Source organism: Olivibacter sp. CPCC 100613 (assembly GCF_036959255.1).
Classification (GTDB): Bacteria; Bacteroidota; Bacteroidia; order Sphingobacteriales; family Sphingobacteriaceae; genus Olivibacter.
Map to the genome: position 1 here is coordinate 115,343 of NZ_JAWMTI010000007.1, position 57,671 is coordinate 173,013.

The following is a 57,671-nucleotide window of genomic DNA, read 5'->3' on the forward strand; positions in this document are numbered from 1 at the left end:
GAATCTTTATCATTTAAATTGAAATATGCAAACAAAAGAAACGAGAAGAAGAAGATCGTGTTTAGTGTCTGTAACCACCACATGCCAAAAAAATTTAGTGTACTGTTTTCAATTTTATATCCTTAAATTCCACTTTCATGGGTGGCCCAACGTGAATCTGTACACCAATCAAGCCCGCATTGCGTCGGTTTTTTTGATCATCATCAAGCACCTCACTCATTAATACACCATTGATGTAATGCTGCAAACGATTTCCTTTTGCCACAATATGACAGGTATTCCAATCGTTCTCTTTAATTGCCGCCCGAAGCTTTGCATCGTCTGCTAAGGTATCTTTTACGAATAAACCTGTCCATGCGTTGTTTTTCGATTCACCGGCAGGAGTATCCTGAACTTCAACCACCTGTCCACGATAGGCAAGTGTCGTCCTTTTACGTTCTTCATAAAGTTGTCCTGTATACTTATTTTTGCCATCGATATCGGCTTGATATCCCTTTAAGGCAAAAGGGATTTCGCTTATCCGCTCACTTCTGTAATTGACGCCGCTATTGCCTTCCGACGAAATCTTATATTGCAGTTCTAATTCGAAATCAGCGGGTTGTCCGTCCTTCCATATCAGGAATGTGTTCCGTTTCAATGGTTCGTCGGAAGCCTTTCTTTCGCCTATTATCTTTCCATCTTCTACGCGCCAATAGCTGGTATCACCTTCCCACCCGGCTAATGTCTTACCATCGAAAATCGCGACATAATCACTATCTGCGGAGGTTTGATCCGTCTCCTGCTTGCTACCTCCGGTTTGATGACAGGCAGTGGATGACAAGATTAGCAGCCATGCAAGCGCTAATCTTGTCTTAAAAAATCTTTTTGTTATTTTTTCCATTAGTAACTCCATGTTTTAAATCAATTGTTGTGCTTCCTGCTTCCATTCCACGTTCGTTTGCTGCCATTGTCTCGATTGAGCTGAATTCAAAATCGCTTCGCAGACTTTCTGTGTTTCGAATGCATCCTGAAAACTTGGTGCGCAAGCTTGCTCCTTTTCCAAGCTGCGAAGAAAATCGGCGACTTGATGCACAAAAGAGTGCTCATAACCAATCGAAAGGCCGGGGACCCACCATTTATCCATATAGGGTTGATCGCCATCAGTAACAAGAATAGAACGCCAGCCCCGTACCTCCGCTTCATCCGCGTGATTAAAGTATGCCAAACGATTCAAATCGTGCAGGTCCCATTTTAGCGACCCCTGTTCGCCATTAATTTCGAATGTGTATAGCGCCTTATGACCACGCGCATAGCGAGTTGATTCGAAAAGACCAAGAGCGCCATTTTCAAAATGACAGTGGAAAATACATGCATCGTCAATTTTAACCTCCTGCATACGCCCTGTCTCCTCATGCATGCGCTGTTTAACAAAAGTTTCTGTTACAGCCGATACCTCTTTAATCCCTCCATTTAACCACATCGCCGTATCAATACAATGGGCCAATAAATCCCCGGTTACCCCGGAACCTGCGGCGTTTGCATCCATACGCCAAAAAGCCTTCCCTCCCTGTGGAAGGTTCTCGTTAATGGTCCAATCCTGCAAAAAGTTGGCACGATAATGAAAAATGCGTCCCAGTTTACCACTATCAACGATCTTTTTAGCCAAAGTCACTGCGGGTATTCGCCGGTAATTATACCATACGGTGTTCTTAACCTGTGCCTGCTCAACCGCCTTCACCATCGATTCCGCTTCCATTAACGTTCTTGCCAAAGGCTTCTCACATAAAATCATTTTCCCGGCTTCGGCAGCAGCAATAGCGATCTCCGCATGCATGTTGTTCGGTGTACAGATATCGATTGCGTCAAGGTCTTCACGCGCAATCAATGTTCTCCAATCTGTTTCAAAAGATTCGTAACCCCACTGTTGGGCAAAGGCCTCCACTTTTTCTTTACTTCTCGCGCAAACTGCCTTTAAAACCGGCCGGTAAGTGAGTTCCGGGAAAAAATCAGCAACTCTTTTGTAACCGTTGGTATGCGTTCGTCCCATAAAGCCGCATCCTATCAAACCTATTCTAATTTCTTTCTTCATCTGTCAATAATTAGTTCGTTTGTGTTTATTTTTTTGCATACATGAACCGCATAGCGGTTTTTATACGTTTTAAAATTCACATTCGCTTGTGTGATGGAAGTGTCCCGAAAATATTCGGGATAAACATAAACGGTTCATGCTCTTTCCATGTTTTGTTAAACACCTTGTTCATCAGCGTACCAACCATGTTGATCCCGCACTTGAATCATGGCTTTTAAGATATCATCCCAGGTGTCTTGTTTTTCCATGACCGCATTTGGGAACATACAACCGTCCCAGCAGATATGATCAAAAGCCTTGGTTAATTCGCCCTGTCCATCCCTCAACCAAAACCCCGCATCATTGACGATATCAAGTTTTCCATTTGGATCGCTTGCCAAGCAATGGCGACCGGTCTTATCGTGCGAACCGGAACCAAAGACGGTTCCGTCGTTCTGGGCAATATGAAAGTCAATCGTCCAAGGCCGTAACTTTTCCGTCAGTTCTCGTAAGCCGGCATGAAAGCTTTTCCGATCATTCCATTCGAAATCTATCGGTAAAAGACGATCTTCCGGACTGTTGTAGCCTAACAAATAGAGCAGCGTATGCGCCATATCCGCCTGAAACCCAATATTGGACCGATTCACCTGCTCCAAGGTATCCAACATGACGCGCCAACTATGCATACCGCCCCAGCATATTTCACCTTCGGCCGCCAGTCGTTCGCCAAACCCCTCAGCTACATCACAGGCTTCTCGGAAAGTCTGTGCAATCATTTTACTATTTGCTTCCGGGTTTTTTAACCAATCGCTCACACTCGAAGCAGAATCAATGCGGATCACATTGTTATTTCGTATGCCTAACTTGCGCAGTTTTTCGCCGAAACGACAAGCTCTTCTTACCACATCTACGAATCGTCTTCTTTCCTCGGCATATCCCATAGCAGACCCACCCGAAGGGGGCCATACGGGTGCAACCAGCGTTCCTATCACCAGTTCGAACTTGGCGACTTTATCAACGAACTGTTTGACTTCGTCGTCCGATGCATCCAAGCGTATGTGTTCATCAAAAAGTCCGAGGTCAATCCCATCAAACTTAACACCGTCTACTGACGCTGCGGCCGTTTTTTCCAGCAAGGTATCTAGGGATAGAATCGGTTCAGCTCCTTCACCCTTCCCTACGATTCCGGGCCAGGTGGCATTATGTAGTTTCGGAAAATTGTTCTTCTTCATAATTTTCGGTTGTTTAAGGAATGATACTTGAACTATACTTGTAATTTACGAATGTCTAGATCCGGGTTACCGGGCCCAAAGTGCTTAAGCATCACAATGGGGTCGACTAACGAATGATTGCTGATTTTAATGCCATTTCTAGCTGCTTTCTCCGAAACGAAAAATTCGTCGTTGGTAAGTTGCTCATAGCGAATCAATGCCGGTGTTTCGATCTCCCAGTTTCCTAATCTTCCACGCCCCTGCATCATAATCAGTCCATAGGCTGCTCCATCGTAAATGGTCACTGTTTGACCGGGCAAAATGATCAGTTCTTTTGCACTGAAAGCCTCGGATTTGTAGCAAATCCACTTTTCGAGGTAACCACTTTCGGTCATTTCTGCCTGCGGTTTAACTGGAATCGGTTCCATAAAACGATTTTTCATGATCTGAGGATCCACATTCAATTCCCAATCGATCACGTCTAGCAGTTCGTCGAAATTGCCTATGCGATCTTTTGGGGTACCATTCCACAAAAGTTCTTCTGGTATGATCGCTTTGTTGACGAGCGACTGATACATCGCAAACACGTCCGAAGCTTTTTGGGGTTCATACGTGCATAAACTACCGGGAGCGTGCAACAAACCGGGAGGAACGTCCCACCCTGTTCCTGGCTCTAGACGGAAAGCTTGGGAAAAATTAGTAATCTTATTATCCCCTTTTGTAAAATTTACTAGGCAATTTCTGATTTGATCTCTACTTGTTCCCGGCGCAATACCCATAAAAGTATAGGGAAAGTCACCTCCATGGTTATTTAACTGAGGAGGAAAGTAATAAGCCTCTGGTTTTCCTTTTTGGCCTATGAGGGCCGCTTTCTCGTCATTATGATGAATATGGTGAGGCAAAGGCCCCATATTATCGAAGAATTTGGAATACATGGGCCAACTTTTATAGGCATCCCATAAGCGTTGGCCGATCAATTCACCTTTTAGCAAATCAACTGCATCACGCAGCAGGGCTCTATGCACCCGCTGACCTTCTTCATAAACAATAAAACTCAGGCCCTCATATTTGCCTGTCAACGGACCATTTTTGGCTGGCGTTGTGGACGATAGCCAACGTTCATCGATACCGCCACGTTCACCACCCAATACGTAATAGTCGTCAGGGTGAAGTTTAATCCGTCTACCAGGCACACAGAATGATCTAGGCACCCAATTGGGCGCCAATCTCAGGATACCCTCTCCTTGTTCCATTGCTTTTAAAATAATGTCCATAGTCTATTATTTAATTGTTTATAATTTTTCTGTATAGGTTAACCGCATTTTCTCAATAGCTTCGGGCTGATCGAGCACATCAAGTGTCAGGGTATAATCGCGCGATTCGCCCGGTTCCAATAAAATCAACTGTTGTTGCGCCCTCGCTGCTCGTTGACCGATGGGGGGATTGGTACCTGGCTCGAGACCCGTTACATACTCACCCCGTCCCCAATGTTGCCAATTTGTTAGCCAGGGAAGTTGCTCTTTTTGAAAGGATAGTGAAACCGCTAAGCCCAATCGCTCATTATACAAAGCACACCTACATTTCCCTGTTGGATCACTACTTACATTGATAAAGGCAGCTTCTTCTCCTTGTCCATTATGGATAGACAACGGTTTGCTACAGGTCTTAAAAGAATTTCCTTTTTTAAAAAGTCTATTTTTTTCACCTTTCTCACGCGCCTCCCAAGGCCCCTGCCACCAGAGTAAGCTCCCCTCGTCTACTAGCGGCCAACCGAAGTTAAAATGATAGAGGAGCATATGAGGCACGGGCGTGTTACCGTGATTGGTAACAGAATCTACAATATGAATTACCGGCTTTCCCAAAACCGCCCGAATCGTCCGTCTTAGCGCTATGTTATGACCTAACGGATGCCCCTGCCTGACGATCCCCGTAATCGACATTTCAGGCTCAGGATCTCTTAGATCGGGTTGGATGATCGATACAATTTCGGCAGGTGAATTACTGATTTGATCATGTAAGCCCCTGGTACCGAAATCATCCGCCTCAGGCCCTCCAATATGGGTGAGGCCGCAGGTGACCAGCAAACCACCACCAAATGTTCGCAGCCAATCTACGCCGCGATCGGAAAACGGTTGGGCCTTCATCGCACCCAATCGACTTAACCAGGATAAGCTATGCTGATTAAAAAAAGCATCCGCTATATCCATCGCTCGATCAATGACGATTTTAAACCGCAGCCCCGAACCCGTGTTAAACCAGGCTATACGGGTACCGGTTCCCAAACCATTGTCTAAAATGGAGGTTTCTATCCCGCCAATTTGGGCGGGATTTGTGACCTTTTCCTGCCAATTTTTTCGATCGTACTGCCTCATCATTTACCTTTTTTTGGTTTGAATAAGTCACTTTCTGCATTTCCGCCAGACATTAAATAAGCCATTAAGTCTTTTAATTCAGATGGGCTTAATACATTAATCGTACCCGGTGGCATCATGGAAACTTCTGCTATTTTACTAGTGGCCACGCTTTTCTTGGGAATTTGTTTCAATACCTGCGGAGCATAGGGATTTTGCGAAACATAATAGTTTTCTTCATCCTCATTTTTAAGTCTGCCCAAAACGGAACTGCCATCCTTCAACGTAAAAACGGTGGATGCGTATTGATCTGAAATAACTTTATTGGGTTCGATCACAGACTCCAAGATATCCTTCATTGTGAAACGTGTACCAAGCTGTGTTAAATCGGGGCCGATCGAACCGCCTTCTCCGCGTACCGTATGACAAGATTGGCAACGAATAGCGGCAAAGAGCATAGCTCCCCGCTTAAAATCGCGATCGCCCGAATCCTTTTCAACAACGGGTAAAGCGTCTTCCATCTTCCAGTTCTTACCCGGACCTTTCGGCCCTTCGCCATCAAAAGCCAGCGAAGTGCCTGTGGCGCTTAACAGCGAATCGCCCGACAATTTATTATAATGAGCATATTGCGTTTTACTAACTTGCTGCAGCGCACGTTTTCGCGCCCTATCCAAAAAGCCTATATAGCTATTGCCTCCTTTATATCCGAAAGCATCATAAAACCATTTAAAGTAATTCTCACGCAGTTGCGAAGTCCATCCCTTTTCTGCTACACTTAATACCGTGGCAAAATAAATTTGCTGCGCAGGTGGCATTTTTGCCAACATATTGGCAATATCCAACCCGTATTGCGGATTGCGCAAAATCAAATCCGATGATTGGGTAACGGTTTCTCGCCCTGTCGTATCGTCTTTCGCCGTATATAATAAGGGAAGTGTTTTTTCTACCACATCTTCAGCATCAATCGCTACTAATAGTTTGCTCAATTGCTGATTTAATGCATTATTATCCGCCGGATATAATTGCCCAAGCCGTTGAATGAGGGCTTGTTTATCTTGCATTCGAGGTGTTCCCATACGGGCGATGATCAACTCATACGCTCTTAGCAGATTTTGCTGCATGACCAATGGTAATTTGCCGATATCAACGGTCGCCATTTTTTTCAGCATATCTGCTTGCAGCGTAGCCGTGCCGGTTCGCGCCAGCGCGATCATGGCCTCCGTCAAGGCCGTCACATTGTTTTCCCCCAAAGCCAAATGAGCCCACGAATCTACCGGTTGATGCTCAATAGCTATTCGGGCTGCATAGCGTATAAAGCGGTCCTTGTATTTCAGATAAGGCCAAAGTTTCGCTGCCGTACCTGGTTCGGACGGTCGATGATATTGTTCCAATTGTTTTCGAAGCTTGTGCAAATAACTCGCCTGTGCAAGCTCTCCGCTTGTTTTATTCGGATCGATCTTTTCAAAATCTTTATAGTAAACCCGGTATAAGTCCGACTCCAACTTTCTTCCACCTGTTAAAAAATACAAAGCACCATCGGGGCCTATTTCCCCATCGGTTAAAGCCAATGGTGACCCCGAAATAAATTCTTCCGCTTTCGCCTGATAGCTAGCGCCTTTAGAATCAAGCTGTACCCGGTAGATCATACCGAAACTCCAATCAAAAGCCAGCAAACTATTTCGATATTTCTCCGGGAATCGAGCGTTATAAGCAAATAAGAGATTAGTTGGCGATCCCTGTCCAATGTTTAACAGGGCCGGCAAATTATCGGGATAGTAAGAAGGCCACTTATCATTGCCCTTCCGCCAGCCAAATTCTGCACCACTTGTCACGTGGCAAATCCGGGTAGGGCGGTACCAGGGCATTCCAAAATCCCACTCCATATCCGAATCATAGGTAAAAAGCTCTCCTTCCTTATTGAAGGCAATATCAAATGGATTTCTAAAACCGGAGCTGATTAACTCCCAATGCGCACCAACTGAATCGGTTTTCGCAATCCATCCTCCTTTATCATAGCTATCTGCGTCATGTCCTTGCGGATCCAAAATCATACGAAATAGGTTATCCCGTTGCCAGCTTGGCGGCAATTTATAGTCGTTCATCCGAGGGAGGTCTGTAAAATTTCCGGCAACGACGTAAATGGAGGTACTATCCGGACCTAGGACAACGCTATGGGGGCCGTGTTCGCCGGATCCTTCCAAGGCAATCAATTGGGTAATCTTATCAAATTGATCATCGTTATCGGTGTCCTGTAAACGATATAAGCCACTACCCTTCGCGAATTCGTCATTTGCTTTGTGATTCACCATCACATATAGACTATTATGGGCCCATAATAGTCCCTGTGCAAAGCCCATTCCAATTGTCTTATCAGCTGAATCCTTCTTGGTGCCCGCCACTTTGGGAAAATCGAGCTTTTGGATGACGGGTTTCACCGTCGAATCCGCACCTATAGGTGGTAATTTCACGCGATACAGTGAGCCAAATTGATCGGAGGTAATCATCCTTCCCTGATTATCGAAAGTCATCGCCACCCACGAACCGAGTTCATTGTCGGAAGGACTATAAATATGTTCCGCCACAAAATCGGGAGGTAATACGATTTTTTTTACTTTAGGGTCTGGTTCTACTATTTTTTCGGGTTCTTCGCGACAGCCAACAACGATCAATAATATAATCAGTGTTAGCCATAACACGTTACGCTTATATGATTGCATATACGATTTCTTGAATTGTTTTAGAATAATACATTAAAGGCAGGGCTACCGCATTTAGCATCTAATGGATGTTTATGTTTATTCATCGCTTTGATTGTTTGGTTCTTTATGCTTGATCATAAAGAACCAAACAATCAAAGCAAAAAGAAAAAAATCCATTTTTGCGGTGCCCGATTAAAAGATTACCATCCAGGGTTCTGCTCAAATCCATTTAACCGAATTTCCCGTTCGGGGATAGGGTATAGTAACATGTACTCTTGTATATTATAAGAGGCTTTACTTAAGCGAGATAAGCGTTGCTTTTCTTCAATCCCATGTTGTGTTATCACTTCAATGGCCTTTGCCGTCCGAAGCAACTGAAACCATCGATGATTTTCGAAAGCAACCTCTACCCGCTGCTCATGTGCAATTGCGTCACGAAGTGCGGCTTGACTTAAGTCCGATACGGGTTGTAATCCTGCTCTTGCACGTACTTGATTCAAATAAGGAGAAGGATCGCCCCCTTGTTCGTTGATGGCTTCAGCCAACATGAGTAACACATACGCATATCGATAAATCGGCCAATTTTCATTGGCGCGGCCGTCCTCCAAAAATGGCGGATGGTAATATTTTTTAATAAAAGGAATTTTACCATCGAACGCTACCGCTTCTTGAAACGAAGCGTTCGAAGGATCATCGAATAATTGTATCGATGCCGCTCGGCGAACATCCCCTTCTTCATAAGCATTCCATATACTGGGTGTCGGAATATTTGTTCCTCCTAACTTACCGGGAAAACCGGTGAGTTGCATTTTTCCATTGTTCGGACCAAAAACGAAAATAAAATTGCTCGCCTCTGTTTGCAAGGCAGCGTCGTATTGAATAGAAAACACATCTTCCGCATTATTTTTCGTTGCCGGATTAAAGTTATCCGCATAATTTGGCAGTAAAGCGTACTGGAGGGTCGTCACTTGTGTTAAAGTCGTAGCCGCTAATTCATATTCTTTCCTTGTCAAATAGACTTCACCTAACAACGTTAGCGCCGCACCTTTGGTGGCACGCCCTCCTTCTGCGCCACTATACGATTCGGGCAAACTTTCTACAGCTCCTTGCACATCGCTAATAATCTGTTCGTAAACTGCATCAACCTCTGCCCGCCCTTCGGAAAAAGCATGCTCAGGTTCGGCAACTTCGTGAATCAGCAAGGGAACTTTTCCAAAAAGACGAACTAAATAAAAATACTGCAACGCTCGTAGAAATTTCGTTTCACCGATATATCGATTTTTTAATGTCTCATCCCCAAATGCCACGGCATCTACTCGATCTAAAATAACATTGGTTTGTTGGATATTATCATATAAAATCCGCCAGCAAGTATTGACATAATTATTGGTGGAGGTAATCATGAACTCGTCAATCTCTTCCCTTTGCTGTGCTCCCCGATCCGTTTCATCGAACTGATAATTCGTATTATCGGCCCGCATTTCGGTCAGCGCCCAAAAATCACTGGTATACAGTCCCTGCAAAGAGGCATAAGCGCCGTTTACAGCCCGTAAAATCTGACCTTCCGTTTGATAATAATTCTGATCACTTGAAAATGAGTAAGGTTCTACGTCCAGTAGGTTCTTACACGATGAGCTAAGTAATAGCAAACATCCTACTATATATATTCTTATTTTCATTAGAATAAATTTTAAAGTTTAAAAGGACACATTCGCTCCTAAGGTGAATATTCGGGGAACAGGGTAATTGGAGTAGTCGATCCCGGGTACCAGAGCCCCCGTGTCTTCCCGATTGTAATTCGTCCCTTCGGGATTGCCACTATATCCCGTAAACAGGAAGGCATTCTGGACAGTACCGTATAAACGCACTTGTTGAATAAACTTATTTTTTCCTATACCGTTGGGAAGGGTATAACCCAACGTAATATTTCTTATCCAGGCGTAGTCTGTTTTCTCAACCGAATACGAATGGGTGTCCCGAAACATAACACGACCGCGGCCGGTACCGTTGGTAGTCGGCACCCTTCCACTACCTGGTTGTTCCGGCGATCGCCACCGATCGGCAATTTCTTTTCTGACATTGAACACCCCATCAATATTACCCGTATAAAAGTTCGTTGCTCGCAACATTTCTGCACCGACAGATCCCACGACCAATACCCGAAAATCAAACTGCTTATATTTCAATGTATTGGTAACACCCCATGTAAAATCGGGATAAGGATTGCCGATAACGTCAAAATCTTCTACTGGTGTAATTTGTCCGTCACCATTTACATCTTTAAACCGCATATTACCCGGAATCGCTCCAGGAAAGGATGGATAGCGTTCCAAGTCGGCTTCGTCTTGATAAATACCTTCTACCACATAGCCAAAGAGCATGCCTACCGGACTTCCAATTTTAGTGATGTTCGTTGGATTCCCTTCACTACTGGTTCCCGAGTAAATAGGGTCACTACTTCTACCTAATGCCAATACTTTATTGCGGTTGAAAGAGACGTTAATACTGGTACTCCAATTGAAATGATCTTTTGCAATATTCACCGAATTAATGCCCAATTCAAGTCCTTGATTCAGGACATCACCCCTATTCTCCGTCACGGTGCTGAATCCGGAGGACTCCGGAATTTCAACATTCAGTAATAAATCCTGTGTATTGCGGTGATAATAATCAACACTGACGGTTAGCCGATTATCAAAGCCGACAAAGTCAATCCCCGTATTCAACTCCCGCATCTTTTCCCAGCCCAAATTTGGATTCCCTAAGGTATTCATGATACGCCCACTCGCCAAGGTTCCATTAAACACGTAATCGTTGGTACCGATGTTGCTCATATAAGAATAATTTCCAATATTGAAATTTCCCGTAAAGCCATAGGATGCACGAAGTTTAAGCTCATTCAACCAACTCACATTCTTTAGAAAATTTTCATTTGAAATCCGCCAACCCAAAGCCAGCGAGGGAAAAACACCCCAACGATTGTTGGAACCAAAACGAGACGATCCATCACTCCGAACGGTGGCGGTTACAAGGTATTTATCCAAATACGCATAATTTGCCCGTGCCAGATACGAGATCAAGGACCAATCACTTTTATCCGTTCCGCCCGTAATACGTGCAGCAGCATTCAATGTTTCAATATCATCATCGGGGAATTGATTTCCCGTAAAATCAGCAGATTGATTTTTTTGGGATTGAACACTAAAACCCACAAGAGCGGTCAACGAATGTCCATTATCGGTATTGAGATCGTAGTTCAACGTATTCTCGTTCAACCAGTTTAAGTATTTCGATTGAATGTAACGGCCACTGGGGACGGAAGGTGGTGCGGCATTCTGATTTCCTAAAATCGAAGGACGGAAATATTCGCTGTTTCCATCTTCATAATCGACATTGAAGGTGGTTTTGAACCGTAGATTATTTAGAATACGATACTCAGCATAGGTATTCATTAGCACCTTGATCCGACTTGCCTTATTGGTTGTTTCATTCAATACCATCACCGGATTGGGTACACCGAAAGTACCTGGCGACTGGATGTAGGCGTTGTAGCTGCCATCCGGATTATATACTGCCGGAATCGAACTGGCAATATCAAAACCTTCATCCCGTCCTTGCCCTCTTACTCCACCTCGGGTATAAGTTAAGGAAGGTGAGACATTCAATCCCACTTTAAACCGATCCGATAAATCGGCGTCCACATTGGTTCGGAGCGAAAAGCGGTCAAAACCCGTATTCAACATAACACCTTCCTGGTTGAAATACCCTGCTGAGATATAGGTTTTCATCTTCTCGGTTCCCCCTGAAACGCTCAAATTGATATCGGTCATGGGAGCCACACGGGTAACCTCATCGAACCAATTTGTACCCTTACCTATTAACTCAGGATTTCGGTAAAGTTCGGGGACATCTTCCAATGTGGGCTCACGACCTTCCTCAAAACGAATCTTATCCATGATAGCCTCTTTACGCCATTGTGCAAATTCCTGTCCGTTCATCAAATCAGGGCGTCCTGTCTGCGGCACTTCCTGGAGGCCCGTACTGGCCGATAATTGCACAGTCGGTTTTCCACTTGCTCCCCTTTTTGTTGTAATAATGATGACCCCATTTGCTCCCCGTGATCCATAAATTGCCGTTGCAGACGCATCCTTTAAGACAGTCATCGAAGCGATATCCTGAGGATTGAGTGCGCTCATCGGGTTGGATTGCTGATCAGATGATGAAGGAATCGGAAATCCGTCGATCACGTATAAGGGTTCGCTACCCGCGCCGATTGCACCAATTCCCCTCACTTGTATTCGGGGACCTCCACCGGGAGTACCATTAGAAGTACTCACATTGACGCCCGAAACTTGTCCGGTAAGAGCCTGATCTGGGCTGGATATGGCCTGTCCGCGCACATTTTCCATCGAAATAGGTGCAACCGATCCTGTAACATCTCTGCGTTGCTGACTTCCATAGCCAATAATGACGACTTCCTCCAGTCCTTCAAACGAAGCGTCCAGCACGACGTCAATTCGTTGTCCATCTCCCACGGATACCTCCTTTTCTTGAAAACCAATGTTCCGGAATACCAATACTTGTCCTGGGTTGGCTTGAATTTGATAGGCGCCATCGGTGTTGGTTGAGGTACCTTTAGCGGAACCTTTAATGAGCACCGACACACTTGGAATTGGCAAACCCGCGGAGTCCGTAACAGTACCGGAAACGATATGCTCCTGCTGTATTACGGGCTGTTGCGATTCCGTGCTGGCCTGTCGCTTCTGAAGAACGATTAATTTGTCTTTGATTTGGAAGCTACAGGGTTGATCCCTAAAGATATAATTTAAGGCCGTTTCGACACTTACATTCTTCAGTGAAACACTAAGCGGTTTCATCAGCTCGATATCATTTTTTTTATAAAAGAAGGTATACCCCGTTTGCTGTTCTATATTGACCAGCAATTGAGCTACTGTTGCATTTTCCCGGTTTAAGCTAACCTTCTGCGCCAGTATCTTTTCAGCAACTGCCGTTTGCAAACATGCGGTGGTTAATACCACGAGCCACATATTCATAAAAAAAAGCTTTTTTAGATCTATAAACCAGCGCTTTTCTGCTAATAAAATATCCTTCGCGCTGATGCACAGACTGCACAGACACAGTCCTTTGTCAAATTGATTAATTTGCATAATTTTGCAAGGTTTGTGGTTTATCTTGGTTAAAGAAAATAGCTCGTCACGCTATGAATAATTGACACAGATTTACCCTCATCGAGACCGATAGTGCTCGCAACACTATCGGTTTTTTTTGTAAATCGGCTTCTTCGATATTAGTCGCTAAACGTCATACATAATTCCTCCTTTCTTCAATTGAATAATTATATAATGATTAACTTTTTTCCCTCGATCTTACACTTCACCCCAACCGTCTCCAATATGCCGATCGCTTCTGTTAGACTTAGGGATCGTGGAATTTTACCAACGTAAGTCTCTGCAAATTGCTTTCTCTCATATATCACTTCCAGTCCATACCAACGTGCAAATTGTTTTAATACACTTTGAATATCCGAATCATGGAAGCTGAAATAGCCCTTTTTCCAGGAAATAACCTCCGAGGCATCTACGCTTCTAACGTTGATTTTTGATGCCTGATGACTCACCTTTGCTTGCTGATTTGGTTTTAGAATAGCCTCCACATCGGTATGCGTTTGCTTCACCTTAACGGAACCCTTAACAAGCGTTGTACGGGCCCATTTATCATCGTGATACGCATCGATATTAAATTCGGTACCCAATACGTATACCTCCTGTTGTCGGGTTTCAACAACAAAGGGAATCAGGTCGCTCTTACCGTCGCGGTTCACGGCGAAGTAAGCCTCTCCATCCAAGCGAACGCGGCGTTCAGATTTAGAATGAAATGAAAAACTAATTTCCGATGCGGCATTCAACCACACGGTACTCCCATCAGCCAATACTAGCTTATAATCTTTACCAATCGGTGTTCTTACAATCGTATGATAGGGTTGATCTCGAGCTGTTACATCGCTTCGTTTGTTCATGCAACGTATGACGTTGGTATCAAGCTTATGAATAACGATCCCTTCCATATTTAGCTCGGTTCCTGTTGGCAAATCATCCAGATTAACCGCTTCTCCGTTAGGTAAGCGCATCATCGTCTTATCCTGATTCCATGCCAGCTTCCCCTGTTTGATGGATACCGCTTTTTTTGCGACTTCCTGCTTTTCTGCATTTGGTTTATTAACATACATTAAAGCACCGACGATCATAAGACAGACGATGGATGCGGCCACAAAAATTAAACGCTTATCTAACCAAATACGCCTTGTCCTTGTATCGTTTAAAGAGGTTAAGCCCTTAATTTTATCAAATAATTGTTTACGATACGCCGCTTCACTACCTGCGAATTTTGATCGAATAATAAGCTCTTCATCCTGCCCTTCATTATACCAGTCAGCAAATTCCTTCTTTTCATCTTCCGTGATGGTATTATTTAACCACTTCGCCGCTAGCTCCTGATATCGCGTATTTTCTTTCATTGTAAATAATTGGTCTTTATAGGATGTCCTTTGTGGAAAAGAAATCCCTTACTTTGATTAAAAAAAAATTTAAAAATATTTTTGTACTGCTGAGGTGCGCAGCATTGGTTATAGAAGGGTAAATATAAAATGGCTTAATTTCGCACGTAGAACACGTATTGCTTTGCCCATATGGGCTTCCACAGTCTTCTCACTAATCTGTAATTCTTCGGCAATTTGTTTTTGAGAATAACCAAGATCTCGACTTAATTTGAAGACCAACCTGCATTTTTCGGGCAGATCGCGTACATAGCGATTTAATTGATGAAAGAGTTCATTAAACTGTAACCATTCTTGCGTCGAATTGTCGACAAAATTACTGGACACCAAGCTGTTAATATAGTGCTGTTTATTAAAATATTTATCCAACACTTTGATGACGCGATATTTAACCGATACCGCTAAATAATTGCCCAATGAAGTATGAATTTCCAATTCTTGTCGCCGATTCCAAAGATTCACAAAAATATCCTGTACGATTTCTTCCGCATCTTCAAATCTTTCCACTTTGTTACTGGCAACCGTTAAAAGTTTTTTCCAATAACGATTATAGACCTCCGTAAAAGCTTCTTGGTCATTATTTGTTAAACGCGTTACCAAATCTATATCTGACAGGTTTTTATAAATTGGCTTCATTATTGGCTAACTCGGTGGAAAGCAAAGCTACTAAAAACGGTTAGACTGCTATCCTGTACCGTCCTGATTTAAGCGTCTCTAAAACATTTATTTAAGCGATCAGCTCATTTTCCCCGCTCAATATTGACTGATTGGCTAATTAGCTACTTCCCTACTCAACGATTTAACTACATTACTATTTACCTACTTAGGCCATCCCCGTGATAGCCGTACGAGATACGTACTAAAGAAAAGCAATGGAACAGGGATGGAAATAAAAGGGATAACGGAGGACAGGTGGATGTAACGTGGATATAACGTGGACTTGACGTGGATTTCACGTGGACTTCTAGATTGTAAACTTTCAGGAAAAGACGGTTTTTGATCGGTTGATTCGGTGTAGGAGATTCTTTACAAAGATACGAAAATTCTTGCTATTGTATAGAGAAGAAAAGCTCGAGTGTTGTATATAAAGAAAGGTTTGCTTTAGTCACTTTTTTCCGCAAAAAGTAACCAAAAACTCCTCGCTTGGAACTTTGCTACAAGCGGTAGTGCATCAACGTGCAAACCGCAAATTTCCTAGGCGATATTTCAGTAGAACGGAGGGCTTTTGCGGGCAGCTGGTAAGCCCTGTGCGTGGGAAGAATGGCCTTGGAGGATACCGAGGCAACGAGCAGCAAAGCATTTGCACGTCCGTTCATATTGCAATACCCAAGCGGATTGAGGAAGTGAAACGGCTCCAATACGCGCCGGTAATGCTTTGCAATCAGGTGCAAGGTACCCTACACTAGCCTTGATTTTGCTCAACTTTTATCAAGAAAAGTTGAATAAAAAAACCTTCCTTTTCCTTATATATCAAATTCATGACTACCTGCAGCTAACGTTCTTTTCTCTCCAGACGGTAGCGTCAATGTTCCATCGCTATTAGGGGGAATCGTCAGCCAAAGCTTTATATGTTTTCCTTTCCTTTCCCAGCGTGTTGTGATTTTACCATGAGGTCCGATATGCGAAGCTTCAAAATTTTCCAGTCCCTCTACAAAATGGGGTTCGATAAGAACATGTTTAAAGCCCGGTTTTTCAGGATCCGGTTTGATACCGCCCAATCCTTTGTATAACCAAGCGCCAATTTCACCAAACATGATATGGTTGAGGGAAATATCGTGTGCCGATTGAATATTCCAATTCTCATACAGCGTCGTCGCCCCATTCTTTATCCACCATCCCCACGATGGATAATCTTCCTGGGCTGCCACTTTATAGGCCACATCGGCATAGCCATTTTCACTGAGTGCATTTAAGATCGCCTTCGTACCCAGCAAGCCTACGTCCAAATGATAGTGATCTGCCGCCACGCGATCTGCTAGATTCTTCGCTACCTTTTCTCGCAAAGTTTCAGGGACGATATCCCAAAACAGCGGCATACTCAATTCGGTCTGAACCCCTTGTCCGTATATTCCCGTTTCCTTATTTAAATATTTAGTATTAATGGCGTCCTTTATCTTTAGACAGAGTTGTTCATATCGCTTCGCGTCCTCTTCTTTTCCGAACAGTTTAGCCGCTTTTGCTAAAATCGTCGCATCTACATAATAGTAAATAGATGAGGACAGTTCCACCGGGGATTTCGACTTCACCGGCACCCAATCACCCAACCCCCAAGTTGTAAGCCCGCTTGGATACGTAGCATCAATGTGATCGACATAGCGTTTTATTCCTCCATATGAATCTTTCAATAGTTTACTGTCGCCGTAAAAAAGATAAATATTCCAGGGAATTAAGGCAATTGTACTCGTCCAATCCGGTCCGTTACCCCACTCATATCCCCAGCCACCCGTTGGAATGATAGACGGTAATACACCATTTGCTTGTTGTTCATCGCGATGATCAGCCAGCCACTTTTCATAAATTGTAATGGCATCAAAGCTATATAACCCGGTTTCGACAGCAATATGCGCATCCCCTGTCCACCCATTTTTTTCTCGTTGCGGACAATCCGTTGGGTATCCAAATAAATTCGATAAATAGGAGCGGTTCGTTGCTTCCCAGATTTTATTGATCACTGGATTAGAGGCGTGAATAGTGCCGATCTGCGGAACATCGCTATGCATAAAGTAAGCACTTAGGCTCTCTTCCACTAAATTTACGGGGCGACTACTTGTCACTTCCACATACTGAAAGCCCTTATAATTAAAAGCAGGCATAAAATGATCTTCGCCTCCACTGAGTATAACGATATCAGTCTGAAAAGGATCTTTATCATCCGTAGGCCGATAATGCTGATCGATATTAGAAATGTCTACATGCCCATTATCATAAATCCGTTCCCCGTGTTTTAGTCGGACAACCGTTCCCGCTTCGCCTTGTATTTGTAGCGATGTAACACCGGATATATTAGTCCCAAAATCGAAAACATACGTCGTGTCATTAACCTGATGTAAACTTTTTGCTTTCAAGGGTGTCACATTTCGAATAGGATGCATCGCCTGCGATACAATATGTTGAGATGGTGCTGCCCGGTAAAAAACCTCCTTCCAGGTACTATCATTAAAATCCGCCTGATCCCATCCTTTTTGTGCTAAGCGCGCATCGTAATGCTCTGCCGTATAAATACTGTTGAATATCAAAGGCCCGGTATTTGTCTTCCACGTCTTATCACTAACAATTGTTTCAACAGAACCATCCGCATAAGTGATTCGCAAATCCATACAAAAAGTTGGCCGTGCACGCCAAGGCGCTTTATCAAAAAACCAGACAGCGGTCGACTGGTGATTATACCAACCATTTCCTAAAAGAACACCCACTGCATTTCCACCTTCCCGAACTTGTTTCGTCACATCGTAACTAACATATAAATTTCGACGATCAAAGCGCGTATAAGCAGGATCTAAACGATGATTTCCAATTCGTTGACCATTGATGTACAACTCATATAATCCACCAACGGCAATATAAGCGCGTGCTGATTTAATCGGCTTCGAAGTAGAAAAAGTTTTTCTAAAATAAGGTGCCGGCTTTACCGTGATATCCTGACCATCGGAAATCCAGCTACCTTGCCAATTACTTGACGTCATCATTCCTGTTTCAAATGAGCTAACAGTACTTTCCACTGTGTTTCCCCCCTCATCCCACGCTTTTACCTTCCAATAATATTTGGTGAAAGCCTGTAGGTTTTCCCCTTCATAGTACGTCAATGGCTGATCTTCGGAGATTCTGCCTTTTTTATATAAATTTTTGTCGCCCTTCAATGTTGCCAAGGAATCACTATTTACGTATATTTCATAGGCTGTTTGCTTAAAATCCGATTTTGTTGTTTCAAATTGCCAAGTAAATCGGGGATGTGCCTGGTCGATACCCAAAGGAGCGGGAAGATGCTCTACGCGTAGGTTAACAAGCTTGGTATTTTGTGCATATACACCTTTACCACTAAAAAAAACTGCAAGAAAAACAAAAAAACGGAAGCCGAAGGCGATGTGGGATTTACGAGGATACATTATTTGAATTTAAAAATTTAACTGTTTATAGATATCGTTAAGGATTTATTGTTGGGCCGTTTGTCCCTGGTGGAAGTTCAATAATCTGAAGATTGCGAAAGTGTATTTCGGCCCCTTCAGATTCCAAGCACAGATAACCTTTCTTACGAGATGCCTGTCTTACTCCATTTACAAAACGACCGTTAACTGCGAGCTTGATGGTTCCATCTACACATATAACATCGTAGGTATTCCATTCCCCTTTTCCCTTGCATCTATTTTCGATCGACTTGCTCCGCTCTCCACGGGGATTATCAGGTATGGTAGTTGTACCACCGGCTCCGAAAAGTTCGCCATGTACATAAGCAATCGGTGGCTTTTCTCCATTTTGCATATGTTGATTTACCCAGTCGAGCTCCAGCATTTGTACCTCAACCCCTGCTGGAAGTCGGCTTTTCTCATCTGGTTTAGCATCACTCCAGACGAAGACACCGGAATTCCCACCTGCCTCCATATGACGCCACTCTACATGCAAAATAAAATTCTCATATAACTTTTCCGAACGCATGACACCGATCGGTTTGCCGGTACATTTTAACAGTTCTCCTTCCACATACCAAGTAGCTGAATCGGTATTGACGTTGAGCCAATTCAACGCATGCTTCTGCACCGTTGTCTCGTTCAGGGTCTTTTCCAGTGGCATCACCTGGCCGAATGTTATTGCTCCCGACTGTGCTAAGGCGAAGAAATTAGCAGAACAGGCAAAAAGAAGCAGCATGAGCACAGATTTCATTATCTTCATATGCGATACGTGTTTTGATTTTTCACAGCCTATTAGATTAAACAACCTTCGTTTTTCCGGGCACGGCTATTCCCGGCCCTTCCCATTTCAGATCCCATGCATATTCTTCCATTGTGGGTCCGAGTCTATCCTCGGATTGCATTGCCTGCTCCCAGGTAATCGTCTGACCACTATAGGCTACCATTCGCCCCCAAACAGCGAGCATCGTGCTATTGGCCATCCATTCTCCATCATTGATGGGTGTTCCTTTACGTATCGCCGCAAATAACTCGTCATGCTGCGTCTGGTACATATTATTCTTTTTATCGTTGTATTTCCAATTCGTTTTACCAATAAGCTGAATTGGGCCCCCTATATTAATAAGCGCGCGTCCGTCAGAGCCTAACACTTCAACACTATTTCTATTGGAAGTTCCCGCTTGTTGTCTTGTAAAATGAAAAGCGCGTGCACCGTTCTCATATTCAAATTCAATCGCAAAATGATCGTAAATATTGCCATAAATTTCAGAAGTACGTACCTGACGCCCTCCCGTTCCAGTTGCTTTTATCGGCATTTTATCCCCCATGGCCCACGACATCATGTCCAAACTATGAACGGCCTGCTCAACAATAAAGTCACCCGAAAGCCAATTGTAATAATACCAGTTGCGTAATTGATAGGTCATTTCAGACCACGCGGGCTGCCGCGGTATTGACCATAATTCTCCCCCATTTCTAAAGGTTGATACGGTATTCACAGCGCCGATCGCTCCTTCAAGCACTTTACCGAAGACCGCTCTATTGGCCCAATCATAGCGAAAGCAAAAACCGGAGACGAGACATAAATTACGTTCTTTTGCCTCCTTTACGGCATCAAGTACTTTTCGCACACCAGGCGCGTCAACGGCAACAGGTTTTTCACAGAAGATATGCTTGCCCGCTTTTACGGCCGCTGCTAAATGATCCGGTCTAAAACCCGGCGGCGTGGCTAACAGGACCACATCGATATCGGCATCCAGTACTTTTTGATAAGCATCGAAACCAATGAAGCGCTGTTTTTTATCCACTTTAACTCTTTTTTCGTCGATTTGGGATAATGAAGCCAATGCTTGTTCTAAGCGATCTTCAAAGATATCACCCAAAGCAGTGATATGGACATTCGGATCGGCTTGTATCGCTTGAGCTGCGGCTCCTGTTCCTCGACCACCACAGCCAATCAAACCAACTTTCAACGTCGGTTCTTTTGCTGCTTGGAAGGCAAGAGAATTTTGATGATAAGCCAGTGTACCCGCCGCCATTAACATGCTCGACTTTTTTAAAAATGTTCTTCGGTCTGTTTTTTGTGGTTTGAACTGGTTGTACTTCATAATTATACGGTTTGTTTATGCACTAAAGTATAAAAAAATAACCTTTTCAAAAGAAGCATTTACTTATGTACCCTAAAAACAAGTAAATGTGTACTCCCCCGAGTTAACGCTTAGCTGTGCCTTACCATCTGCATAATCAACAAACTGCACCTGTTCATGATCATCAAAACGCTTACGCAGTGCGACTTCGCTTTCCTTGCTCATCGGCAAATAGAGAGTGGCCTTTGTATTGGCGGGGATAATAACCCGCACTAGTAACTTTCCTTTTCGTTTTTTCCACTGCAGGGCAATGGGTCCGTTAATGGATGCATATTCAGCCCTCACCCAATCCAAACCCTGTACGATTTCCGGTTCAAGATGTAATATTCGAAAACCGAAGTCATCAGGTGCCTGACGAATTCCTCCAAGGCCACTGTATAGCCATTCCATCAAATGACCAAGCATCATGTGATTATTGGAGACATATTTCAGGGCAGGCCAAGACTCGGTAAGGGCTGTGGCCCCGTGTTTTAATTGATAACCATATCCCGGGACATCATCGCGATTGTTCATCTCGTAAATAAGCTGCGAGGCGCCTGCTCCTTCCAAAGCCCGTAATAAATATCGATAGCCCACATCGCCTGCCGTTAAAGCATGCTTATTTTTTTTGATGGAATCTATTAAATTTGCTGCTACCCTTTTTCGGTCCATATCAGGCACCAATCCCATGTAGAGCGGCATGGCATACGCCGTTTGGCTACCCGTTGCATAGGTACCCGATTCTTTTTGATAAAATTGATGATTGAAAGCCTGTTTGATGTCATCTGCCAATGCACGATACGCGGAAGCTTCTTCCGGTTTATCAAGGGCAGTCGCAATCTTTGCCATTAAATCGGCATCATAAAAATAGGTTGCGGTGGCCGTCAACGCAATCGGCGTCAATTGAGAAACCCCGGGATCCTTTGGGCCCAGGTCGAACCAATCGCCTAAACCGTGTGACAGGATGTGCCCATCGGCTTTATGCTGCAAGTAGGTTAGGTATCTTTTCATCATGGGATAGGCTTTTTTCAACACAGCTTGGTCACCATACCATTGGTATAGATACCAAGGGATAATAATCGAAGCACTTCCCCATTCGGGCGAGTCCCTAAAACCTCCTTCAAAAGGCACATACTCAGGAACAATATCAGGCACCAAGCCATTGGTCAACTGCGCTTCCATCATATCGTCGATAATTTTATTATACAAATTGTATACGTCGAAATTGTATTTGAGTGATGCACCAATCAAATGTGTCTGTTCCAACCACCCTAATTTTTCGCGATGAGGACAATCAGTTGCCACACTTGCCAGGTTACTTTGTATACCCCATTTAATCAAGCTGTTTATTTTATTAAAAAGGGGATTCGAACAACTAAAACTTCCAGCCGTAGGCATGCTATTCCGCGTATGCAGTAACTGAACTTCGACGGCCGACGGTGAAATCCCCTCGCAGCTTATCAAAGCATATCGAAAACCATAGTAAGTAAATCGCGGTTGCCATATTTCCTTTGCGCCACCCTTTAAATTGTACTCGAAGAAATAGGGAGATCCAGACGCTTGTTGATATGGCAAACCTTGATCGTCCAATACCTCTGCCGGAATGATTTTTACCCGATCACCGGCATGCCCTTTTACGTTTAGACGAATAATGCCCGATGCATTTTGTCCAAAATCGACCAAAAGTTGATTGGCTTTTATTTGCCTTTTTTCTACTACATCAAACACGTCCATTACCTTTAATGGGTAATCCCTTTGAGCGTGCAATTTTCCCTGAGGTCCAGATAGCACGCGTACTCTTTTCCATGCATCATCAACGAATGGATGTGCATCCCAACCTTGCTGTTCTAAACGGGCGTCATAGTCTTCCCCCCCATAAATGCTGCTAAAAATAATGGGTGACGGGCTCGTTTTCCAGGAGCCATCGGTATTGATCCATTCCTCACTACCATCCCGATAGCGCAACAACAATCGCGCCCGGAGCATCGGAAAAGCCTCCGCGCGTACCATTTTACGATAGCGCTCCCGATTGATATACATAAAGCCTGTACCTACCAAAGCACCTAGTACATTTTCACCGACCTGCAGTTGGTCCGTTACATCATAGGTATTATACAGGCAGCGTTGCTCATAATTTGTCCAGCCTGGAGCGAGAAAGTCATCCCCGATTTTTTCACCATTTAGTCGCGCTTCGTATTGTCCCAGACCTGAAACAAATAAATAGGCTTCCTTTGGCATTTTTGAAACGACAAAGGGTTTACGAAAATAAGGTATGATGGCCCTTTCCAATCCCTTTTTACCCAAATGGTCGCCGTTCATATGCACCCCCGGCATCACTTTTAAGGTTGACGCCAATGTATCATAGGCAATCCAATTGCTTGCTTCCCACTCTTTTTGGTTTAATATACCGGTAACAAATTTAGCCGGGACACTCCAGGCCGAGACCATCCCTTTTCCGTCCCAAATCCGCACGCGCCAAAAATAGCTGCGTGCGGATTCTAAGGGTATTCCTGCATAAGGTATAAAAGACTGCTGATAACTCCTGACTTGTTTTGAGTCCCAAACATCCGGACTGTTCTCTTTTACTTTTTCGATCGAAGAAAATACTTGAATCTGCCAAGCCTTTTGTTCCACTCCCTTTTCTCTCGTATCAATCTGCCAACCAAATCGCGGTATTTGAGTATCTAGACCCAATGGTTTTTCCCGCTGTTCAACCGTTAAATGGCGAAGTCGTAGCTTGCCTTGCGCGGGCAGGTTCAGCAAAACCAGTATAGCCAAACCATAAAAGAAATACTTCATAATCATCTATTTTATGCAGATCTACTCGGACGACTAATATCCGGGATTTTGTGTTAATTGATTGTTCAACTGCATTTCCAAATAGGGAATCGGAAACAGCAAGCGACTTTCCGTTACATGATAGGCATTCCTAGATATAACATTATATTGCTGTTTCATTTCTTCTCCATGTGCGTTCATTACTTCGATGGCTTTTCCCGTGCGTACGAGGTCGTGCCAACGATGATTTTCGTAGGCAAGTTCCACCCGTCTTTCATGGGCAATTGCATCAGCAAGCTCCCCCTTACTGCTTGTAGTAATAACCGGCAAAGTAGCACCGGCTCGTTTCCGTACTTGATTGATGTAATCCAAAGCCTCTCCAGGCTTGCCATTTTCATTTAAGCACTCCGCTAATAGTAAGAGAACATCCGAATAGCGGTATATTGGCCAGTTATCGTCTGTATTTTGCTCTCGGCTATGTGTGTGCAAATATTTTTTCACAAAAGGTTTCGCTATTTTTCCTGCAGGCAACTGATACCCTTCACTACTCTTTACTGCTTGTATCTGGAAATTCCCATCGCTTCCAATGATCCCTTCGGCTATACCAACGGACGCATCTTTTCGACTGTCGCCCGCCTCATAGGTATTCATCATATCGCTTGTAGGAACATTCCATCCACCCGAGTTTAAGGTATTGGAAGTGATCCCGGTTATCAGTTCCACGTTCGTTGACTTTGGAATAAACCAATAGGTGAACATACTTTGCTGTCCTTGATCACCCATCATAAACTGTATCTCAAAAATGGACTCTCGACTGTTTTTGTTACTGGGAAGAAAAACATCTGCGTAGTTGGGCAGCAGGTTGTACCCCATCGTAGTAACCGCCTGCAATAGAGGCTCCGCTTCCGTAAAATTCTTCCGAGTCATATAAACCTCCGCCAATAACGTAGAGGCCGCCCCTTTGTTAGCTCGACCACTCTGTGGAAAACTAGGCGACGGTAATTTTTCAATTGCATCGCTTAAATCTGCTATAATGACGTTATATACCTCATCAACGGTCGATCTTGGTAAAAAGGCATCCCCTTCTTTCAGTACTTCTTTTAAATAAAGCGGTACCCCTCCGAAATAACGAACCAAGTTAAAATAGTAAAAAGCACGCAAGAATTTGGCCTCTCCGATAATCGGATCTTTTGCTGCCTGATCAAAACCGGCCATTTCGATGCGGTCCAAGATCGTATTGACACGGGCAATACCAGTATAACTATTATTAAAATAATCATTTGTCCATTGATTTTGCGCATCGTCCAGAAAGTCGTCAATATTCTCCCGGCGAATGATATGAATTCCCCGATCCGGTGCATAATAATCATAATGTGTATTGTCGGAACGCATTTCGCCCATCAGATAACCGCTTTCATTTACACTTGCTCGTAACGATTGATAAACACCATTTACGGCTTGTTCAAATTGCTCTTCTGTTTCATAAAAATCGTCTGCGTTTGGTTCAGAATCAGGCGTAAGCTGTAGAAAGTCTTTCGAACAGGAAGACAAACTTAAGACAAATAATAATATCCAGATTATATTCTTTTTCATGATCATTTCTTTAAAATCCAACATTTATTCCGAAAGTGAAAGTACGTGGTACCGGGTAGGATGTTTGGTCGATACCTAGACGTAAAGGATTCTCTGCGTTAACACTTACTTCCGGATTCATTCCAGGGTATTTGGTTAACATCAAAGCCTCTTGTATACTGAGGTATGCGCGAATATTCTTGATATACTTATTATCGTTAAATTCGAAGTTCCTACCAAGCGTTACATTACGCAGGGATACATAAGTAGCATCGTATACCCAACGCGAATTGGTAAAGCGGAAAAGCTCTGTTGTGCCGGCCAATGTACGAGGTACCTCTCCATTACCCGGGTTTTCAGGCGATCGCCAACCATTCAACATATCCTTTCGCACATTGAATACACCGTCCAGATTTTCAATATTTTCATAAGTAGCAGCCATGGTTTGCGCGCCTACCGAACCGGCGATCAAAAAGCTTAAGTCCCAATTTTTATAGCGAAAGTTGTTGGTTAGACCGAAAATAAAATCGGGATTAGGGTCTCCAATAAAGGTCCGGTCATTAATATCAATCACACCGTCTCCATTGAGGTCCTTCATACGTACGGTACCTACCTGCGATGATTTATGTTTTGGCTGGGTATCAAATTCCTCCTGGTTCATATATACCCCATCGTATACATAACCGAAAAACTGACCAATTGGCTGTCCAACGGCAGTACGATTGAAATCACCTTGCTCCGTATATCCACCAATGGGTGTATTGTTCGTTCCCAGCTGGAGTACCTCATTCCGATTGAATGTAATATTGAAGTCGGTAGACCAGCTTAGCGCTCCGGTTAGGTTTTTCGAGCTGATCCCAATTTCGTGTCCCCAGAATTTAAAGGCACCAATATTCGTCCACACAGAACTAAAGCCCGATGCCCTGGGCAACTCAACCGGATAGAGCATCCCATCGGTTTTCTTATGGTAATAATCATATACAATGCTGATCCGATCGTCCAATAATCCCAACTCCAATCCGATATCCAATTGTTTAGTTGTTTCCCAACTAAGCGCCGGGTTACCCAAAGAAGTAATCGACAAACCTTGGGCCAGGGAACCGTTTAAAACGTAATTGGTTGGTCCCATCATCGCTATGGAACGATAGTCACCAATGTTATTGTTACCAACCAAACCATAACTTGCCCGCAACTTCAAGAAAGAGATTTTTTCATTTTCTTTCAGAAAGTTTTCCTCACTCGCAACCCATCCAACCGAGACCGAAGGGAAGGATCCCCACTTACGGTCATTTCCAAACCGCGAGGAACCATCGCGACGCATGGCAGCTGACAACAAATAACGTCCTTTAAAACTATAATTTAAACGTCCTATCAATGATTCAAGCGACCAAGCGGTGGTGTTGCTCGCAGCTCCAAGAACCGTTGCGCCTGCACTTAACCATGGAATCTGATCATTTGGGAAATCCGTTTTATTAATAGCACTATTTTCTTGGCGATATTTCTGCGTGGTATAACCAGCCAATAAGTCGAAGCTATGTTCGCCGACTACCTTGTTATAGGTAAAGACGTTTTCATTTAACCAAGAATAATAAGTCTCTGTATTGTATTGACCCGTTGCCCTTTGCGGAGGAGCCACAAACAGACCGCCACCCGAAGTCGAAGACACGTAGAGCTGTTGCGTTTGCGCACCAATATCAAAGTCGGCACGTGTTTTAAATTTCAACCCGTCCCATATTTTATATTCCCCATACACATTTCCCAGTACACGCGTTCGCTTATAGTTGTCCAATTTTTCCTTTAATACACGGTACCAATTTGGGTTGGGAAACATACCGAAGGTATTGGTGGTAAGTGGCAAAGAACCATCCGAGTTAATGGCCGGAGAAATCGGGCTAGTGATGAAAGCGCCATCAATAACCTGTCGTTGCCCATCTGTATTTGTTAAGGTATTATGGTCTAACTGCAATGTAGGTGCAATATTAAATCCGAGTGTCAACTTATCGTTGGGTCTGAACTCATTATTTGCACGGAATGAAAAACGCTGATATCCTGTATTCAGTAAAACACCTTGTTGATTAAAATAGCCCGCGGTTACTGCCGTGCTAAATTTTTCACTGTTGCCCAAGACAGACAAAGAATAATTTTGGATGGGGGCTGCTTGGCGAAGCAATATGTCATACCAGTCGGTACCCTCACCGTATTGTTCCGGATTTGCATAATCCGCTGGTATTTCTGCTACACCCGTCGCAGGGTTAACCCAATTTTCGTACTTTATTTTATCTTCATAGTAATTTTTTTGCCATTGGGCGAACTCCCTAGCATTCATCACGTCCGGGCGCCCCCGTTCCGGTACATATTGAAGGCCGCCATAAGCGGAGAAGTTAACGGTAATCCCTTCGCCCTTTCCCTTTTTCGTTGTTACAAGGATGACACCATTTGCAGCTCGCGAGCCATACAAGGAGGTAGCTGAAGCATCTTTTAAGACAGAGAAGCTTTCTATTTCATCTGGATTGATATTGCTGATGTCGCCCGTTATAGGTTGTCCGTCTACCACATACAGCGGTGTATTACCTGCGTTCATGGAAGCCGAGCCCCGAATCCGTACCGCCATCCCCTGACCGGGCCTTCCGGTAGTTTGGCTGATCTGTACCCCTGGAACACGGCCTTGCAGTTTTTGGGAAAATTGACCAACTGGAACATCTTTCATTTCGGTAGCTTCAATTTGTGAAATCGCACCGGTCACCTCTTTTCGTTCCTGCGTACCATAACTAATGACTACCTCATCCAATACCTGAGCCGATTCGCTTAATTGGATATTGATGATTTCGTTATTCGCGATCACAGATGTATCGCGATAGCCGATAAGTTTGAATTGCAAGTTTGCTCCTTTCGGCACTTCCAATTGGTATTTACCATTTAAATCCGACTTCGTTCCCTGCTTTGTTCCGCTAATAAGTATAGATACACCTCCGAGCGGCCCGGCCTTGTCGCTAACGGTTCCTCGTACCACCAGGCCTTGCTGCGCGGTACTTTGCAAATAAAAGGATAGCATCAACAACAAGAGAAGCCCCTTCCATAATTTTGGTTTACTTGATATTTGCATATCTAAAATTTTAGGTTAAAAATTTGATTAATAATTAACTTCTGACGCTAATTGGTTTTAGCAAATTAAAGAGAAACCAAGAAGAGCGGCAACCTGCTCTATCCTGTGAAATAAAAGGCCACCCTTTTCAGAGGTGGCCTTCTTCAACTTACTTAAAATAGTACTTTTATACCTTAATAAATACTTATAACTAGTATTTATAGTCTTAATTAACTTATTTTTGTTTCACATGAAACAAGATTAATAGCATTCGATGCGTACCCGACCGGTTAAACCTGAAGGAGTCGTTTGCCAGTTCGAGGCGTCGAAAGGTTCATAGTCGATATTAACAAATTGGCTGCCATTGTATTCGCGCCATTTTACTTTTTTCCGATCTAAGAAGCGGATTCGATTGGCCATCAAATTCGCAACTTCAATCTCAATCGTATTTTTCCCCGGACGCAGCAGATTGCCAAGCTTTAGTTCATAGGGTAGACTCCAGATTAGTCCTGCATCTTTTCCGTTAACTTTTATATGCGCACTTTCAAAAAGGCTATCCAACTTCAACACATATTCCTTCGCCGATGTAGCCGGTAACTCAAAGCTAGAAGAATATACCGCTTTACCTGAAAAATCGGTCGTTGCATCGTCCTGCAAATCTGTCCAGCACATTAAGTGATCCAGGGAACGTGCTTTTGGAATCGTTGGCCCTCCCTCCTTAAATGTCAAAAGCCATTTCCCGGTTAATGAAATCGAAGATAAGGGCTTCGCTAAGTAGAACCAATCAGACTCCTTCGAATGCTCTTCATTCAATGCTGCTACAATCCAGGACTGTCCGGGCTCCAATTGTATACGCACACGCGTTTCCTTTCCTTTTTCATCAGTTGTCGCCTTTCCGCTTTGACCCGAAAGCGGGTCCATAATGTACCAAAATTTACCTTTAGCATTCAATGATAGATACTGATCGACCGCTTTCTCTGACAAGTTGACCAAGTAGTAATAGGTACCTGTTCCCATGTTACGTCGAACAAATTGCAGTCCGGCCGCCACCAAGGTTTCTCCCTTTAACTTTTCTTTCTCGAGCCCGTCTAACAAATCTTCGCAGATTAAGACTTTACCACTACCTATCGCCTGGCCCTCCGACATCTTGCGAAGGATATCCAATGCTCTTGCAAACTTCGCTCTATGCTTCTCCAAATCGTGCACACCCGGAACATCTTTTGGCAAGGATTGAAAAATAACAGTTGCTCCACCCTTTGCAAGTTGAATCAGTCTTTCTACGGTTTCAACAGGCATTTTGTCGGTTTTCGGAATCAATAAAGCTCGGTAAGGTAAAGCTTTTGTATTACCTCTCCATTGTCCTTCCTGTATTTGTAAATCCGCTAAAAGATGATCGGAGACAAAATCGAAAGAATAGCCAGCTTCCTGTAATAGCAAAGCCTGTTTATAAAATTCCGTTGGATGTAACCACTCATCGATATCATGTACTTTTAGGGCCTGCAATGAGCCTTTTGATTGATGCCATATATCATAGATAGGCCAATAAATCAACAATTCATTATCCGCGTTGCCTGTTTGCAGAACAGATTGAACGCGTGTGATATAGGAATTTAATCCGTCCAAATGGCTCCATAAGCTGTTAGCAGGCACAAAATTTACCGATGCATAAAAAAGCCAACCGGGCCAAGGAACCTGCTTTGGAGAGTAGGTAGTTCCGTGATAAAAAACATGATTGATCCCCGCTAAAAACACTTGATCTACCTCTGGCTTACACTGCGCCCATGAGGTCTTAAAATGTTCCGTCAACCACGTAAAAGTTTCACTCGAAACCAAGTTCTTCCCTGTAACGTGTGCGGCAGAAGAAGCAAACTTCAGCATCATCGGATCGGGATCTACGTTACGTATATCAGCACTATCGCGTCGTAGTCCCGGTATCGGGAAAGAACTCGATCCAAAAGTTTCAGCCTCCGGTATATCGACCGCTGCATATAAATCCAGCAGGTTACCCGGCGAACCGTGCGCCTGGTTTTTTGTAATACCATGATGTTCATGCGCCCAATTGGTCCAACGCTTCGTAAAATTGCTCAATAACATTTCGGCAACCGTTTCGCGGTAATCTGATTTGATACGTGCAACCTGTTCGGTTGAATCTTGACTTAATAATTCGCGGATGTGGTAACGTAAGTCATAACCACGTTTGCTTTCAAAGGTCTTCAATAGGGTTTCTGTCCAATCAGCACCATATACCTCATAACTATCATTATAAAAGGCCCGTATTCCTAAGGCCTCTTTGCCCAATGCTTCGGCGTAAGGTTGCAGATAACGATCCAAGGCTTCACTGGAAAAGTGATCCAAGGTAAATCCTGCACCACCTGGCGCTGCACGTTTTACCTGCTGCTTGGTTTTTCCCAGAAACAAAGCATATAATTCCCACGTACCCTTATCGGCCACCCAATGGAGTGTGCCAGCGCTATCAACTTTATCCGTCAATAAAAGCGTTTTATTATCAGGACCATATGCGGTTAAAGAGATTAAGGGAGCATTGGCTTGTTTAGGATCCGAAGATCTAATCTTTTCTCGCAAGTGTTGTTTTCCTTGTAATTTATACGTGCCTACTATTAACTTGGTAGCCGCATGGGCTGTATCAATTTGTGGTCCGCCAAAAGGCCAGCCGGTACCATTGGTTAAATCGACCCCCATTCCCAGGTTATCGGCCGTTTGCAAGGTAAACCGTAAGCGTTTCATCCACTCGTCCGAAAGGTGTTCTATGTATTGATCTTCATAACCTTTTGCTCCATATATAGGTGCAATTTCTACCCCGCCAAAACCGCGTTTTTGATATTCCTGAAGAAGGTTACGTAAGTTTGCACTATCCACCGCATTACCCATCCACCACCAGCGCGTCCAAGGTTTCATCTCTTTAGTAACTTCGGGCCAAAGGGTATCGGGTTCGCGCTGGCATCCTGCTGTTAGCGCGAGACTTATAATGAATATGTATTGAATTTTTTTTAACATCTTAATAATAGTAATAGTAGTTGAGTTGTAATAGTAGTTAAGTAGGCAGGCGTATTAGTCTATCCTAGGTTTTTTTATTAACCATCAATTAACTACTTCACTATTTAACTACTTAACCACTTAACTTAGCTTCTACAGATTGTCTGGTGATACCTCCACCAATGACGATCTCATTCATCGTTCATCACTTATAACTCATCACTATTTAACTACTTCCCTACTCAATTACTCCAAATGAAACATCATTTTCAGGGGTTTACTCACGGGGGAGTTATCGGCATTCGTTTCCATAATATCCGCCATATAGGCCCACCATTTTTTCACCAGCGGATGATCCCCGAGATCCTGAGAAGAATTACCGTACTGTCTTTGTACTGCAAAGAGGGTATTCGTTTCCTCATCCAAAAAAATAGAATAATCAGCCACACCTGCTTCCTTTAACAGCGCGCTTATTTCAGGCCATATTTCATCATGCCTTCTTTTGTATTCCTCTTGGAATCCAGGCATCAATTTCATTTTAAAAGCGATTTTTGACATTGTTGGTTTTTCGTTATTAGTTATTAGTTGTGAGTTGTGAGCAGAGACACTCCTAAAGGCAATACTACTTAACTCTTAACTACTTGACTACTCAACTTATTAACTCATTGACTAATTAACCTATACACTTCCGTTCCTGCCAGTAAGAAGCAACCGAGGCCATAATCTTCAAAATCAGGCTTGCTGGTATACGTCACAGGTTGACCATCCTTTGGTTCCTTTCCGGTGCCTTGCACATAACCCAGGAATCCATTTTTATGAAGGGATTCCTTTGATAACGCTTTCCAAGCCTTTGTTACGATTGGCAAGTATATCTTTTTATCCACCAAACCTTCGTTGATTGCCCAAGCCATCCCGTAGGTAAATAGTGCTGTTCCCGTCGCTTCCTTCCCTCCAAAGTGCGTAGGATCGTGTAAACTTACATTCCAAAAGCCGTCTTTCCGTTGCAAGGGAGCCAATGCCGCTAGCATATTGGTCAAATCCGTTAAATATTCCTGATAATGCGCGTCGCTTTTTGGCAATTCATCTAAGACCCGCACCAAGGCCGCTACTACCCAGCCATTACCACGTGCCCAGTAGCAATCTTCACCATTTGGTTCTTTGTAAGGTGGAACAAAATCCTTGTCGCGCCACCACAGTTTATCTTCGGGATTGTATAAACCATTTCCGCCCTCTTTGTATTTAGTATACGCATACAGTGCGTACATTTTATCAAAATATTTCGGTTCATTATAGGTTACTCCCAACTTTACGAATATAGGCATCGCCATTTGTATGGCGTCGATCCAATCCCAATCATTTACCTGATCGCTATTGACCATCGCATCGATGTTATCTTTAATCGCTTTGATCTGAATAGCTTGCTTATCTAAGCGATACAAGTCGATATACGTTTGACCGCAGCATTGGTTATCCGCATTGCGCGTAAACAAATCACGTGCAGGTGCCCATTGGTGCTTTTCTCCCCACTGAGTAGCATAGTTGTGATAACGCTTGTCTGCATCAATATGATAAAGTGCCATCAAGCCTTCGTAATATACCGCTCTTGTCCAGATATTAGCAGGACGCTCTTTATTTGTAATGATTGTTTTACCAGCGTCCGGCCATTTTTCCATAAAATAATTATTGGCCAATCTAAGCTGTTGCAACAATTGATCTTTCTTTGGCAATTGCTGCCCAAAACCTGGCAAAGTTATCACCAGTAAGCAACATGCTACCAATATTCTTCGTACATTTCTACTATTTATTTTATTCATCATCATCTATTTATTATAAATGTTTGTCCTTAGCTATTAGCTTCGAGCTCTATCTTTTTTAATAACGGAACAGGCGTAAAAGCAACTAGCGTTTAATATATTTTTTCAGGCCCATATCAGGAAGTTTCGAAATTGCCTTTGTAATGAGCTCCGCATTTTTTTGCGCACCCTTGCGGTCAGTATGCGTATGATCCGTTGGGAAAAAGGTGTGCGCTTGTTTTTCTCCTATACGATCGTAATAATCCGCCACTAAATCGTGTAGCGGAACAAATGCAACGTTTTCACGAGCAGCTACTTCCTCCGCCCATTTTGGATAGCTATTCAGATCGCGCGCAACCTTGTCAGCCTGCCATTTATCACGTGGAATAGGTGAGCATATAATGACTTTGGCGCCCTTCGTTTTTGCTTCGCGGACGAACTTGGATAGGTACCAACCATAGGTGTAAACCTCTTCCTTTTTCTGCGTAATTGGGTTGTATATTTCCTGATGTTCATCACCAACACCTTTCAATGTTCCACGGGCCCTAGCTGTATCATCCAAGGGGCCGCCATCGTTATGTCCAAACTGCATAATCAGGTAATCACCTGCTTTTAGCCGGCTCAATACTTCACCCCATAGACCTTTTGTTAAATAGGTTCGCGTACTGGTCCCTCCTAAAGCATGATTTTCAATAGAAAGGCGGCTTGTATCGACATACAATGATAACAAGCTACCCCAACCCCATTGCCCATTACTACCATCACCTTTACCATTTTTAACCGTCGAATCGCCAATAACAAATAAGGTGGGCTTGCCTTCAATAGGCCGCATTGCCAGTATTAAAAGCAATAACGTACCTGCCAACGAATGTATCTTTAGTAAACGCATTATTTTTATCTTATTCAACATGAATGTTTTATAAACCACAAAGTTTTGCTCTCATCAAATAAATAAGAAAAGAACAACGTCTCTGCATCCTGCAAATCGTGTTACGGCATCTTTTTAAACCCTTCCGCTTTCACCTGCCACGAACCGTCTTTTGGAAATCCCGGAAGCTCGCCCTCGCTTCCATCCCATCCACCGGCCATCATGGCTACCGCGGCTAATACGCCTCCGTTTCCCGGGAGATAAATACGTAATCTCCCATCTTGGTAGTTATGACCATTCCTAAGATATGTATTTGTTTGTATATCCATAAAGAGTGCATCAAGTGCTTTTTCGGGCAGTCCCAAACGTGCGGCATTCATCGCTGTCATCGGAAAATCCCATCCCCAAGTATCGGCCCATGACCATGTTTTCCAAACCGTATCCAAGGTACTTTTCATCACGTTCTTATCTAATTTGGGTGATTCAGGAACCATGCCTAAAGCGCCCAGCACGGCAGGATGATCCGTCCGCCATTTTGGGTTGGTATAAGAATCTGTTGCGCTCTCAGTTGCTAAGTAAACACCTCCTTGAACCGGCAGTGTTGCCAACTTCTGAATCACCTCATCCCATTTTTCATTGGGTTCCATGCCTGCCCGTTTGCGCCATTGTTGTGCAATGCGCAAGGCCCAATCCCAATAGGCGAGCTCATAGGTTGGATTGAAAGTTTCAGCCGCTTTAAAAACCTCTTGTGCCGGGATTACGCCTTTACCTAAATTATAACAGTCTTTTATTTTATCGTAAGTCGGAAATGACGCCATAAAGTCGGCCGTTTCAAAAACCAGGTCTTTATATTTATCAATGACTTTGGGGTCTTCCTGATCCCGATAAGCCAGTTCCGCCAAATAAATAAAATGCGGCTGTTGCCAAATAAGAAAAGCGGCTACGGAAGAAGGACTTTCATTGCCATCGTTGTCTGACATTTTTTGCCATCTGACACCCTCATATCCCTGACGTTTGGCGATTGCTCTTGCTTTCTCCACCGTATTTGCATAATAGCCGAGGCTTTTTTCCATCAGGTCTACACGATCCCAAAGTGCAAAATGCACAGCATGCCACCAGTGCATCTCCGTATGTGGTTTACCGAACCAACTGTTGAATGTCAGACCCGTCTCTTGCGGCGGATAATGCCCCGCACACTGTACCTTCGTTAAGTATTGCGACAACACCACGCGTCGCTCAAGTTCCTTCGCCCGTGGATCTTTACTCCCGGCAAAATCAATAGCTGCCCCCCGGTTCCAGAAGTCGGCCCAAGCTTTTGTGCTGCTAGCTAAAGTCTCATCGTATAAAGACCGCTTTCCCTCCATTTTTTTTGGCGAAAAGGCAGCACTGAACTCCAACTGATCCGTGTTTCTCCCTGGTTGAAAAACAAAATAATGATCTTCTTTACCATTGTTGAGCTTACCTTCGGTAAAAGCAAGGCTAGTTTCATAACGCGTTCCCTGGAGCTGATGACTAATATTGGCAAAATGTGTATCGCTTACTTCGATTTTAGTTTGGTGCAGCTCGGGGTGTTCCCAAAGGGTTCCCTCATCCAAAAACTCCGCTGTTGGGTAAGGATAACGTATATAGATAGCCAAGCGCCCTGCCTTAATCAAAGGCGATTGCACTTTAACCGCTAGCTGATCCTGCTCTTGATGGCCAGCGGTATATACCTCAACCGGCTCGCCTTCCACTTGGAAGGAACTATGAATTTCACCTGTCCATAAATTCAGTTCCTGGCGAATAGCTGTTAAATCCTTTGCTTCCGCTCGTTGGCCATCCTTTTTATAAAGTTCAAAGCCGATATTACCTAATTGCAGCCGGTGAGCGTTCTCACGAAACCAATCAGTGGCTTCTTTATTTCGTTGAGGTTCTTTCCATTGTATACTATATTTGGCATCTCTTCCTTCGTTGTTAAAGTCGTAGCTCTTCAATGTTTCTTCAAAGCGGAAGTTTTTTTCGTTTTTAGAGCTATCCCAAGCCCATTCCGATTGCGTTCCCAAGGCCACCCCCTTTTCGTACAATAACGGAAAAGTCTGCAAGCCTGTCACATCAACTGTAAATGCAAATTCTCCATTACCCACGGTTAAAGAGCTCAATGAATCAATAGATTCATTAACAACATTATGCCGGGTTACTACGGCTTTTCGATCAATGGAATCGTTCTTCTTCGTTTGCTTTTGATTACAGGAGAGTATTCCAATCAAACAGCAAGTTAATATCCATAAATAGTGTCTTTTCTTGTATATCATATTTGTTATTGGTTATTTGTTACTAGTTATTCGTACTGACTACTTAACCATTAGACTATTTAACGACTTACAAGGCAGTAAGCTTTAAGCGCACCCGCCTACGTTACTACATTGGCTAATTTATCACATTGGCTAATTGACTAACCGAGCGTAGCGAGCTCATAAATACCTTTAAAGTGAACACGAATGAATAATTCCCTACTCAACAACTTCTAGTGTCATTCCCATCAAGCCTATTACTACATCATTGGCTATCGCTCGCAATTCAAGTATCTTCAGTTCCTTTGTCGGGTCGAGTGGGAGCTCCAAAAGCGTGGCGGCGCCGCCGTCGATTGCCCGCTTCGTAAATCCCTTGATTTCATCATAACTTCCTTCCCCACCGCGTACAAACCGGCCGGTTTTCAAATGCAAGCGATAGGGTTTTTCCTTCGGCAAGGAAAAAGCATAACCCTCATCTTCATAATCTTGCTCGATCGGCCACCAATTATCAGGATTTCGGAGCTCTAGCGTTTCTTTGGTCCCGTCCGCGTAAACGATAGTCACTAAGCCATTGGTGAACTGGCTCTGCATGGGGTTGGTGGTACCGGCCATTAGTAAATAGGCTCGCGAGGCTTTGCCTGTTAGGGCAAGGGTCTTCTTTGTTGGGTAGTTGTCCCACTGCGAGGTAAACAGGATATCGTTTCCATCAACCGATAATTTTATTGGTACACCATTTGGCAAGCGTATATGACCCTGCGCCTTCGCTAACCGTTTGGTCCCTTGATCATCTAAAACAGGTTCAATCAAGGGATAGCACCAATTACCGATACCTTGCCAAGGTAGTTGTAAGGTCGGCGCACCCGGTCGTGGACTTAAGTAACGTCGCTTAAACAATTCTGTTATTTTTCCGTTGAACTCCTTGCTTAAGTCCAGCATTTCATATTTTCCTTTCCTTATAGCTGCTTTCTCCAGAGACGCGCTGCGACGATAAGCATCTTCAACGCGTACATCCACCGGCATCCACCATTGCGCATTCCCTTGTCTAAGCTTTACAAAGAACAATGATTTCCCCACTCGCTTGAAGGAAAACTTCCGTTTCTCATTTGAGGAATCCACCAATACTCGTTGTGGATCGTACACCTCTTCAAGCCGTGCTTCACGGATATCCAAGTTCAGATCCTGCCCCAAAACGACACTATTTTGATAGCCCAGTTCGGCTATTTCTTTATCAGCCCACTCGATCTCAATGTGGTAGCTTGCAGTCTTGGGTATCGATACCTGAAGTGTCGGCTGCCCCAGTGCTTCCTCTATCCATGTGCAGTCAACGTCTTTTCCATTCACCCTTACCTGCTTTACTGCCGCTTTTTTAGTGCGCAACAGCAATTTCAAGTTCATACTCCTTTGGTATCTTGGCGTGATTTCATAGTGATCAAGCAATCCCGAGCGCTTAAAAGAAAAACTTATATTGGGAACATCTAAATCTGCTTCATTCCACGATTGCGGTAAACCAGGACGTATAGTAAGCGTATCAGCCAATGCATCCGGTAAAATGCCAAACAGTCCCTCCGTTAAAGTTCGAGCCGCTACGCCAATCGGATCGGCAAAATCCCGGTATAACTCGCCCCTTTGCGCATCGTAGAAAGATAATTGTTGAAAGTTACCCGGACTTGCACCTAGATACATACTTTCGACAAGGTTGCTTTTCCACAGTTGAAAAGCCTCCTCCGACCGACCACCTTGCCAATAAGCAAGCGCCGTTTGCAGATTTTCAGCTAATGCGACATTATTGATCGACCACGTGTAAGGTTGCCAATTTGTTGTAGACAAGGTGTAGAAATGCTGCTCGGGCAGACCTCTTGCTCGTACAGGAATATGTGGAATATGGGTATCAATATAGGAAAGCGCCTGATATCGTTGAAAAGCGTCAGCCATCCGCGTATCGAGCGCGTGGTAGATCGTCCAAAGTCCAGGTTGCTCATGTTTTAATTGCTCGCCCAATAAATCTTTATATTCAGCGTACCATCCTTTATCCTTCAACCACAAATGCTTATTTACCGCATCTTTAATTTTTGCAGCTTCTTGCCTATAAGGGGTAGGGTTTTCGCCAGCTATCGCTGCTAACTGCGCAGCCATATCGAAACCCCGATAATTATATGCCGAGGTATGCGTCACACCACCACCGCTATATTGCAAGGCATCGCTCGCCCAAATGGCACAATAAGCATCATACAGGCCATCATTATCCTGATCAAAATTTCGTTTCTCCCACGCCAGGTGTCTTTTGATAGCAGGCCAACTAGCTTTTATAAAGGCGGTATCACCTGTATATTGAAAATGATTATATAACTGATCAAAAAACACCAAGTTCATATCGTAGTGATGGGGTTTGGTATTATCATTAGGATTTCTCGAGATATAACCACTGGAGAACACGGTTGTACCCATCTCCTCAAGTTGCCTTGCCAGATGCCGCGAGGTATCCGGTACCACCGGCCCTTTCTCCGGCTCCAGCACCTGAGAATGAAGGTAAGCTGAAAAATGCAATTTAGCGCGATCATGCCAGCCCAACGGATCAGCCACATAAGCCCCTCGCCAGGCATTTAAGCGCATGCGCCAGGCCACTGCCCCGTGTAAGTAGGTTGGAGACTCCCAGATAGCATCCGCCGCGATCGCCAATGCGCCGCCAAGCGTGTTGATATAAGGATCGGGGGTTTTAAGCTTCACACGCTCGGTCAAGCTTTTTCGTTTTTCTTCCGCTTGTTGAAAAACTACTTCCAATGGTGCCTGATCTTTTTCTCTTTGAATTGCTATATAAATTGGCTGTTCGTCTTTTAGCATATATTGTGCGCCCAGTATAGGACGATCATTGACTGAGCTTGCCCATAATTCAGGCAAAACCGTCAACTTATCAGCATTCAGCACTTTCAGGGATGGTTGACCGGAAAAAGCACCGAACAATTCCTGCGTTTGTTTTTTTTTATTTAAAAAGTTCAAATGGAATCCGCGATTGTTTAGGGTAAATGTATTAGCTTCACAATTCTCGGGCAGTAGATAAAAGCTCGATTCCGGGTCAGCGCCTATGTCGCCTGCACGACTGAAATTTTGCCCACTCGCCCCGCCATAAAGAGCCAAAAGTTTCGTCGAACCGGTCATTGCCTGTTCTTCTATTCGAAGGATCAAACCTTCCCTATCCGCTTGCGCCAAGACCTGTATCGTAAGCTGTCCCTCACCTAATAAAGTATCCTTAATCCGGTAAAGCATACTTCCAGGTCGATAACGCGTTTCAATATAATCGGCATCAATTAGCTTTTTATACTCTTTTCCATTGGTCAATACAAATTGTAAATTTCCACCCATACCCGGCATATATAAAGCAAACTCAGGTAAATCACCAGCTTCTACGCGAAAAGCTGTATTCGTGCCATACAAGGCGCGATTAAATCGCCGCCTCCCTTGCACCAATACAAAGTCTTCGCCCTCGGGTTTGTAATGTACCACTCGTTCTATACCGTGCCATAAAGGCTTATGGTCATTTCCCTGCGCGTAAGATGGATTGCTCGATAATATCATACTTATCGATATGATCATGCTCAGAAAAAATGTTCTTTTTTTTATCATAACCAATTATTTACTTTCTTTCTCCGCGAAAGAAAGTAACAAAGAAAACTCTCGGCTGAAAATGTTCTTTGAGCGTCTATGCCGTTACATCGCTTGTGCTACCCGAACCTTTTGAGGCCGATCTTTATTTATATGAAAGTTAATTCCTTCGACGATTCCCTATATTTTAACCAACAACAACGTATCAAATAAAATTCAAACACTCATTCCATATGGCCATTCGGGCCTACACGCTAAACCTTTGAGCGGCTGAATGAAGATCGCTTTACGCTAAACGAATAACCAATAACTATTCAACTCCTTTTGGCGCGTCCATCACCCTTCCATTGATCTTGACGTTCTCAAATACAAGGTGCTGCACATGATCAACCTTAAAGGGTTCTTTAATTCCTTTTAAATTGCAATTAATCATTCGCAGGTTTTTTACCGGTGACTGCTGATAGGCCGCAACCATCAGTGCGTATTGCCCCCCTTTTTCGACGTTCAGATTTTCTACCCAAATATTACGGATCGTAGGAATGTGATTCCCCGGTTTCTCGTAAAACATATTGCACTTGACGGCGGCTTCTTTGAACGTACCCACCTTTACATTTTTCATAAATACATTTTCAATGATCCCTCCACGGCTCGAGCTCGTCTTGATACGCAAGACACGATCCAGGTTGGGGCTATCCATTTCACAATTGATAGCATAAATGTTCTTAGCGCCTCCTGCAATTTCACTACCGATGACGACGCCACCATGCCCATCTTTCATTACACAATTTTCGATGATATGATTTTCGGCCGGGCGACCGATATTGCGGCCGTCTTCATCTCTTCCCGATTTAATGGCAATACAATCGTCACCTGTATCAAAATAGCAATCGCGTATCCATACATTTTTACAAGCTTCCGGATCGCAGCCGTCGTTATTAGGTCCATGGCTAATCACTTTTACTTTTTCAATCAGTACATTTTCACATAATACAGGATTGAGGTTCCACATGGGTGAGTTAATCAACTTCACATCCGCAATCCATACATTTTTACACTGATACGGCTGTATAAAATTAGGTCGTAAATAATGCCCATCACCAAAAATCCGCTTTTTAGGATCTGCTTCTTCATGCATCATCTCATGCAAGGCATTCCTTGCAGGGGTTTGCTTACCCAACTCTTCCCGCCAACCGTATTTTTTAGCCCCACACCACCACCACCAATAATCGTTGTTTGCATTTCCATCCAGTATCCCATTTCCGGTAACGGCAATATTCTCTTCCCCATAAGCATAGATAAACGAGGCATAGTTCATACATTCCATTCCCTCCCAACGCGTGAATACTATTGGATAATCCGAACTATCTCGACTGAATATAATCGTGGCACTGTCCGCTAAGTGTAGATTTACATTACTTTTTAGGTATATTCCACCGGTGAGAAACTTTCCATAAGGAACGACAACTCTCCCTCCACCACTTTTGTGACAAGCTTCAATCGCTTTTTTGAAGGCTTCCGTGTTTTTAGTCAGTCCATCCCCTACCGCTCCAAAATCCGTTATCAGAAAATCCCGTTCTGGGAAAACAGGCGCTTTAATCTGTCGCTTAAGCATTTCCATTTCCTGTTCCGGTTGCTTAGCGGAAGTCCATGCCTTCTCTTGTGCGTAACTATTAATTGACCAAGCTATCATAAAAATGAAAGATAAAAACATGAATTGGAGAGCGCATTTTGATAAAAAAGAATACCTTTTGTTTAGCTTGTTGTACATGAATGAATCGTTTTTAGGCACTATCTGGATGTTGGTGTTAAACCGTTAATATACACTTCTATATTTAAATATTGGGGGAAAGATGTATTAGGCTGTAGCGCATCGGCAGCGTCATTTGCATTGAGCCCTAAACGCTGCTCCCACACGTCAGGAATCCCGTCCTGATCGGTATCTTTTAATGCAGTGGCTTCGGGAAAAGATCCCAGCCCATCATTAGGTAAGGCTACATCAGATTCCGTATAAATATAGCTACCCTGCTTTCCTTTTGAGCGCAACTCATTGATCATCGATAAATCGACTTCATCTCTGCTTGGCAAGGTAGCACCGGCATTATTCAATACATAATGATAAGCTTGTTCCGCGTTCATGCTCGGCGTTTTTGCCGGATAGGCGAAAGGCTGTTGTACAAAATTTGAATCCGCTAGGCCCGGATATCCGATGGTGTCGAAAGGTACCAAGCTACCATCTAAAACGCCGTTCTTATTTGAATCGAAGTAATTCCCCGCGGCATGCAGATAAAAAGTTCCTGTACCACGGGAGAAAGGGGTGTTTTTCGGCGGCGTAAGTGGACCGGAAATAAAATAATTATTGAGAATATTTACCTCAGAAATACCGGCTGATCCACCCATAATATAAGCATCCCCTGAAACAGTATGACCCATTGGATTATCTAAATTCCCATAATTGTATACTACATTATTAACGAACTCATTATACCCTTTTACTTTAGGATTACGTGTCTTGTTGCTGTGATAAAGGGTTTTTAGAATACTAATTTTTCCATTCACCGTTTGAATCAGCCCCCCCGCAGAGTGATTATGCCGATGCAGACCTTGTCCGATGATGGAGTTCTGTATGGTTATGCTATCGGGTTCATTTCCTTTATTATCCCAATTAATGGAGAAAACCTCATCCTGACCCCAAGAAAACGATACATGATCAAAAATCATATTTTTACCATTAGCTACACCCGATGCATCATCATTGCGCGACGCACCGCCATTCACCCCCAACCGAATTCTCATATAGCGGGTAATGGAATTATTTGCCCCGGTAAAGGTGACTTTACGACCATAGAGTACAATACCTTTTCCCGGAGCGGTTTGCCCGGCAATGGTTGTATTCGCTGCGACACTTAAATTAGATTGCAAACGAATGATGCCACTCACCGCAAAAACGACAAATCGACCTGGTTGGCTTACCGCATCTCGGAAAGACCCCGGACCGCTATCGTTCAGGTTTGTGACAAGATAGACTGACGGATTTACCACACCACGAGCACCCTGTGCAAAGCGACCAAAGCCCTCTGCTCCGGGGAAAGCAATTACCTGTCCGTCTTGAACCAACAAATTGGCATTTGTCGATTGCGGCAATTTAGAACAGGCATTCAATAGGATCGTCATTCCAACTAGGCTGCTTGTAAACCAGCGATTTTTGCGTAAAAAAACAACTTTCATAATTCAGGATTTTTGGTTTATAATTCACATTTAAAAACAAAAGCACTGGAAGTTTGGTATTTGCCACCTTGTGAAGCACCGAAAAGCCATGCGGGCTTGTCCTGTTCTAATAAAAGCATCGGTCGCTCTAGACGCCCATATCTTTTTAGATGTGGCGGTGGTGGCGGTTCTTGTATATAATGACGAAGCGATTGAAAAGCAATCTTAGGTTCTGACCAGAGCAAACCGTCGTCCGACTCCATAATCAATCCAACCTCATGATTAAAGACTCCCATGTCACGTGCGATCATTTTAAACTTATCCCCTTCGCGCCATACAAAAGCATCTTCAAATTGGCGGTTTGCTCCTTTTGTCGAAAAATCGATTACCGGATTGCCAGCATATTTTTCATAGGGCCCCGCCGGTCTATCAGCAAAAGCCACCCCATACTTTCTATTTCCGCGGATCGGCCCCTTTGTAGTCTCGTAATCGTGTGTGTTCCACGACTTATAGTAAAGCCAATTTTTACCGTCCTTTCCTCTTACCCAAGCTGGGTTGGTGGTACAATGATCATCCCACGTGCCTTCCATACCCGGTAAGAGAATGGGTGCATCGCTTCGCGTCCACGGTCCATAAAGTGAAGATGAAGAGGCTACCCCAATCCGTTTTGTATCGGTCTTGCCATTCGAATTTCCCATATAGAAGAGATAATAAGTCCCATCTATGTTTTTGATCAGTGGGTTGTGACATGTAGTGGCATCCCAAAAGTTGGCACCTCGGGGCGTCAATACGGTTTCCAATACTTCAAAGGGCTTGTCGGGAGCGTCTGCTACCGCATGAGCTATTTCAGAGCCTTTGATCCATCCGCTCATTCCCAGATCTGCCTTCCATCGTGAGAAAAACACATGCGTTTTACCATCCGGAGCTTCAATTGGGCTATTGCACCATACATAGTAACCAGGCAGCTCCAAAGCTCTACCAATCGGTTTCAGTTTCCTACAAAAATCTGATATCCGGGCATCATCTTTGGTTCGCGCATGGAGCATTCTTCCCCCTTGCACCCACAGTGCCGCCAAAGAAAAGGATAAGGTGTGGATGAATTTCTTTCTATTGACTGTCATTAGTTCTTCGCTTTTTCTATCTCAACTGCATATATACCTTCAAAGCCTTCAAAATTTGCCCGGAAGATAATCCATTTCCCATCAGGAGAATAATGCACATTCGGTTCCAATTTATAATTATGATGTTTCATATTGACCAAGCGCTCCGCCTCAAAGTGATCACCTTGAGGTTTAAAAAGATAAATATATTGTCCGTCCGGTGCTTTAGCTACCGACCCGGGATCGCCCCCATCTCCTGCAAAGGTTTTATTATCGACAGCTGAGGTGTAATGCACTGACCATTCATTTCGTTTTAGTTGGTATTTGATCTCTTTTCCGCTCTTGAGATCCGTTCCTCCCACAAAAAAGGTTTGTCCACGCGGCAATTGCAAGTCGTACCAGATATAATCCCCCTGCTTATCAAACCACTCATGCCCGGCTATCTCCCTATCCATGCTGCGTTTATGAATGAGTTTGGGTCGATCCTTTGTTTTAACGTCAATCGTCCATATTCGATCAACCTTGTGCCAGGGCCCCTCATGACAGAACATAAGCAGATCTGGATTGGTAGGCGAAAACTGCACATGGTTTAACCAAGCACTATCCGTAAAGATTTTTTTCAATTGTCTTTTTTTCAAGTCAATGACAAATAAAGTCCGAGGCAATTTTGCTTCATAGATACGATTGAAATATTGGCTTTTCTCTGGATACCGTTTGGAAATTTCCTTCTCTTTATCGGTGGCATAAGCACCGCCTAATAAAGTAGCATCCGCATTAACCGTTGTAATGGAAGCTTTGAAATCCACAGGAAACACAAAAAGCAGTTCCTTCCTGCCTGTTTTCACTTCGACACTAAACACGCTATCTTGGCACTGAAAATAAACTTTTCCATTTTTTGGGTTTACGATTTCTCCTTGAATTTTCCCGGTTTCATAGGTTAATTGACGTGTTTTCAAATTTTCGAGATTCACGACGTACAGTTGTTTATCTTTCACATTGAGGTTGTAAATTTCTTGAGCTTTTGTCTTCAGTTCCCCTGAATAACTTTCCCGTTGACGCTCATTACTTCCATAAAAAATCATTTCGTTCCCTACAAAGGGATTGTTGTGAAAGTAGAAACTTAAATTAATTCCGGGACGTCGTACCAAACGCATCACCCGATGATGCGTTACGTTGTCAACCCATTCGTCCGGCATTTCCTTTCCACCGGTTTCGAGCAGTGGCTGCGCCTTTAAAGCTATCAATTGTGAAAGCAAAAGGATAATCAATAAAAGCTTTTTCATTATTTATTTTTTTAGTTTTATTCAGTGATGCCCTAATACCCTCCATTCTGCGTATATATGCCAGGTTTCGCATCTAGCTCAGCCTGGGGAATTGGGTAAAGCGTATAGTTTAATTGGAATGGGTCAATACGTGATTGTACGTCTTCCTTTTCGATCCAATTACTCATCACCGATTCTACCAAGCCGCTTCTTATCAGATCGTGCCATCGAGATCCTTCGGCAGCAAATTCTTTCCTTCTTTCCTCCATCAAACCGGCAAGATCTACCTGACTTCTAGGAGCCAAACCTGCTCGTGCGCGAACACGGTTTACGACTTGATCCACTTCTTGCTGTGATCCCGGAGCTCCATTCAGTGTGCATTCAGCCCTTAACATGAGGATATCGGTAAAGCGCCATACAATAAAGTTAATGGGCCAATCTTCCCGGTTGTTCGGCACACGCGTGAGATCAATATATTTCTTAAAAAACGACCTGGTTTCCGCTACACCGTTGTATACATAACCCGTCTGGATAGAAAAGGCTTTTCGGATATCACCCGTCTCATATGAATTCAATAAATCATCAGAAACCGGCCTGATAGTCAACCCTCCTTGATTGGGATGCCCATTGGTATTGAACCAGGTATCCGGGGCTAATAACCACGCAAAAGTTCCCCCGGCTACGGGGTTTTGTCCTGTTATATATTGAATATCAAACACCACCTCGGCATTGTTTTCATTATCATAGGAGAAAATAGAAGTATAGGCATTATTACCCTCTAAAAATTGGTATTCTCCCGAACCGATCACCTCATCCAATAACGTAGCTGCCTCTTGCCAATCATTAGTAGCTAAGCCAGACCCATTTACACCTAAATTAGGACCCGAGCGGGTCATATATACCAGAGCTAATAACGTTTGCGCCGCCGCATTGGTGACGCGACCGCGATCGACTCCCGCATACTCACTTTTCGAGGGCAAAAGAGGGATTGCTGTTTGAAGATCCGTAATAATAAAGTCGTAAATTGCTGCAATGTCACTTTGCGGAATGGTAGCGGCTTCGCTTGCTGTAATAACGCGATCGACGATCGGCACCCTTCCGAACCAGCGTAAGAGGTCAAAATAGAAGAAAGCGCGCAAGAAGCGGGCTTCACCTTGTAAACGACCTCTCAGATTTTCGTCCGTTACGATACTTCCGTTTTTCTCCAATTGCTCCAATAAAACATTGGCGCGGTTAATACCATTGTAATCCGTTAGCCAAGCTTCCGCTATATACGGATTCGCTGCCAGATTGCGGTGAAATCCGTTGATGCCTTCCCAATCACGTACACCTCCGTCTGATACAGCATATAAATTATCAGAACGTGTTTCCGATAAATTTAATTGTCGGTCCGGATAGCCGCGCAAAGCAGCATATATTGCATTTGCTCCCTGAATAAAATCATTGGGAATTGCATAGAAAGTTTCTGTCGTAGGATCAGAAATAGGTTGTTGATCGAGCTCCTTCTCACAACCTGTAAGAACTGCAAGGACCAATAGCACTAAAAAAATCTTGTTCATCACTTTATATCTTTAATAATGATCATCACTATGTATATTGTCCGACGCGGACTTATCGTTAAAACGTTACGTTCAATCCGAAGATCAACGATTTCGGAATCGGTAGACCGCCGTAATCACCCGCCTCCGGAAACTGCGTACTGCCACTTAAATTCGTATTTGTTGCTTCCGGGTTGAAACCTCCATCGTATTTATCATGGCCGAAGAAATTCTCAGCCGTAACAAATATGCGCGCACCTTGGAAAGTTGTCTTCGGAATGATCCGTCCCAAATCGTAACCTAAGGTAATGTTGCGTACGCGAATGTAATCAGATGGATAATACCAATCGGTATTCTTGATGCGCCCAAACGTACCGGTAGTTTTTCCCACTTCCCCTGCACCTGGATCTTCAGCAGAGCGCCAGCGATCACGCCAGCTTCCTAATACATTATCGACAATGCCGGTTCCCGTCCGATTAACGGCTCGACCGAACAAAGAGTAAATACCACCACCCCATTGGCCTTGCACGAGTACACTCAAATCAAAGCCTTTATAACGAAAGGTATTGGTAATGCCCCATGTATATTTCGGATTTGGTTGACCGACAATCACCCGGTCATTCTCATTAATGATACCATCGCCATTAGCATCAAAATACTTAGGATCACCTGCTGTTTGATTGCCGTACAAAGCCGCCCCGTTATCGATATCGGCCTGCGATAGAATACCCTCTTGCCGAACCACATAAATGCTATACATTGGGTCGCCCACGCGTAAAATACTATGTGAGATATCAAAAGAAGATGGGATCAGGATTTGCGACTGCCCGTTAGGTAATGAAGTCAGCTTGTTGCTGTTATGACTCAAGTTAAAAGAAGTACTCCATTGAAATGCATCCGCCGTCCCTGTAATATTTTGGCTGTTGATTTCCAATTCCCATCCTCTGTTACGTACGCTTCCTGCATTATCCAGGGAAGACGCAAAGCCCGTGATTTGCGACACCGGCACGTTCAAGAGCAGTCCGGTACTCTTACGATCATAATAATCGATGGTGGCCGTAATGCGATTGTTGATGAAGCCGAAGTCGACCCCAACATCAAAGGTATTCGACTTTTCCCAAGTTAAATCAGGGTTTACAATACCGTTGGGAGCTAATCCTGTAACCAGTTGGCCACCTAATGAGTAGGCATAATTTCCAAGGATGGACAAACTGCTGTAGTCGCCAATATTATAGTTTCCAGATTTACCCCAGCTGGCACGCAATTTAAGATCACTCAAGGTACCTTTGATATCTTGCATAAAATCTTCTTGCGACACCCGCCAACCTATAGAAGCCGAAGGAAACCATCCCCACTTTGTATTGGCACCAAAGCGAGATGAACCATCTCGTCTAGCCGACACGCTCAGTAAGTACTTATCTTGATACGCGTATTGCAAACGTCCGAAATAAGATAGCAAGACGTTCTTGGTTTCTGTTGTATTACCCGTCACTCCGAGTGCATAATTCAAGGTAGTGATCGTGCTACTTCCATAGCCGTTTTGGGACGACATGGTTGCATTATCCAGCTTATCGGAGTTATAAGAAAAACCTAAAAGCGCCGAGATACTATGGTCATTGGCGATCGTCTTATTATAATTTAATGTATTTTCATTGACAAGCGTTTGCCTTCTGAATGTACTGTAGGTTCCAGAAGTACGTTTGGTTAAATCCGATTGCCTATTCGGCAAGCTACCGGTAATCGTAAAAGGAATATAACGCTTAAAAGTATTATCCACATGATCTAAATTGAGGGTTGTTTTGAAGTTTAATCCATCAATAATCTCGTATTGACCAAATAAGGATCCGACGGTACGAAAGCGTTTGGTTACTGCCAGGGTTTGCTCTAACTTGCCTACCGGACTGTTGGCCGAAGTGCTCCAGCGGTATTGAGGATTGTCGCCAACATTAGGATATAAGCCAGCACTTGCTTCCTGCACCGGTGTAAATGAAACCAATTGATGTAGTATATTATCTTTTCCTTCCACACCTGGATCGTTATTAATCGAATACGTGGGTGTCAGGTTGATTCCAAAGGTTAGCTTTTCATTGGCTTTTACCTCTACATTGGCCCGTGCTGCATAGGACGTGAAATCTTGCTCTTTCACCATCCCTTGTTGCCCGTTATAGTTTCCGGACACATAATATTTAACCGCATCGGTACCACCACTGGCAGAGAGTTGGTAATTTTGCACGAGACCTTTACGAAAAGTTTCATCTTGCCAGTCAATAATATTTAATCCTGGATAACCTGGCTGTATCCAACGATCATCAATCATGTAACGCGTATCGACCTGATCAGCTGCTATACCCAGAATAGCGCGTCTTTCTTCCGTTGTTTGATCGGCCGTCCTACCCGAACCGGAAGTAACCCATTGGTAATTAATCATTTCAATAGCCCGATCGATCCACTCCGGACCACTTAACATATCAAGCTTTTTACTCCGCTCATTATAACCCACATAGGTGTTTAAATTAATGGAAGGTTTTCCGGACTTTCCTTTTTTTGTGGTGATAATAACGACTCCATTAGCCGCTCGGGAACCATAAATAGCTGCAGACGATGCGTCCTTCAGCACCTGAATTGATTCGATATCATTCGGGTTGATATTATCCAATGGATTGCCGGTAGAATAGCCACCATTTTGATTAGGCGTTGCTCCCGATAGCGGGAAGCCGTCCAGAACGTACAGCGGTTCATTTCCGGCGGAGATTGAACCAACACCACGTACCTGGACACTCAAACCTTGCCCCGGATTCCCGGTAGTTTGTTTAACTCTTACACCGGCCATTTGTCCAACCAAGGCCTGATCAACGCGCGGAAGTGGTCTTTCTGCTAATTTTTCAGTATTCATGGTTGCTACTGATCCGGTAATATTGCCTCGTTTCTGTTGTCCATATCCCACGACGACAACTTCGTCCAAGCCTTGGCTATCTTGATCCAAGCTAACATTTACAACAGCCCCGGTGACCGTTACCTCTTTTGGTTTGTGACCTACAAAGGAGAAAGTCAAGATTTCATTTTTTGCGGCTTGAATAGCAAAATTTCCATTTGCATCGGTGCTAGTTCCGGCCTTCTTCCCCTTTACAAGCACCGATACGCCCGGTAAGGCTTGCCCGTCCTGCGCACTTACTACTTTTCCTTTTACAGTTTCCTGTGCCCATAAGCATACGGGAAAACTAAACAATAGCAGACACAAGAAAAACCAGCTAATCCCTCGCTGTATTACAAGTGAGTGTACTTGCTGTCTCCGTGTCTGGTTCCGTTCTGATTCTTGGTTCATTTTAAACATGGTTAAATTGTTGGTGTTACTTCGGAAGCGATAAGAACTCCTTCAGTAAGCCTGTTGGTTGTGTATCTGCGTTTGTTTTCGAGTGAATTATTTACTCATTGGTTAGCATAGAGACCCATACCGGCTATTCTAGCTAATACAATATTAAAGAGCTGACGAAACGGATGCATCCTGTAGTGTCCTGTTTGCCGATAGGCAGAAGATCAAAAACAGCGTTAAAAGCTTATAAACGCATTTTTTAACTATGAGTTAAACTACGCAATCGTTTCCGGAATTGATGAGTGGTTGAGACGTCGAGTAGAGAAATTGTTGAGTGGTTAAGTAGTTAATTAGCCAATTGGTGAATTAGCTAATCTGATGCTGGGACCTGCGGGGGAGTAAAGAAATCAGTGAATTGTCGAATAATTGAGTAGGGAAGTAGTTTAGTAGTGATGCCTGCCGGTAGGCAGGAATTATGAAGTGATAAATTTGGACAAGGGGGTAGAGAGTAAGGAATCCTATTTAACTAGTTCCCTACTCCCTACTTAACTACTCCCTAATAGAGCGGATGTTGTTGTCCCTGCAAGCCTGGATTGTCATCGATCGTCGTAGCATTTAATGGTAAAATTTCCACTTTATTTTTTTCGAGACCTCTGAACAATCCTGTTATCCAAGCCGAGGAGGCATCAGTTCTATTCGCATTAAAGAGCGAAACATTACCATGCATTTCAAGCAAAGTATAGCCTTGAGCGTTTAATTCCTGCTGCTCAGACGCTGTTGGAGCTTGCGAATAACCGATAAAAGGAACTGCGACGACCGGATCGAGGAAAGATTTAGCTTGCTCTTTTTTGTAAGCCCGATATTTGTCAACGCCGGCATATGGTCCTTCACCTTTTGCCAATTGGATAAGTTTTTGCTTCGTTTCACTAAGTGTTTCGTATAAAATACCCCACCTCGTCAAGTCGGTTCGGCGCCAGCCTTCAAAGCCGAGTTCCAATTTTCGTTCCGAAATAATGGCTTTTCTGAAGTCCTCGTAACTACTCGGTGTCGATCCCATTTTAGCTCGATCATTGTTAAAAGCTCTTGACCGTACCTTCTCGTACATTTCAACGGCAAGGGCTGTTGGACCATGGTTCAGTTCATTTTCAGCTTCCGCATACATCAGCAAGACATCCGAATAACGTAGTACCGGCCAATTAATATCACGTTTGTTGATAGCAGTTCCTATTTCGGCCTTCCAGGTCACACGGAATTTACCGATGGTCATCCCTGCATAATTATTCATCTGCCGGGTATTATCGCTCGCGATACTATAATTACAGATAGCCACATCCCGCCTTAGGTCCCCCTCACTGAAATCGAAATAATAGGTCGGCAAGGCCCCCATAGCCGGTTGGGCTTTACCGAACATACAGTTCGTATGGGCAAACATTCCGTTTGTATAACCAATAGAACCATCGTTACTATTCGCTCCATGTTGGCCATATTCCAGCATTGTCTCGACATTATACTGTCCATTCACCAAATCACGGAATACCGTCTCATAAGCAATTAAATTATTCTCGCCTCGATCTACAATAGCTTTGCACGCATCTCGAGCAATCTCGTACAGCTGTGTAATGCGGTTGGCATCGTTACGCTGCGCAATACTTACAGAACCGGGTGCGAACGAATTTAAGTCCCAACGTAATGAATAACCAGCGGCATACAACGCTACCCGGGCGAGCACACCATAAGCTGTGTTTTTAGTAAAGCGTTCCGACGTAGCCACCATTCCTTCCCCTTTCCAGGGCAGCAGTTCGATTGCTTTTTGCAGGTCTTCAATACACCCATCCAAGATGGTATCGCGACTTACTCTTGACGAATTGAAGGTACCTACATCCACAACCGGAATTTTGGGATACGGAACATCTCCGAAGAAACGGACCACATTAAGCATATTCATCGCCCGAATGGCGTACGATTCGCCTAAGAGCATATCCAGCTTGCGTTTTTCCTGCTCATTGGCGGCCTCCATTTGCGGTAGATTCTTAATACATACATTTGCGTACTCGACACCGGCATACATCGCTGTATAAGTAGAAGTAGGAATGTTGGAGGTATTATATACATAATTCGCCACCTGATTTTTTGAATTGGTCTCTCCCTCGGTAGAGAAACATTCGTCGGTTCCCATACCGAATTGATAATATAATTCACGATTGAAGGTGCTGCTATAGGCGCCCAATACCGCCATCTCGGCCCGGGAGACATTATCAAAAATAGTTTCACTATCGAATTCTTTTTCGGACGGCATCTCCAGCCATTTCTTACAGGAGCTGCAAAGAACGACCCCTAGCAAGAAAATAAGTTTTATATTCATTCTCATGATTGACAAGCTTTGAAGGTTAAAAGGTTAAGTTAGCACCTACGACAATACTTTTTGTTCTTGGATAAGCCGAATTGTCTACGCCTCTGGTGAGAATAGACCCCGTAGCTGATACCTCCGGATCATAACCCGAATAACCGGTGAACGTATGGATATTGTTCAAGGTGCAATAGATTCTTGCATTATTAATGAAAGCCTTCTGTAACCAGGATTTAGGCAAAGTATATCCCAGTGTGATGTTATTGATGCGCAAAAAAGAAGCATCTTCCAAGTAGTAATCCAAGGCATCGGTGATGGCAATATTGTTAGGCGCATTAAGGCTCCACATGGCCTTTTTGTCATGCTGATTAGGATTCAATTCCGCTAAACGCGTCAAATCACTTGCTTGCATACCTGTGGACGGATCAATTAAAGTGAAGCGGTTGTTCATGACAGACATCGAGTTTTGATTGGGTAGATAAGGTCCTATATAGCGCTGGGAGTTCATATTAAAAACTTGGTTACCGTAACTGAAATTAAGGAATACACTTAAATCAAAACCCTTATAGGCAAACGTATTATTGATACCGCCGAAATATTTAGGTTCAGGGTTACCAATAACTGTCCGGTCATTAGTGGACCAAACCGGGTTGCCGTCGGCATCGGTCTCACCACTAAACGCTACATACTTAACATCCCCCGGCTTTATAGATGAACGCGCCTTCCCTTTCAAAGAAGCCACACCATCTTTTAAGGCATAACTGCCATCACTGTTTTGGATAAAATCATCGGTTGTATAAATACCATCGTATTGATAGCCATAAAACAGTCCGACCGTATTATTGAGCTCTGTCCAGAAATCCACGCGCGAACTCAAATTGGTGCGCATATAATCACGATCGCCACCGAAGAGTGATAATACTTTCGATCGGTTAAAGGAGATATTTAAACTTGTTGTCCACTGAAAATCGTTTGAGCGAACATTCACTGTATTTAGCAGGAACTCAAAGCCTCTATTTCTGATGGAAGCCACATTTTGATTTTGGCTGGTATAACCCGTAGAAGTAGGTATGGCAACACTGATGAGCAAGTTTTTGGAGATGTTGTTATAATAGTCGGCCGTAAGGGATACCCTATTTTTAAGAATAGAAAAGTCTAAGCCGATATTGGTGGTCTGCGTCTTCTCCCATTGTAAGAGCGGATTACCCAGCTTACTCGTAGGTTTTAACCCATTAACCTCTACATTGTTAATGGCATAGGTGGTGGATTGATACAAGGTAGTATAAGTATTATTCCCGATATCGCAATTTCCAGTCGTCCCGTAGCCCACCCTAAACTTCAGCTGGTCGAAGAAATCGATGTTCTCCATAAATCGCTCTCGATCGATGTTCCAAGCAGCAGATGCAGAAGGTAAAGTACCCCACTGCCGACCAGGCATAAACTTCGATACACCGTCTCGGCGAATGGTAGCCGTTAATAGATAGCGATCATCGTAGTTATACATCAAACGGGCAAAACCGGAGACCAAACCATAACGTGATTTATCAGATGAGGGGCGATCAATCCTTCCCGCCATGCTGACGTCGTTCAAGCCGAAATTATTTTCAGGAAATTCATAATACGTATTGTTTAATGACATCGACTCCTCATAAGTTGTCTCCTGTCCCAACACCGCATTGAAATTATGTTTATCAAACGATTTTTTCCAAGAAAGGGTATTGACGATTTGCCATATAAACTTTTCACTGTTGTTACGACTACCATAAGGTCCTTTATTATTTTGCGCCGTTCGAGTACGACCATCGTCCCAGTAATCGCTACGTGTTTGTGTCCATTGGTAGCTTCCGGCGGTACGAAACGTGAAGTCGTTGAGAAAATCCACATTCAAGCCCATATTGACTCCCGCTAAACGGGCATATTTCGTTTGGGTAACGGCATCATTTGTAATAATCGGATTATAGATATCGTATTGGGAATCCTCTGCCTGCAGCTCTTCTGCTATATCACTTTGAATTAGTTGTTCATCCGTAAACCGGATACCACCCGTTGGAGGCTGCAAAACAGACATTTTGAGCATGCCGCCTAAGGAGCCACCACCCTTTGTTTTAGTGGCTTGCAAGTTTGTATTGAAATCAAGACTGATCCCCTTTGCTAGTTGCTGATTGAATTTAGCACGGACACTATTTCGTTCATAACCTGTTTTTGCGAGAATTCCGTCCTGGCCGGTAAAATTATAACTGACCATGAACTTCGTTTTCTCAGAACCACCATTGATATTTACGTTATGGTTCTGCAAAATAGCTTGATCTCCAAACACCAAGTCCTGCCAATCGATGCCGGCCCGTGCCCCATAGTCGCGTGCAATCCGATCGTAAGCTCCAGTATAGAAGTCGGTACTAGACACATCACCACCAAACATGTTCGCCCACTGGCTTTCTTTACCGGTGAGTGTTTGGAATTCATACTGATATTTCACATACTGCTCTGTGTTCAGTAGATCAAGCCTACTGCTCAGCTTTTCAAAACTGAAATAGGTATTATAATTCACCTCTGTTTTACCAGATTTACCTGACTTGGTGGTAATTAAGATCACACCATTTGCTCCACGGGCACCATAAATGGCGGTAGCCGATGCATCTTTTAATATTTCAATAGATTCGATATCATTAATATCAACATTGCGCAATGCATTTTCCATCTGGAAGCCGTCAACGATGTACAGTGGGTTCGTTCCTTGCGTGATGGAAGTCCCTCCTCTTACAGTGATATTAATATCAGCTCCGGGAGCCCCGCTTTGAGTCACGACATTGACCCCGGCAACCCTACCGGTAATCGCTTGTGCTGCGTTGGTTACTGGTATATTCCTAATTTCGCTCCCTTTGACCGTACCAACTGCTCCCGTTAAATCCCGTCTTCTCGCCGTTCCGTAACCAATGACGACCACTTCATCCAAACCTTGACTATCTTCTTCCAATGACACGGTTGATACTCCTTTTGCAGGGACTTCCTTACTGTGGTATCCCATAAAGGAAAAAACCAGTACGGCATCTTCGCCGGCTTGTAAGACAAAGTTTCCGTCCGTGTCGGTAGTAGTTCCCTGTTTTGTACCTTTGACAAAAACAGATACCCCGGGCAGCGAGGCGCCATCCTGACTACTAATTACTTTTCCACGAACAGGTTGTTGCGAGAAAGCGGTGGGCAGCAGTGCATAAAACAAAAGAACAGTAAATAAACAGTAAGTCCGCAAGGCATTAATGCGCCAAGGTAACTTTAATTGCCCTGCATACATTTTAGTAATTTTTCGGTTCATAAGTTTAGTTTATTAGATTTATATCAGTTGAATCGGGATGTATCCGTTCAATAATTAACTCACCTAACAAGTGATACTACAATCGAATGGTATTGGTTAGTTTATGTCGATTAGGTCGTTGTTAGCTGAACACAATATTAAAGAGTGAAAAAAGGTTCCGCATCCTGTAGTGTCCTGTATTAAGGAGTCAACAGAATCAAAAAAAGCCGCTGTTCTAAGTAAAAAAGCATCAATTTAACCATGAGTTAAACTGCGCAATCGTTTCCGGAATTGTTGAGTAGGGAGTAGTTTAGTAGAGAAGTTGTTGATTAGTTAATTAGGAGTAGTTAATAGGAAGTAGTTAATGTGATAATTAGCCAATGTGATAATGTGATAACCGAACAAAGTGAGTTCATGACCACAAAGATAAATAGATTGTTAATAATGATAGCCCGCCTTCCAACAGGCAGATGCGAGCTTAAAGCCTATAACCTATAGCTTAAAACTTGCAGCTTGAATTAATCCGTCAACACATTTACTTTCGGCATCTCAAATTGTTTGTTTTCCCCATTCACTTTTGGAGTTCCGAAGTAAAAATAAACCTTTCTTTCGATAAGCTTTCCATCGAGATGGTTCAATTCACTTTGTGGTCCTAAGCCTTTCGTATCGGTAGTCATGTTCAATGCCAATTTTGTACCAATAGGGGGTATGGCGTCTAAAAAAGAAATATCACCAATTGGTAGATCCGGATGTGGTTTTGCACCGGTCAAACCATAAAAATCGAACAACCTTACATATTGATCTTCGTCGGGAAAGGACATATAGAATTTACCTTCAACGGTGTTCATTTCCATCCAAGTGACATCCGCGTAATAACCTTTAAATTCGGGATAGCGCCAAGGATAACTACCCGTTTGCGTATTATTATTCCGATTCTTCCAAACGTTATAGGTAGTTCCCTGCAATCTGTTTTTCCAAACCCGATAGGGCCCTTTTCCAAGCCATTTGACTCCTAAAACAAAGTTCTCGGGGTAAGAAAAGCTGACACCGGCAAATACATGATCGCCATTCAGGGTATAGGCATAGTCCATTTCCAGCCATCCGGATTTATCCATTTTCCATTTGATATACTTTAAATCACCGTTGTATGACGCTTCCACAACAGCAACATGACCTTCCTGATAATGCTTTACTGATACGGCCTTTGCTTGTCCGCTCACTAAAACAGGGCCGTCTTTAAAAGAAAGTGCTTTACTATAAGCATTCGCTAGATGCGCTAATAGACCTGTATTTTTATGAATTGAGACCGTTATACCATTGGCCGTTAACTGTATCAGGCTATCCTTTTCCTGCATGTTAACTGTTCCGTCGATCGGCTCATCAAATTGATGAACCGCGAGTTGCTCATTAGGTTTGATTTTCCATACCCAACGATAGATTTCATTCCCTTGGGAGTCGAATGCCGTTAAAGCCAGGGCATCTTCGTTAGACCAATTTGCTGGTAAATCAATAGACAAATGACCGGTTGCTAAAGGTGC

Annotated in this window: 33 protein-coding genes (2 of these 33 running past the window's edge); all 33 read right to left on the minus strand. The window is 43.6% G+C overall.

Annotated elements, in window-relative coordinates; genetic code table 11:
- Positions 1-83, minus strand: the beginning of a protein-coding gene (locus RYH73_RS19965; protein ID WP_335315248.1) for a transmembrane 220 family protein. 289 nt of this gene lie to the left of the window's left edge; the window shows 83 of its 372 coding nt (coding positions 1-83); the start codon lies at positions 81-83; the stop codon falls past the left edge of the window.
- 11 nt (positions 84-94) lie between these two features.
- The gene (locus tag RYH73_RS19970) at positions 95-880 is read right to left on the minus strand and encodes a 3-keto-disaccharide hydrolase (RefSeq protein WP_335315249.1); all 786 of its coding nucleotides are present in this window, start codon (positions 878-880) and stop codon (positions 95-97) included.
- A 15-nt stretch (positions 881-895) separates the two neighbouring features.
- Positions 896-2,068 (minus strand): Gfo/Idh/MocA family protein, encoded by a 1,173-nt coding sequence (locus tag RYH73_RS19975; protein ID WP_335315250.1) that lies wholly within the window; start codon positions 2,066-2,068, stop codon positions 896-898.
- A gap of 155 nt (positions 2,069-2,223) precedes the next feature.
- Complete coding sequence (locus RYH73_RS19980) at positions 2,224-3,279, minus strand: TIM barrel protein (protein WP_335315251.1); 1,056 nt, start codon at positions 3,277-3,279, stop codon at positions 2,224-2,226.
- A 32-nt stretch (positions 3,280-3,311) separates the two neighbouring features.
- Positions 3,312-4,532: a hypothetical protein gene (locus RYH73_RS19985; protein ID WP_335315252.1), complete on the minus strand. Its 1,221-nt coding sequence runs from the start codon at positions 4,530-4,532 to the stop codon at positions 3,312-3,314.
- 18 nt (positions 4,533-4,550) lie between these two features.
- Complete coding sequence (locus tag RYH73_RS19990; RefSeq protein WP_335315253.1) at positions 4,551-5,633, minus strand: aldose 1-epimerase family protein; 1,083 nt, start codon at positions 5,631-5,633, stop codon at positions 4,551-4,553.
- Positions 5,630-8,326, minus strand: a complete 2,697-nt coding sequence (locus tag RYH73_RS19995; RefSeq protein ID WP_335315254.1) for a c-type cytochrome — start codon at positions 8,324-8,326, stop codon at positions 5,630-5,632. Before RYH73_RS19995 ends, RYH73_RS19990 begins: the two co-directional genes overlap by 4 nt.
- A gap of 182 nt (positions 8,327-8,508) precedes the next feature.
- On the minus strand, positions 8,509-9,987 hold the full coding sequence (locus RYH73_RS20000) for a RagB/SusD family nutrient uptake outer membrane protein (protein ID WP_335315255.1): 1,479 nt from the start codon (positions 9,985-9,987) through the stop codon (positions 8,509-8,511).
- Positions 9,988-10,005: 18 nt separating this feature from the next.
- Complete coding sequence (locus tag RYH73_RS20005; protein WP_335315256.1) at positions 10,006-13,476, minus strand: TonB-dependent receptor; 3,471 nt, start codon at positions 13,474-13,476, stop codon at positions 10,006-10,008.
- Between the two features lie 188 nt (positions 13,477-13,664).
- Positions 13,665-14,843 (minus strand): FecR family protein, encoded by a 1,179-nt coding sequence (locus RYH73_RS20010; RefSeq protein ID WP_335315257.1) that lies wholly within the window; start codon positions 14,841-14,843, stop codon positions 13,665-13,667.
- Positions 14,844-14,951: 108 nt separating this feature from the next.
- The gene (locus RYH73_RS20015) at positions 14,952-15,518 is read right to left on the minus strand and encodes an RNA polymerase sigma-70 factor (RefSeq protein WP_335315258.1); all 567 of its coding nucleotides are present in this window, start codon (positions 15,516-15,518) and stop codon (positions 14,952-14,954) included.
- A gap of 570 nt (positions 15,519-16,088) precedes the next feature.
- A complete protein-coding gene (locus tag RYH73_RS20020; protein WP_335315259.1) occupies positions 16,089-16,304 on the minus strand; it encodes a hypothetical protein in 216 nt (71 codons plus the stop codon).
- Between the two features lie 41 nt (positions 16,305-16,345).
- Positions 16,346-18,985 (minus strand): alpha-L-rhamnosidase, encoded by a 2,640-nt coding sequence (locus tag RYH73_RS20025; protein WP_335315260.1) that lies wholly within the window; start codon positions 18,983-18,985, stop codon positions 16,346-16,348.
- A gap of 37 nt (positions 18,986-19,022) precedes the next feature.
- On the minus strand, positions 19,023-19,766 hold the full coding sequence (locus RYH73_RS20030; protein ID WP_335315261.1) for a 3-keto-disaccharide hydrolase: 744 nt from the start codon (positions 19,764-19,766) through the stop codon (positions 19,023-19,025).
- Between the two features lie 37 nt (positions 19,767-19,803).
- Positions 19,804-21,111: a Gfo/Idh/MocA family protein gene (locus RYH73_RS20035; RefSeq protein WP_335315262.1), complete on the minus strand. Its 1,308-nt coding sequence runs from the start codon at positions 21,109-21,111 to the stop codon at positions 19,804-19,806.
- Between the two features lie 72 nt (positions 21,112-21,183).
- Complete coding sequence (locus tag RYH73_RS20040; RefSeq protein WP_335315263.1) at positions 21,184-23,928, minus strand: family 78 glycoside hydrolase catalytic domain; 2,745 nt, start codon at positions 23,926-23,928, stop codon at positions 21,184-21,186.
- A gap of 33 nt (positions 23,929-23,961) precedes the next feature.
- Positions 23,962-25,500 carry a RagB/SusD family nutrient uptake outer membrane protein gene (locus RYH73_RS20045; protein ID WP_335315264.1) on the minus strand — a complete coding sequence of 513 codons (1,539 nt, stop codon included), beginning with the start codon at positions 25,498-25,500 and terminating at the stop codon, positions 23,962-23,964.
- Positions 25,501-25,510: 10 nt separating this feature from the next.
- The gene (locus tag RYH73_RS20050) at positions 25,511-28,582 is read right to left on the minus strand and encodes a SusC/RagA family TonB-linked outer membrane protein (protein ID WP_335315265.1); all 3,072 of its coding nucleotides are present in this window, start codon (positions 28,580-28,582) and stop codon (positions 25,511-25,513) included.
- A 240-nt stretch (positions 28,583-28,822) separates the two neighbouring features.
- The gene (locus tag RYH73_RS20055) at positions 28,823-31,576 is read right to left on the minus strand and encodes a glycosyl hydrolase (RefSeq protein WP_335315266.1); all 2,754 of its coding nucleotides are present in this window, start codon (positions 31,574-31,576) and stop codon (positions 28,823-28,825) included.
- Between the two features lie 225 nt (positions 31,577-31,801).
- Entirely contained in the window at positions 31,802-32,113 is a 312-nt protein-coding gene (gene rhaM / locus RYH73_RS20060) for an L-rhamnose mutarotase (RefSeq protein WP_335315267.1), read from the minus strand.
- Between the two features lie 104 nt (positions 32,114-32,217).
- Positions 32,218-33,375: a glycoside hydrolase family 88/105 protein gene (locus RYH73_RS20065; protein WP_335315268.1), complete on the minus strand. Its 1,158-nt coding sequence runs from the start codon at positions 33,373-33,375 to the stop codon at positions 32,218-32,220.
- Between the two features lie 79 nt (positions 33,376-33,454).
- Positions 33,455-34,237: a rhamnogalacturonan acetylesterase gene (locus RYH73_RS20070; protein ID WP_335315269.1), complete on the minus strand. Its 783-nt coding sequence runs from the start codon at positions 34,235-34,237 to the stop codon at positions 33,455-33,457.
- A 101-nt stretch (positions 34,238-34,338) separates the two neighbouring features.
- Positions 34,339-36,507, minus strand: coding sequence for a hypothetical protein (locus tag RYH73_RS20075; RefSeq protein WP_335315270.1), 2,169 nt, complete (start codon positions 36,505-36,507; stop codon positions 34,339-34,341).
- A 198-nt stretch (positions 36,508-36,705) separates the two neighbouring features.
- A complete protein-coding gene (locus RYH73_RS20080) occupies positions 36,706-40,104 on the minus strand; it encodes a DUF4450 domain-containing protein (protein WP_335315271.1) in 3,399 nt (1,132 codons plus the stop codon).
- A 289-nt stretch (positions 40,105-40,393) separates the two neighbouring features.
- Positions 40,394-41,773 (minus strand): glycoside hydrolase family 28 protein, encoded by a 1,380-nt coding sequence (locus RYH73_RS20085; RefSeq protein ID WP_335315272.1) that lies wholly within the window; start codon positions 41,771-41,773, stop codon positions 40,394-40,396.
- Between the two features lie 98 nt (positions 41,774-41,871).
- Positions 41,872-43,308: a pectate lyase family protein gene (locus RYH73_RS20090; RefSeq protein WP_335315273.1), complete on the minus strand. Its 1,437-nt coding sequence runs from the start codon at positions 43,306-43,308 to the stop codon at positions 41,872-41,874.
- Between the two features lie 17 nt (positions 43,309-43,325).
- The gene (locus RYH73_RS20095) at positions 43,326-44,408 is read right to left on the minus strand and encodes a glycoside hydrolase family protein (protein ID WP_335315274.1); all 1,083 of its coding nucleotides are present in this window, start codon (positions 44,406-44,408) and stop codon (positions 43,326-43,328) included.
- Complete coding sequence (locus tag RYH73_RS20100) at positions 44,408-45,670, minus strand: oligogalacturonate lyase family protein (RefSeq protein WP_335315275.1); 1,263 nt, start codon at positions 45,668-45,670, stop codon at positions 44,408-44,410. Before RYH73_RS20100 ends, RYH73_RS20095 begins: the two co-directional genes overlap by 1 nt.
- A gap of 32 nt (positions 45,671-45,702) precedes the next feature.
- The gene (locus RYH73_RS20105; RefSeq protein WP_335315276.1) at positions 45,703-47,208 is read right to left on the minus strand and encodes a RagB/SusD family nutrient uptake outer membrane protein; all 1,506 of its coding nucleotides are present in this window, start codon (positions 47,206-47,208) and stop codon (positions 45,703-45,705) included.
- Between the two features lie 58 nt (positions 47,209-47,266).
- The gene (locus tag RYH73_RS20110) at positions 47,267-50,509 is read right to left on the minus strand and encodes a SusC/RagA family TonB-linked outer membrane protein (protein WP_335315277.1); all 3,243 of its coding nucleotides are present in this window, start codon (positions 50,507-50,509) and stop codon (positions 47,267-47,269) included.
- A gap of 544 nt (positions 50,510-51,053) precedes the next feature.
- Positions 51,054-52,865, minus strand: coding sequence for a RagB/SusD family nutrient uptake outer membrane protein (locus RYH73_RS20115; RefSeq protein ID WP_335315278.1), 1,812 nt, complete (start codon positions 52,863-52,865; stop codon positions 51,054-51,056).
- Positions 52,866-52,884: 19 nt separating this feature from the next.
- A complete protein-coding gene (locus RYH73_RS20120) occupies positions 52,885-56,154 on the minus strand; it encodes a SusC/RagA family TonB-linked outer membrane protein (RefSeq protein WP_335315279.1) in 3,270 nt (1,089 codons plus the stop codon).
- Positions 56,155-56,651: 497 nt separating this feature from the next.
- Positions 56,652-57,671, minus strand: the final stretch of a protein-coding gene (locus tag RYH73_RS20125) for a glycoside hydrolase family 2 protein (RefSeq protein ID WP_335315280.1). The gene runs 1,851 nt beyond the window's last position; the window shows 1,020 of its 2,871 coding nt (coding positions 1,852-2,871); the start codon falls outside the window, past its right edge; the stop codon is at positions 56,652-56,654.

What these genes read in the sequence shown, in the direction of transcription:
- RYH73_RS19970 (WP_335315249.1), bottom strand. Translation starts at nt 880, where the DNA reads ATGGAAAAAATAACAAAAAGATTTTTTAAGACAAGATTAGCGCTTGCA.
- RYH73_RS19975 (WP_335315250.1), bottom strand. Translation starts at nt 2,068, where the DNA reads ATGAAGAAAGAAATTAGAATAGGTTTGATAGGATGCGGCTTTATGGGA.
- RYH73_RS19980 (WP_335315251.1), bottom strand. Translation starts at nt 3,279, where the DNA reads ATGAAGAAGAACAATTTTCCGAAACTACATAATGCCACCTGGCCCGGA.
- RYH73_RS19985 (WP_335315252.1), bottom strand. Translation starts at nt 4,532, where the DNA reads ATGGACATTATTTTAAAAGCAATGGAACAAGGAGAGGGTATCCTGAGA.
- RYH73_RS19990 (WP_335315253.1), bottom strand. Translation starts at nt 5,633, where the DNA reads ATGATGAGGCAGTACGATCGAAAAAATTGGCAGGAAAAGGTCACAAAT.
- RYH73_RS19995 (WP_335315254.1), bottom strand. Translation starts at nt 8,326, where the DNA reads ATGCAATCATATAAGCGTAACGTGTTATGGCTAACACTGATTATATTA.
- RYH73_RS20000 (WP_335315255.1), bottom strand. Translation starts at nt 9,987, where the DNA reads ATGAAAATAAGAATATATATAGTAGGATGTTTGCTATTACTTAGCTCA.
- RYH73_RS20005 (WP_335315256.1), bottom strand. Translation starts at nt 13,476, where the DNA reads ATGCAAATTAATCAATTTGACAAAGGACTGTGTCTGTGCAGTCTGTGC.
- RYH73_RS20010 (WP_335315257.1), bottom strand. Translation starts at nt 14,843, where the DNA reads ATGAAAGAAAATACGCGATATCAGGAGCTAGCGGCGAAGTGGTTAAAT.
- RYH73_RS20015 (WP_335315258.1), bottom strand. Translation starts at nt 15,518, where the DNA reads ATGAAGCCAATTTATAAAAACCTGTCAGATATAGATTTGGTAACGCGT.
- RYH73_RS20025 (WP_335315260.1), bottom strand. Translation starts at nt 18,985, where the DNA reads ATGTATCCTCGTAAATCCCACATCGCCTTCGGCTTCCGTTTTTTTGTT.
- RYH73_RS20030 (WP_335315261.1), bottom strand. Translation starts at nt 19,766, where the DNA reads ATGAAGATAATGAAATCTGTGCTCATGCTGCTTCTTTTTGCCTGTTCT.
- RYH73_RS20035 (WP_335315262.1), bottom strand. Translation starts at nt 21,111, where the DNA reads ATGAAGTACAACCAGTTCAAACCACAAAAAACAGACCGAAGAACATTT.
- RYH73_RS20040 (WP_335315263.1), bottom strand. Translation starts at nt 23,928, where the DNA reads ATGAAGTATTTCTTTTATGGTTTGGCTATACTGGTTTTGCTGAACCTG.
- RYH73_RS20045 (WP_335315264.1), bottom strand. Translation starts at nt 25,500, where the DNA reads ATGAAAAAGAATATAATCTGGATATTATTATTTGTCTTAAGTTTGTCT.
- RYH73_RS20050 (WP_335315265.1), bottom strand. Translation starts at nt 28,582, where the DNA reads ATGCAAATATCAAGTAAACCAAAATTATGGAAGGGGCTTCTCTTGTTG.
- RYH73_RS20055 (WP_335315266.1), bottom strand. Translation starts at nt 31,576, where the DNA reads ATGTTAAAAAAAATTCAATACATATTCATTATAAGTCTCGCGCTAACA.
- rhaM (WP_335315267.1), bottom strand. Translation starts at nt 32,113, where the DNA reads ATGTCAAAAATCGCTTTTAAAATGAAATTGATGCCTGGATTCCAAGAG.
- RYH73_RS20065 (WP_335315268.1), bottom strand. Translation starts at nt 33,375, where the DNA reads ATGATGATGAATAAAATAAATAGTAGAAATGTACGAAGAATATTGGTA.
- RYH73_RS20070 (WP_335315269.1), bottom strand. Translation starts at nt 34,237, where the DNA reads ATGCGTTTACTAAAGATACATTCGTTGGCAGGTACGTTATTGCTTTTA.
- RYH73_RS20075 (WP_335315270.1), bottom strand. Translation starts at nt 36,507, where the DNA reads ATGATATACAAGAAAAGACACTATTTATGGATATTAACTTGCTGTTTG.
- RYH73_RS20080 (WP_335315271.1), bottom strand. Translation starts at nt 40,104, where the DNA reads ATGATAAAAAAAAGAACATTTTTTCTGAGCATGATCATATCGATAAGT.
- RYH73_RS20085 (WP_335315272.1), bottom strand. Translation starts at nt 41,773, where the DNA reads ATGATAGCTTGGTCAATTAATAGTTACGCACAAGAGAAGGCATGGACT.
- RYH73_RS20090 (WP_335315273.1), bottom strand. Translation starts at nt 43,308, where the DNA reads ATGAAAGTTGTTTTTTTACGCAAAAATCGCTGGTTTACAAGCAGCCTA.
- RYH73_RS20095 (WP_335315274.1), bottom strand. Translation starts at nt 44,408, where the DNA reads ATGACAGTCAATAGAAAGAAATTCATCCACACCTTATCCTTTTCTTTG.
- RYH73_RS20100 (WP_335315275.1), bottom strand. Translation starts at nt 45,670, where the DNA reads ATGAAAAAGCTTTTATTGATTATCCTTTTGCTTTCACAATTGATAGCT.
- RYH73_RS20105 (WP_335315276.1), bottom strand. Translation starts at nt 47,208, where the DNA reads ATGAACAAGATTTTTTTAGTGCTATTGGTCCTTGCAGTTCTTACAGGT.
- RYH73_RS20110 (WP_335315277.1), bottom strand. Translation starts at nt 50,509, where the DNA reads ATGAACCAAGAATCAGAACGGAACCAGACACGGAGACAGCAAGTACAC.
- RYH73_RS20115 (WP_335315278.1), bottom strand. Translation starts at nt 52,865, where the DNA reads ATGAGAATGAATATAAAACTTATTTTCTTGCTAGGGGTCGTTCTTTGC.
- RYH73_RS20120 (WP_335315279.1), bottom strand. Translation starts at nt 56,154, where the DNA reads ATGAACCGAAAAATTACTAAAATGTATGCAGGGCAATTAAAGTTACCT.